General features: G+C 37.4%; 62 protein-coding genes and 2 rRNA genes (1 of these 64 only partly in view). 2 read left to right on the plus strand and 62 right to left on the minus strand.

Annotated elements, in window-relative coordinates; all coding sequences use genetic code 11:
• The 51 genes from truA to B8955_RS05510 all read right to left on the minus strand — a co-directional run.
• Window positions 1-629, minus strand: partial view of a tRNA pseudouridine(38-40) synthase TruA gene (gene truA, locus B8955_RS05260; RefSeq protein WP_084099189.1) — the 5' portion only. Its footprint begins 166 nt before the window's first position; only the first 629 of its 795 coding nucleotides appear in the window; its start codon is at window positions 627-629; the stop codon falls past the left edge of the window.
• 15 nt (window positions 630-644) lie between these two features.
• On the minus strand, window positions 645-1,433 hold the full coding sequence (locus B8955_RS05265) for an energy-coupling factor transporter transmembrane component T family protein (RefSeq protein ID WP_084099190.1): 789 nt from the start codon (window positions 1,431-1,433) through the stop codon (window positions 645-647).
• Window positions 1,423-2,316 carry an energy-coupling factor transporter ATPase gene (locus B8955_RS05270; protein WP_084099191.1) on the minus strand — a complete coding sequence of 298 codons (894 nt, stop codon included), beginning with the start codon at window positions 2,314-2,316 and terminating at the stop codon, window positions 1,423-1,425. Before B8955_RS05270 ends, B8955_RS05265 begins: the two co-directional genes overlap by 11 nt.
• On the minus strand, window positions 2,307-3,131 hold the full coding sequence (locus B8955_RS05275; RefSeq protein WP_084099192.1) for an energy-coupling factor ABC transporter ATP-binding protein: 825 nt from the start codon (window positions 3,129-3,131) through the stop codon (window positions 2,307-2,309). The genes B8955_RS05270 and B8955_RS05275 overlap by 10 nt, the downstream gene beginning before the upstream one ends.
• Before the next feature lie 133 nt (window positions 3,132-3,264).
• Window positions 3,265-5,136, minus strand: coding sequence for an acyltransferase family protein (locus B8955_RS05280; protein WP_084099193.1), 1,872 nt, complete (start codon window positions 5,134-5,136; stop codon window positions 3,265-3,267).
• Between the two features lie 282 nt (window positions 5,137-5,418).
• Window positions 5,419-5,799, minus strand: coding sequence for a 50S ribosomal protein L17 (rplQ, locus tag B8955_RS05285; protein WP_084099194.1), 381 nt, complete (start codon window positions 5,797-5,799; stop codon window positions 5,419-5,421).
• A 24-nt stretch (window positions 5,800-5,823) separates the two neighbouring features.
• Window positions 5,824-6,768 carry a DNA-directed RNA polymerase subunit alpha gene (locus tag B8955_RS05290; protein ID WP_084099195.1) on the minus strand — a complete coding sequence of 315 codons (945 nt, stop codon included), beginning with the start codon at window positions 6,766-6,768 and terminating at the stop codon, window positions 5,824-5,826.
• Window positions 6,769-6,835: 67 nt separating this feature from the next.
• The gene (rpsK, locus tag B8955_RS05295) at window positions 6,836-7,225 is read right to left on the minus strand and encodes a 30S ribosomal protein S11 (RefSeq protein ID WP_084099196.1); all 390 of its coding nucleotides are present in this window, start codon (window positions 7,223-7,225) and stop codon (window positions 6,836-6,838) included.
• Between the two features lie 22 nt (window positions 7,226-7,247).
• Window positions 7,248-7,613 carry a 30S ribosomal protein S13 gene (gene rpsM / locus B8955_RS05300; protein WP_084099197.1) on the minus strand — a complete coding sequence of 122 codons (366 nt, stop codon included), beginning with the start codon at window positions 7,611-7,613 and terminating at the stop codon, window positions 7,248-7,250.
• A 25-nt stretch (window positions 7,614-7,638) separates the two neighbouring features.
• Window positions 7,639-7,752, minus strand: a complete 114-nt coding sequence (gene rpmJ, locus B8955_RS05305) for a 50S ribosomal protein L36 (RefSeq protein ID WP_084099198.1) — start codon at window positions 7,750-7,752, stop codon at window positions 7,639-7,641.
• Window positions 7,753-7,778: 26 nt separating this feature from the next.
• Window positions 7,779-7,997: a translation initiation factor IF-1 gene (gene infA / locus B8955_RS05310; protein ID WP_084099199.1), complete on the minus strand. Its 219-nt coding sequence runs from the start codon at window positions 7,995-7,997 to the stop codon at window positions 7,779-7,781.
• A gap of 101 nt (window positions 7,998-8,098) precedes the next feature.
• On the minus strand, window positions 8,099-8,731 hold the full coding sequence (locus B8955_RS05315) for an adenylate kinase (RefSeq protein WP_084099200.1): 633 nt from the start codon (window positions 8,729-8,731) through the stop codon (window positions 8,099-8,101).
• A gap of 24 nt (window positions 8,732-8,755) precedes the next feature.
• Entirely contained in the window at window positions 8,756-10,054 is a 1,299-nt protein-coding gene (gene secY / locus B8955_RS05320; RefSeq protein WP_084099201.1) for a preprotein translocase subunit SecY, read from the minus strand.
• Window positions 10,054-10,494, minus strand: a complete 441-nt coding sequence (gene rplO, locus B8955_RS05325; protein WP_084099202.1) for a 50S ribosomal protein L15 — start codon at window positions 10,492-10,494, stop codon at window positions 10,054-10,056. Before rplO ends, secY begins: the two co-directional genes overlap by 1 nt.
• A gap of 32 nt (window positions 10,495-10,526) precedes the next feature.
• Complete coding sequence (rpmD, locus tag B8955_RS05330; RefSeq protein WP_084099203.1) at window positions 10,527-10,706, minus strand: 50S ribosomal protein L30; 180 nt, start codon at window positions 10,704-10,706, stop codon at window positions 10,527-10,529.
• 13 nt (window positions 10,707-10,719) lie between these two features.
• Entirely contained in the window at window positions 10,720-11,232 is a 513-nt protein-coding gene (gene rpsE, locus B8955_RS05335; protein WP_084099204.1) for a 30S ribosomal protein S5, read from the minus strand.
• Between the two features lie 20 nt (window positions 11,233-11,252).
• Window positions 11,253-11,618, minus strand: a complete 366-nt coding sequence (gene rplR, locus B8955_RS05340; RefSeq protein ID WP_084099205.1) for a 50S ribosomal protein L18 — start codon at window positions 11,616-11,618, stop codon at window positions 11,253-11,255.
• Window positions 11,619-11,656: 38 nt separating this feature from the next.
• A complete protein-coding gene (gene rplF, locus B8955_RS05345) occupies window positions 11,657-12,193 on the minus strand; it encodes a 50S ribosomal protein L6 (protein ID WP_084099206.1) in 537 nt (178 codons plus the stop codon).
• 36 nt (window positions 12,194-12,229) lie between these two features.
• Window positions 12,230-12,628 carry a 30S ribosomal protein S8 gene (gene rpsH / locus B8955_RS05350; protein ID WP_084099207.1) on the minus strand — a complete coding sequence of 133 codons (399 nt, stop codon included), beginning with the start codon at window positions 12,626-12,628 and terminating at the stop codon, window positions 12,230-12,232.
• Between the two features lie 36 nt (window positions 12,629-12,664).
• Window positions 12,665-12,850, minus strand: coding sequence for a type Z 30S ribosomal protein S14 (locus tag B8955_RS05355; protein WP_084099208.1), 186 nt, complete (start codon window positions 12,848-12,850; stop codon window positions 12,665-12,667).
• Window positions 12,851-12,874: 24 nt separating this feature from the next.
• Entirely contained in the window at window positions 12,875-13,417 is a 543-nt protein-coding gene (gene rplE, locus B8955_RS05360) for a 50S ribosomal protein L5 (protein WP_084099209.1), read from the minus strand.
• 20 nt (window positions 13,418-13,437) lie between these two features.
• On the minus strand, window positions 13,438-13,746 hold the full coding sequence (gene rplX, locus B8955_RS05365) for a 50S ribosomal protein L24 (protein ID WP_084099210.1): 309 nt from the start codon (window positions 13,744-13,746) through the stop codon (window positions 13,438-13,440).
• A gap of 31 nt (window positions 13,747-13,777) precedes the next feature.
• Window positions 13,778-14,146 carry a 50S ribosomal protein L14 gene (gene rplN / locus B8955_RS05370; protein WP_084099211.1) on the minus strand — a complete coding sequence of 123 codons (369 nt, stop codon included), beginning with the start codon at window positions 14,144-14,146 and terminating at the stop codon, window positions 13,778-13,780.
• A gap of 27 nt (window positions 14,147-14,173) precedes the next feature.
• Complete coding sequence (gene rpsQ, locus B8955_RS05375; RefSeq protein WP_407639100.1) at window positions 14,174-14,440, minus strand: 30S ribosomal protein S17; 267 nt, start codon at window positions 14,438-14,440, stop codon at window positions 14,174-14,176.
• Between the two features lie 24 nt (window positions 14,441-14,464).
• A complete protein-coding gene (gene rpmC / locus B8955_RS05380) occupies window positions 14,465-14,662 on the minus strand; it encodes a 50S ribosomal protein L29 (protein ID WP_084099213.1) in 198 nt (65 codons plus the stop codon).
• Window positions 14,655-15,083: a 50S ribosomal protein L16 gene (rplP, locus tag B8955_RS05385; RefSeq protein ID WP_084099214.1), complete on the minus strand. Its 429-nt coding sequence runs from the start codon at window positions 15,081-15,083 to the stop codon at window positions 14,655-14,657. Before rplP ends, rpmC begins: the two co-directional genes overlap by 8 nt.
• Window positions 15,084-15,085: 2 nt before the next feature.
• A complete protein-coding gene (rpsC, locus tag B8955_RS05390) occupies window positions 15,086-15,736 on the minus strand; it encodes a 30S ribosomal protein S3 (protein WP_084099215.1) in 651 nt (216 codons plus the stop codon).
• Window positions 15,737-15,739: 3 nt separating this feature from the next.
• Window positions 15,740-16,096: a 50S ribosomal protein L22 gene (rplV, locus tag B8955_RS05395; RefSeq protein ID WP_084099216.1), complete on the minus strand. Its 357-nt coding sequence runs from the start codon at window positions 16,094-16,096 to the stop codon at window positions 15,740-15,742.
• 21 nt (window positions 16,097-16,117) lie between these two features.
• Entirely contained in the window at window positions 16,118-16,396 is a 279-nt protein-coding gene (gene rpsS, locus B8955_RS05400; RefSeq protein ID WP_084099217.1) for a 30S ribosomal protein S19, read from the minus strand.
• Window positions 16,397-16,438: 42 nt separating this feature from the next.
• Entirely contained in the window at window positions 16,439-17,269 is an 831-nt protein-coding gene (gene rplB / locus B8955_RS05405; protein WP_084099218.1) for a 50S ribosomal protein L2, read from the minus strand.
• Between the two features lie 19 nt (window positions 17,270-17,288).
• A complete protein-coding gene (gene rplW, locus B8955_RS05410; RefSeq protein ID WP_084099219.1) occupies window positions 17,289-17,582 on the minus strand; it encodes a 50S ribosomal protein L23 in 294 nt (97 codons plus the stop codon).
• Window positions 17,582-18,205: a 50S ribosomal protein L4 gene (gene rplD / locus B8955_RS05415; protein ID WP_084099220.1), complete on the minus strand. Its 624-nt coding sequence runs from the start codon at window positions 18,203-18,205 to the stop codon at window positions 17,582-17,584. Before rplD ends, rplW begins: the two co-directional genes overlap by 1 nt.
• 22 nt (window positions 18,206-18,227) lie before the next feature.
• Window positions 18,228-18,863 (minus strand): 50S ribosomal protein L3, encoded by a 636-nt coding sequence (gene rplC, locus B8955_RS05420; protein ID WP_084099221.1) that lies wholly within the window; start codon window positions 18,861-18,863, stop codon window positions 18,228-18,230.
• Between the two features lie 57 nt (window positions 18,864-18,920).
• A complete protein-coding gene (gene rpsJ, locus B8955_RS05425) occupies window positions 18,921-19,229 on the minus strand; it encodes a 30S ribosomal protein S10 (protein ID WP_084099222.1) in 309 nt (102 codons plus the stop codon).
• Window positions 19,230-19,649: 420 nt separating this feature from the next.
• Window positions 19,650-20,837 (minus strand): elongation factor Tu, encoded by a 1,188-nt coding sequence (gene tuf, locus B8955_RS05430; RefSeq protein WP_084099223.1) that lies wholly within the window; start codon window positions 20,835-20,837, stop codon window positions 19,650-19,652.
• A 163-nt stretch (window positions 20,838-21,000) separates the two neighbouring features.
• Window positions 21,001-23,097, minus strand: a complete 2,097-nt coding sequence (gene fusA, locus B8955_RS05435) for an elongation factor G (protein ID WP_084099224.1) — start codon at window positions 23,095-23,097, stop codon at window positions 21,001-21,003.
• Between the two features lie 108 nt (window positions 23,098-23,205).
• The gene (rpsG, locus tag B8955_RS05440; protein ID WP_084099225.1) at window positions 23,206-23,676 is read right to left on the minus strand and encodes a 30S ribosomal protein S7; all 471 of its coding nucleotides are present in this window, start codon (window positions 23,674-23,676) and stop codon (window positions 23,206-23,208) included.
• A gap of 22 nt (window positions 23,677-23,698) precedes the next feature.
• Window positions 23,699-24,112 carry a 30S ribosomal protein S12 gene (rpsL, locus tag B8955_RS05445; RefSeq protein ID WP_084099226.1) on the minus strand — a complete coding sequence of 138 codons (414 nt, stop codon included), beginning with the start codon at window positions 24,110-24,112 and terminating at the stop codon, window positions 23,699-23,701.
• Between the two features lie 262 nt (window positions 24,113-24,374).
• Window positions 24,375-25,586: a cation:dicarboxylate symporter family transporter gene (locus tag B8955_RS05450; RefSeq protein ID WP_084099227.1), complete on the minus strand. Its 1,212-nt coding sequence runs from the start codon at window positions 25,584-25,586 to the stop codon at window positions 24,375-24,377.
• A gap of 207 nt (window positions 25,587-25,793) precedes the next feature.
• Window positions 25,794-27,308 carry a lysine--tRNA ligase gene (lysS, locus tag B8955_RS05455; RefSeq protein WP_084099228.1) on the minus strand — a complete coding sequence of 505 codons (1,515 nt, stop codon included), beginning with the start codon at window positions 27,306-27,308 and terminating at the stop codon, window positions 25,794-25,796.
• 169 nt (window positions 27,309-27,477) lie between these two features.
• Window positions 27,478-28,401, minus strand: coding sequence for a cysteine synthase A (gene cysK, locus B8955_RS05460; RefSeq protein WP_084099229.1), 924 nt, complete (start codon window positions 28,399-28,401; stop codon window positions 27,478-27,480).
• Window positions 28,402-28,474: 73 nt separating this feature from the next.
• Window positions 28,475-29,359, minus strand: coding sequence for an Hsp33 family molecular chaperone HslO (hslO, locus tag B8955_RS05465; protein WP_084099230.1), 885 nt, complete (start codon window positions 29,357-29,359; stop codon window positions 28,475-28,477).
• Window positions 29,360-29,465: 106 nt separating this feature from the next.
• The gene (gene ftsH / locus B8955_RS05470; protein WP_084099231.1) at window positions 29,466-31,613 is read right to left on the minus strand and encodes an ATP-dependent zinc metalloprotease FtsH; all 2,148 of its coding nucleotides are present in this window, start codon (window positions 31,611-31,613) and stop codon (window positions 29,466-29,468) included.
• Window positions 31,614-31,642: 29 nt separating this feature from the next.
• Window positions 31,643-32,191, minus strand: a complete 549-nt coding sequence (gene hpt, locus B8955_RS05475) for a hypoxanthine phosphoribosyltransferase (RefSeq protein WP_084099232.1) — start codon at window positions 32,189-32,191, stop codon at window positions 31,643-31,645.
• Window positions 32,192-32,307: 116 nt separating this feature from the next.
• A complete protein-coding gene (tilS, locus tag B8955_RS05480; protein WP_159444438.1) occupies window positions 32,308-33,744 on the minus strand; it encodes a tRNA lysidine(34) synthetase TilS in 1,437 nt (478 codons plus the stop codon).
• A gap of 66 nt (window positions 33,745-33,810) precedes the next feature.
• Window positions 33,811-34,233 (minus strand): S1 domain-containing RNA-binding protein, encoded by a 423-nt coding sequence (locus B8955_RS05485; protein ID WP_084099234.1) that lies wholly within the window; start codon window positions 34,231-34,233, stop codon window positions 33,811-33,813.
• 9 nt (window positions 34,234-34,242) lie between these two features.
• On the minus strand, window positions 34,243-34,689 hold the full coding sequence (locus tag B8955_RS05490; protein WP_084099235.1) for an FtsB family cell division protein: 447 nt from the start codon (window positions 34,687-34,689) through the stop codon (window positions 34,243-34,245).
• 81 nt (window positions 34,690-34,770) lie between these two features.
• Window positions 34,771-35,031, minus strand: a complete 261-nt coding sequence (locus B8955_RS05495; protein ID WP_084099253.1) for an RNA-binding S4 domain-containing protein — start codon at window positions 35,029-35,031, stop codon at window positions 34,771-34,773.
• Between the two features lie 5 nt (window positions 35,032-35,036).
• The gene (mfd, locus tag B8955_RS05500) at window positions 35,037-38,612 is read right to left on the minus strand and encodes a transcription-repair coupling factor (protein WP_084099236.1); all 3,576 of its coding nucleotides are present in this window, start codon (window positions 38,610-38,612) and stop codon (window positions 35,037-35,039) included.
• Window positions 38,613-38,632: 20 nt separating this feature from the next.
• Complete coding sequence (gene pth, locus B8955_RS05505) at window positions 38,633-39,193, minus strand: aminoacyl-tRNA hydrolase (protein ID WP_084099237.1); 561 nt, start codon at window positions 39,191-39,193, stop codon at window positions 38,633-38,635.
• Between the two features lie 117 nt (window positions 39,194-39,310).
• Window positions 39,311-40,042 carry an NAD-dependent protein deacylase gene (locus B8955_RS05510; protein WP_200804273.1) on the minus strand — a complete coding sequence of 244 codons (732 nt, stop codon included), beginning with the start codon at window positions 40,040-40,042 and terminating at the stop codon, window positions 39,311-39,313.
• 137 nt (window positions 40,043-40,179) lie between these two features.
• Between B8955_RS05510 and B8955_RS05515 the strand changes: the two genes are divergently transcribed.
• Complete coding sequence (locus tag B8955_RS05515) at window positions 40,180-41,136, plus strand: L-lactate dehydrogenase (protein ID WP_084099239.1); 957 nt, start codon at window positions 40,180-40,182, stop codon at window positions 41,134-41,136.
• 170 nt (window positions 41,137-41,306) lie between these two features.
• Here the strand turns inward: B8955_RS05515 and B8955_RS05520 are convergent, their stop codons facing one another.
• From B8955_RS05520 to B8955_RS05535, 4 genes are all read right to left on the minus strand, one after another.
• The gene (locus B8955_RS05520) at window positions 41,307-42,305 is read right to left on the minus strand and encodes a ribose-phosphate diphosphokinase (RefSeq protein ID WP_084099240.1); all 999 of its coding nucleotides are present in this window, start codon (window positions 42,303-42,305) and stop codon (window positions 41,307-41,309) included.
• A 109-nt stretch (window positions 42,306-42,414) separates the two neighbouring features.
• Window positions 42,415-43,791, minus strand: a complete 1,377-nt coding sequence (gene glmU / locus B8955_RS05525; RefSeq protein ID WP_084099241.1) for a bifunctional UDP-N-acetylglucosamine diphosphorylase/glucosamine-1-phosphate N-acetyltransferase GlmU — start codon at window positions 43,789-43,791, stop codon at window positions 42,415-42,417.
• 63 nt (window positions 43,792-43,854) lie between these two features.
• Window positions 43,855-45,120, minus strand: a complete 1,266-nt coding sequence (locus tag B8955_RS05530) for a DEAD/DEAH box helicase (protein ID WP_084099242.1) — start codon at window positions 45,118-45,120, stop codon at window positions 43,855-43,857.
• Window positions 45,120-46,142, minus strand: a complete 1,023-nt coding sequence (locus B8955_RS05535) for a metallophosphoesterase (RefSeq protein WP_159444439.1) — start codon at window positions 46,140-46,142, stop codon at window positions 45,120-45,122. Before B8955_RS05535 ends, B8955_RS05530 begins: the two co-directional genes overlap by 1 nt.
• A 178-nt stretch (window positions 46,143-46,320) precedes the next feature.
• On the opposite strand from B8955_RS05535, the gene uvrC reads away from it, so the two are divergent.
• Complete coding sequence (gene uvrC / locus B8955_RS05540) at window positions 46,321-48,129, plus strand: excinuclease ABC subunit UvrC (RefSeq protein ID WP_084099244.1); 1,809 nt, start codon at window positions 46,321-46,323, stop codon at window positions 48,127-48,129.
• Between the two features lie 43 nt (window positions 48,130-48,172).
• On the opposite strand, the gene B8955_RS05545 is transcribed toward uvrC, so the two are convergent.
• The 7 genes from B8955_RS05545 to B8955_RS05575 all read right to left on the minus strand — a co-directional run.
• A complete protein-coding gene (locus B8955_RS05545; RefSeq protein WP_084099245.1) occupies window positions 48,173-48,319 on the minus strand; it encodes a YvrJ family protein in 147 nt (48 codons plus the stop codon).
• A gap of 50 nt (window positions 48,320-48,369) precedes the next feature.
• Window positions 48,370-50,121, minus strand: coding sequence for a DUF975 family protein (locus B8955_RS05550; RefSeq protein ID WP_159444440.1), 1,752 nt, complete (start codon window positions 50,119-50,121; stop codon window positions 48,370-48,372).
• A 216-nt stretch (window positions 50,122-50,337) separates the two neighbouring features.
• Window positions 50,338-51,171 carry a hypothetical protein gene (locus B8955_RS05555; protein ID WP_084099247.1) on the minus strand — a complete coding sequence of 278 codons (834 nt, stop codon included), beginning with the start codon at window positions 51,169-51,171 and terminating at the stop codon, window positions 50,338-50,340.
• 23 nt (window positions 51,172-51,194) lie between these two features.
• Complete coding sequence (locus tag B8955_RS05560; protein ID WP_084099248.1) at window positions 51,195-51,821, minus strand: carbonic anhydrase; 627 nt, start codon at window positions 51,819-51,821, stop codon at window positions 51,195-51,197.
• A 55-nt stretch (window positions 51,822-51,876) separates the two neighbouring features.
• Complete coding sequence (locus B8955_RS05565) at window positions 51,877-52,242, minus strand: DUF6568 family protein (RefSeq protein ID WP_084099249.1); 366 nt, start codon at window positions 52,240-52,242, stop codon at window positions 51,877-51,879.
• A gap of 114 nt (window positions 52,243-52,356) precedes the next feature.
• A 5S ribosomal RNA gene (gene rrf, locus B8955_RS05570) occupies window positions 52,357-52,472 on the minus strand.
• Window positions 52,473-52,556: 84 nt separating this feature from the next.
• Window positions 52,557-52,694, minus strand: a 23S ribosomal RNA gene (locus B8955_RS05575); the annotation flags it as partial.

A 52,694-nucleotide genomic window follows, 5' to 3' on the forward strand; every position in this document is an offset into this window, starting at 1 on the left:
TCTCCAATTTGTAATGCTGTTCCCACTAATATACGCACCATATTATATAAAAAACCATCTCCAGCAAAAGTAAACGTTAAATGATGATTCTCTGCATCATAATCCACTTGTGCTTGAGTTAAGGTACGAACAAAGTCAGTTTTATCTGTTTTCGTTGAGCAAAAGCTCTTGAAGTCATGGGTCCCAATTAAATCATTGAGAGCCGTTTGCATGCGATCAACGTCTGTAGAATACGGATGATGTAGCATATATTGTGCCGTAAATGGTGATGGATATTTGGCCAAATCAACATGATATTCATATCGTTTTCCAATCGTATGATAACGTGCATGAAAGGTTTCCTCAACAGCTTCTACTTCTTTAATGCGAATACTATCGGGCGTGACACTATTTAACGCTCGCCATAACCCATGAGTTGAAATAGCAGCTGGATAATCGAAGTGGATTACTTGTCCTTTGGCATGAACGCCAGAATCCGTACGTCCTGACCCATGGACCCCAATATTATGTCCTTTACTAATAGTTTTCAAAGCCTTTTGTAATGTCCCCTGAATACTTTTTCCATCAGGTTGTACTTGAAATCCTATATAAGGGCCTCCATCATATTCAATGACTGCTTTATACCGCATACAATCCTCACTTTCTTAAATCCAAATAATGAGTATCATTAACCCAATAAGAACAATACTTGCTAATGTATCTCTTCGTTGCCATTTCAATTGCCGGTACTTCGTTCGTCCTTCACTGCCACGATACCCACGTGCTTCCATCGCAATCGCTAAATCATACGCGCGATTAAATGCTGAAATAAATAAAGGAATTAAAATAGGGATAATCGCTTTAATACGGTCAATTAAATTTCCTTCAGAAAAATCAACTCCCCGTGCCCGTTGTGTATCCATTATTTTATCGGTTTCTTCCATTAGCGTTGGCACAAAGCGTAAGGCAATTGATAACATTAAGGCTACTTCATGAACAGGTAAGATTTTTCTTAATGGTGAAAACAGATTTTCTAAAGCATCCGTTAACGTGATTGGTTGTGTTGTTAATGTCACAATTGTGGAAATAAAAATAACTAAGACAAAGCGCATAAAAATCATGACCGCATTCAGTAAGCCATCAGTGGTTAATTTCAATGGCCCAAATGACCAAATGACATCTCCTTGATAGGTGAAGAAAAGTTGTAAAACCACGGTAAATACGATAATAATAAGCATTGGTTTTAACCCTCTTACATAAACACCTAAGGAAATATTAGATAAGAAAATTAAGCCTAGAATGACGGCTGTTAAAATCACATAATCTAACCAGCCACTTGCCATGAAAATTAACACCATGAAGAGAATCATAGCGACCAATTTGAACCTAGGATCTAAACGATGAATAAATGAATTTCCAGGAATATAACGCCCGATAATTAAATTATCTTTCATCTTGCACCGCCTCTCCCTGAGTATCTGACATAAGTTGCGCTGCAATTTGATCAGCTAACTGGTCGACAGTTAGAGGTAGAGCGTCTTTGGGTAGAGACAACCCATTAGCGAATAATTTTTCTCTAAACGCTAAAATATCTGGGAGAGCTAAATGATGATGCTCTAACCATTCCTGATCAGAAAATACTTCCGTTGGTTGACCTTCAAAAACACAAGTGCCATGATCCATCACAATCACATGATTACTCCAACTTGCCACATCGTTCATTTGATGCGTCACTAAAATCACTGTCATTTGACCAGTAGCATATAAATCATTGAAAATCGTCATTAACTCATCTTGACCTTTAGGATCTAATCCAGCTGTTGGTTCATCCAAGATGAGAACTTCTGGTTCCATAGCCAAAACACCAGCAATCGCTACCCGTCGCATCTGTCCACCCGAAAGGTCAAAAGGCGATTGGTCATATAAAGCATCTGAAATTCCCACTCGCTCTAAAGCCATTTCCGCTTTTCTACGTGCGGTTTCTTCATCGTCCCCAAAATTTTTAGGACCAAACATGACATCCTTAATGACAGACTCTTCAAATAATTGCGCCTCAGGAAATTGGAACACCATTCCCATTTTTTTACGCACATTCTTCACTTGTTTCTTAGAAGTTTCTGGTGTGACAACCGTATCTCCTACGATAATTTGACCGTCTGTAGGAAGTAATAATCCATTAAATAATTTGGTTAATGTTGACTTCCCGCTCCCAGTATTTCCGATAATCGCCGTATAGCTTTTATCAGGAATCGTTAACGAGACTTGTTTTAGTGCCTCACTAGCAAAAGGCGTATTAGCAGAATAAGTAAAACTGACATCTTCAAATGTTATTTGCATAGCCATTCCGCCAACCTTTCTTCTGATAACCATTCGTTTGGAACGTCAATTTGTCGACGCTGTAATGCGGCTTTGAGTTGTTCAGTAAACGGCACACCCAAACCAATTTGAATTAGATCTTCTCCATTCACAAAAATATCTGCTGGTTTCCCATCGTCAACAACGTGACCCTCTTTAAACACCACAATACGATCCGCTGCACTCGCTTCTTCTAAATCATGCGTAATAGAAATAACTGTTAAACCATATGTTTCTTTCACTTCGCGGATAATCGCCATCACTTCTGCTCGTCCTTCAGGATCAAGCATAGCTGTTGACTCATCTAATACAATAATTTCTGGGCCTAATGCTAAAATACCAGCAATAGCCACACGTTGTTTCTGACCTCCAGACAACGCCGCCGGTTCCTTATCTCGGTATTCCCACATTGCGACTTGCTTTAATGCTTTTTCAACACGTTCGTGCATCTCAGGACGGGGAATTCCAGCATTTTCTAATCCAAAGGCAACATCATCTTCAACAGTTGATCCGACAAATTGATTATCAGGATTTTGGAAAACAAGTCCCACTTTACCTCGAATATCCCAAACAGTATCCAATGATAGTAGTTTATGATCAACATAGATTTCTCCACTTTGTGCTTCTAATAATCCAACTAATAATTTAGAAAACGTTGATTTACCAGAACCATTATGACCAATAATGGCCAACCATTCACCACGTTTGATTTGTAAGGACAAATCTTTTATCGCCCACTGATCGTTATTTTCTGAATAGCGATAATTGAGTCCTTTTACTTCAATAATATTTTTCATATAAGCTCCTTATTGGCTGTTCTAAAGCTTTTAAAAATCCCCCCATAGATAGTATGTGGGGGGATGTCTTATATATTATTTATCTCATTCATAGTTTACTAAAAAACACTTACGGGTTCAAGAATTCTCCACCTTATTTCGTCATTGCGTCTCCGACCACTTTAATCCAAGCTTGATCGCCTGTATCATTCAAATGAACGCCATCTTCTTCCAACCAATTATTATTATTGGCTTGGAAATAACTATTCCAATCGATTAAGTGTAAGTGATTATTTTCAGAGGTTGCTTCTTCTAATACACTATTTACTTGATCTCGCCATGGTCGATCCACATGAGTATTGACTAAATAAATGGTTTTATCTTTCCCGATTTGTTGAATCATCGTTTCTAATTGATTTTTTGTAAATGGTCCATTAGCACCTAAATCAACGACAACAGTATCAGCCAATTGCCCATTATTAGCCAAATTAGCAATCGTATCTTCGGTGTTATACAATTGTCTACCGACTTGAGCGTCAACAACACTCATAGGATAGAAGGTATAAATATAATCTGACACACCAACAGTTAATGAGTCACCAATAAATGTGGCAGACATTCCATACGTTTTTTTAGCTAAATCTTTGCCAACATTGTCGATTTTTTGCTTGTCATCAGTTTCTAATTTGTCGTAATAAGTCGCAAAGTCTTTTTCTGCTTTCTCTTTCTGCTCAGCTAATTCTCGATTTCGTTCTTCATTTTGTTTTTGCTGATCTGCGGCAGCTTTTTCTTGAACAGAGATATTTGTTTCTGTAGGTGCTGTTGCTAAGACAATAGCAGTAGCTCCATAAATAAAGACAAACAAAGCAAATAAGATTTGAGCACTTCGTTTCCCATGACGATTAAAGATTTGTTTAATTCCTGTAAATAATCGGATTTTACTTCCTTTTGGCGGGTTAAAAATTGGCGTTGTCCAATATTTTCGAATAATAATCGCATCAGTTACTAAGGCTAAAGCCATAATAAGTATTATTTGCGCCCATATATTATCCGTTAGCCAATTTTGGTTTTTCGCTGCCGAATGCCAGACAATATAAATCGGATAATACCATAAATACATGGGGAAGGATCGTTCGCTTAACCAGACTAATGGTTTCCATTCAAATACCCGTCTTAGGATAGAATGCTCTTGCATTAGACCAGCAATTGTTAAAGCGACTAAGCCATCAAAGAGTAACATCCCCCCACGATACGTCCAACCACTGCCGTCTTTTAAGACAAACATCAGTGCGACACTCCCAAAGAATAATACGAGAGTTAGAATATCTAGTAGCCACCATTTTTTGATTTTAAATACTTGTTCGAATTGTTCCGGAACATGCCAGACTGCTAACAATGCTCCAATCAGGAAAGTGAATGCCCGAGTATCGGTTCCATAGTAGACACGAGTTGGGTCTTCTCCTGAAGTAAATATCAATCCCATAGCTAAGGCACTGATTAAAACAAATCCTAATATCACCCATCCTTGAACTTTAAAATCTTTAAAGCGACTAATGCCATAATAATAGAGTGGTGGCCAAATCAACATAAGTTGCATATATACCGCCACATACCATAGATGAGTAAATAATGATGGATGAATCATTTCTTGGAAATATGAGGAACCACTTAAAATTTGCTGCCAATTATTTGTAAATGTCAGACTACTCCACACATCTGATGACACATTAACAAGTAGATCATGACGAAATAATAAAATAGCAGTTAAGCAAATCGCAATTACAACAAACATCGGGAACCAATTTTTTTTAGCTCGTTTAAAAAAAGTCAGTGGTAATGCTGGAGGACGATCACTAGAACGTTTCTTGATTAATGAACGCGTAACAAACAATCCTGAGATAATAAAAAAGACATCTACTGCCAAAAAGCCACCCGGAATAATATAAGTGCGATAATGATAAAAAATAATTGCTAATATACTTAAAAATCTCAACGTATCTACGCTGGTATAACGTTTTTGAGCCATACTACCCCCCCAGGCAAATGATTTGACAATGCAAATCTACTAATTATTCTATTGTATACGATTTTAAAGAAAAGGCAAGATAATAAAGAAAGTATTACGATTTATTTAAAAATTTGAGTAAAATAAAAAAGCATATATGTTACTGAAAAGTAAAAACACATATGCCGTACTCGTTAGCTATTCAATTATAAGGATATATTTCACTTCCAAGCAAACGCTTGGAAGTGAACAGAGCTAGACTAGGTTTCCCATCATCATAACACTCTAATACCTTTTATAAAATTATACAAATTCTAAAATAACCATTGGCGCAGCGTCACCACGACGAGGTTCAGTTTTAAGAATACGAGTGTATCCACCTTGACGTTCTTCGTAACGATCAGCTAAATCTCCAAATAATTTTTGAAGAGCTGTTTCTACAATGATATCTTCTTCTTCTGCGCGAACATCTGCAATTTCATTACGTACAAATTTAGCAGCTTGACGACGAGAGTGTAAGTCACCACGTTTACCTAAAGTGATCATTTTCTCTGCTGTACGGCGTACTTCTTTAGCACGTGTTTCAGTTGTTACAATACGTTCATTAATGATTAAGTCAGTTGTTAAGTCACGTAACATTGCTTTACGTTGTGAGCTTGTTCGACCTAATTTACGGTAACCCATTAAAGTCTTCCTCCTTTATCGCTATTAGTCTTCTTGACGCAATGATAAATCTAGTGCGTCTAGTTTATTTTTAACTTCATCAAGAGATTTACGTCCGAGATTACGAACTTTCATCATCTCAGCTTCAGAACGGTTGGTTAGTTCTTCAACGGTATTAATACCTGCACGTTTTAGACAGTTATAAGAACGTACAGAAAGATCTAACTCTTCGATAGTCATTTCAAGCATTTTTTCTTTTTGCGTTTCTTCTTTTTCAACCATTACTTCAACTTGACGAGCTTCATTTGTTAAGTTAATGAAAATATCAAGATGTTCAGTTAAAATTTTAGCCGCAAGACTTAATGCTTCTTCCGGTGAAATTGTTCCATCTGTCCAGATATCCATCGTGAGTTTATCAAATTCGTTGATTTCACCAATACGTGTATTTTCAACTTGATAGTTGACTTTGGAAACTGGCGTATAAATAGAATCGACAGGAATGACACCAATTGGCATGCTTTCTGTTTTATTATGTTCAGCACGAACAAATCCACGACCATTTTGAACTTGCATTGTCATATGGAAACGAGCCCCATCTGCAAGTGTACAAATATGTAAATCAGGATTCATTACTTCGAAGTCAGCGTCAGGGCTGATATCGGCAGCTGTTACATTAGCAGGTCCTGTGATATCAATTTCAACTTCTTTTTCTTCTACATCATATAGTTTTAACGCTAATTTTTTAATATTTAAAACAATTTGCGTTACATCTTCACGTACACCGGGAATTGTTGAGTATTCATGCAAGACATCGTCAATTTGGATAGATGTTACTGCAGTTCCAGGTAAAGAAGAAAGTAAAATACGACGTAACGAATTACCTAGGGTTGTTCCATAGCCGCGTTCTAATGGTTCAACAACGAATTTACCAAATTTGGCGTCTTCGCTGATCTCGATTGTTTCAATATTTGGCTTCTCAATTTCGATCATATTGACAAAATACCCCTTTCAAAACGTGAAGAAAATAGTGTGCTACAATTTCCAAGCAATCGCGCGATTATACACGACGACGTTTTGGAGGACGGCAACCGTTATGTGGAATAGGAGTTACGTCACGAATAGCAGTAACTTCTAATCCGGCAGCTTGTAATGCACGAATAGCTGATTCACGACCTGAACCTGGGCCTTTAACAGAAACTTCTACTGTGCGCATACCGTTATCCATTGCTACTTTAGCAGCAGCTTCAGAAGCCATTTGTGCAGCATAAGGTGTTGATTTACGAGAACCTTTGAAACCTAATGCACCAGCTGATGACCAAGATACAGCATTACCATGTTCATCAGTAATCATGACAATAGTATTGTTGAATGTTGAATGGATGTGTGCTACACCAGATTCAATATTCTTTTTCGCACGACGTTTGCGTGAAACTTGACGTTTAGCCATATTAAATTTTGCCTCCTTTTAATTATTTTTTCTTACCAGCAATTGCAACTGGTTTACCTTTACGCGTACGCGCATTGTTTTTAGTGTTTTGACCACGAACTGGTAAGCTACGACGGTGACGCATACCACGGTAAGAACCGATTTCTTGTAGACGTTTAATGTCTAATGTACGTTCACGGCGTAAGTCACCTTCAACTTTTATTGTGTCAACTTCTGCACGAATTTTATCTAATTCGTCGTTTGTTAAGTCGCTAACACGAGTATCTTCTGAAACACCTGTAGCAGCTAATACTTTTTTAGCAGTTGTTTCGCCGATACCATAGATATAAGTTAATGCAATAACTACACGTTTGTTACGTGGAATATCTACTCCTGCAATACGAGCCATTAAATGGTACCTCCTTTTTAATTAATTAACCTTGGCGTTGTTTATGTTTTGGATTGTCGCAAATAACCATAACTTTACCGTTACGACGAATCACTTTACATTTTTCACACATCTTTTTAACTGATGCTCTTACTTTCATGATTTAACCTCCTTGGAAGCTTCACATTATTTAAAACGGTAGGTAATGCGTCCTTTAGATAAATCATAAGGCGACATTTCTACTTTTACTCGGTCACCAGGTAAAATACGAATATAGTTGACACGCATCTTACCAGAAATGTGAGCTAATACTTCGTAACCATTTTCTAATTCAACTTTGAACATTGCATTCGGTAATGTTTCTTGAACAGTACCTTCAACTTCGATCATATCTTCTTTTGCCACAGTGCATCCCTCCTATAGCATAATAGCGATGTCTCTGTCCTCTAAATAGACTGTTCGACTAACCTTACAATTATAACATGGTTAAAAGGAATAAGCAATGCTTATCCTTCAATAATTTCAACCACTTTAGCGAAGACATTATCGATGCCAATGTCTCCAGGAATCCGATAAAGGTTTCCTTTTGCTTCATAAAAATCAAGCAATGGTTGTTGTTGTTCCATGTTTACTTTAATACGGTTTTCAACGACTTCTGGTTTGTCATCATCACGTTGGTATAAATCGTCTGAATCAATACCTTCTTTAGGTGGGTTGAAGTAAATATTATACGTTTCACCCGTACTACGGCTGATTACACGACCAGATAAGCGTTTTTTCAAGACTTCAGGATCCACATCAAAATAAAGAACAGCGTCAATTGAACGATCAAGATTTGACATAATATCTTCAAGAGCTTCTGCTTGATTTAATGTTCTTGGATAACCATCAAGCATAAATCCTTTTTTGGTATCATCTTGTTCCAACCGTTCAGCTACAATGCCATTAGTCACTTCATCAGGTACTAACCCTCCTTCATCCATATAGGATTGAGCTTTTTTACCTAATTCTGTTTCATCAGCAATAGCTTGACGGAACATATCTCCTGTTGAAATATGTGGAAAATCATATTTTTCAACAATTTTTGCTGCTTGTGTTCCTTTACCAGCACCTGGTAAACCCATTAATAAAATGTTCATCTTTATCCTCCAAATTGATTGCTCTTAATCTTGAATAAATCCGACATATTTCCGTTTAATTAATCGTCCTTCAATTTGTTTTGCTGTGTCTAATGCCACACCAACAACAATTAATAGACTTGTCCCACTAAGGGCAATTCCTTGAGAGAAGTCAAAAATATAAGACCCAATTAATGGAAAGATTGCAACGGCCATCAAGAAGATAGACCCAACAGTACTTAAACGGTTTAACATACTTGAAATATAATTTTCGGTTGGATATCCGGGACGTACACTCGGAATATAACCACCGGCTTTTTGTAAGTTTTCAGCTACACGCTCAGGATTAATTTGAATATGTGCGTAGAAGAATGTAAATAATACAATAACTACGGCATAGATAGCAATTCCAATAGGTTCTTGAAGATTAAATATCTTATTTGCAATCTCAAACCATTGAGCATCGCCATGTGTTCCAGCAAACAATCCTAGGATAGTTTGTGGAATCATAATTAGTGCACTTGCAAAAATAACTGGGATAACTCCAGCTGAATTAAGCTTTAATGGTAAATGTGCTTTTTGCGCAGCTGAATTGGCACGTTTTGAATAACGCACAGGAATTTGACGTTCGGCTTTACTCATATAAATTACGAACATAATAATCAATATCGCAGCAACTAATAATCCTGCAGATATTAGACCATTCGTTGTTAATTCACTTGGTCTTGCGTCAACAAAGAATGACTCATAGAAGGCCATAATTTCTTGTGGTACACGCGCCACAATCCCTGCAAAAATTATCATAGAAGTTCCATTACCAATACCAAATTGTGTAATTTGTTCACCTAACCAGACCACAAACATTGATCCTGCAGTCATTACTAATGCAATTAACAAATATGTAATGATGTTAGGATTGGTAATCAAACCAAATTGTGATAATGAGTTAAAACCAACGGAAATCGCAATTGCCTGGAAAAAGGAAATAAACACAGCAAAATACCGTGTCCATTTATTTAATTTCCGACGTCCCACTTCACCTTGCTTAGACCACTCAGTGAACGCAGGAATCACATCCATTTGTAATAACTGAATCACAATTGAAGCGGTGATATATGGTGAGACTCCTAATGAAAAGATGGAGTAGCTTGATAAAGCACCCCCACCAAATGTATTTAAAAGGCCGAATAATCCGGATGATGCCAAGCTTTGAATTGATGCAGCGTTAACACCTGGAACAGTGATATGTGCACCAATACGAAAGACAATTAACATCATTACCGTAAAAATTAAACGGCTTCTAATGTCTCTATCCTGAAATACAGCTTTCAGTGTGCGAAACATTAGATCACCTCACAAGATCCCCCAGCGGCTTCGATAGCTTCTTTTGCTGTCGCTGAGAATTTTGCAGCTTTTACAGTTAATTTACGCTCTAATTCGCCATTACCTAATACTTTAATTCCAGCTTTTCCTTTTTTAACTAATCCAGCTTCAATAAAGTCTGCTGGGTTAACAGTTTGTCCATCTTCGAATACGTTTAAGTCGTCTAAGTTAACGATTGCGTATTCTTTACGGTGAATATTAGTGAAACCACGTTTTGGAATACGACGGAATAATGGTGTTTGTCCACCTTCGAATCCTAAACGGACTTTACCACCAGAACGTTGTTTTAAACCACCTTGTCCACGACCAGAAGTTTTACCTTGGCCAGCACTTGTACCACGACCAACACGTTTACGAACGTGACGTGAACCTTCTGCAGCTTGTAATTCGTGTAATTTCATTCGATAGGCACCTCCCTTTCTTATTGTAACGATTATGCTTCTGTTACTTCAACTAAATGGGCAACTTTTTTAAGCATGCCGTCAATAGCTTCATTACGAGTTTTTACAACTGAACGATTTGTTTTAGTAATTCCTAAAGCTTTAATCGTTGCGATTTGGTCTTGAGGACGTCCAATCACACTGCGTTTTAAAGTAATTTTAACTTCAGCCATTTGTTCTTCCTCCTTAACCTAGTAACTCTTCAACCGATTTTCCACGAAGTTCAGCAACTTCTTCAGGGCGTTTTAATGAATCTAACGCTGTAATTGTTGCACGAACGATGTTTGTTGGGTTGTTTGATCCTAATGATTTAGATGTAATATCTGCAATACCTGCTAATTCGATTACGGCACGTACTGCTCCACCAGCAGCAACTCCAGAACCGGCTTGAGCTGGTTTAAGTAAAACATCTCCACCGTTAAAGCGTCCTTTAATATCGTGAGGAATCGTAGAACCTGAACGAGGTACTTCGATTAAGTTTTTCTTACCATCTTCGATTGCTTTACGGATAGCTTCAGGAACTTCGTTTGCTTTACCAGTACCAATACCTACATGGCCGTCTTTGTCACCAACGACAACAACAGCAGCAAAACGCATACGGCGTCCACCTTTAACAACCTTAGATACACGGTTGATAGCGACAACGCGTTCTTCAATATCAGATTCGTTAATGTTTAGAGCTTGAAATGTTTGTCCCATGTTTTGGCTTCCTCCTTTTCCTAAAATTCTAATCCGTTTTCGCGAGTGGCGTCAGCTAATGCTTTCACACGTCCGTGGAATAAGTAACCACCACGGTCAAAGACAACTTCATTGATTTTAGCATCTTTAGCGCGTTCAGCGATTGCTTTACCAACGGCAGCTCCGTTTTCTGTTTTTGATCCAACTTGTAATGCTTCTTCTGTATCAGAGGCGCTTGCAAGCGTAACACCCGCTACGTCATCAATTAATTGAGCGTAGATGTGTTTATTAGAACGAAAGACGTTCAAGCGTGGGCACTCTGCTGTTCCAGAAAGATTTCTACGTACACGTGCGTGACGTTTTTGACGTAATTGATTTTTATCTGGTTTGCTAATCAAAATTTTCACCTCTTTGTTTAATGTTTATGAGCCATTATGCTGCTCGATTATTTACCTGTTTTACCTTCTTTACGACGAACATGTTCGCCAACGTAATGAATACCTTTGCCTTTGTATGGTTCTGGTAAACGAACTGAACGGATTTCAGCAGCTAATTGACCAACAGCTTCTTTGCTAATACCAGTTACTTTAATTTGAGTATTTGAAGGGACTTCAATTTCGATGCCCTCTGGTACTTCGAATTCAACTGGGTGAGATAATCCGACGTTTAAGACTAATTTATTACCTGACATTTGTGCACGGTAACCAACCCCAACCATTTCTAGTTCTTTAGTGAATCCTTCTGATACACCTAAAACCATGTTGTTTAATAGGGCACGAGTTGTTCCGTGAATTGCACGAATATCTTTATTATCGTTAGGACGTTCAAAAGTTACAACGTTGTCTTCGACATTCATTTTAATAATTGGGCTGAACGTACGTGTTAACTCACCTTTTGGACCTTTAACAGTTACTTCTTGACCATTAATGTCTAAGGTTACGTTACTAGGTAGTTCAACTGGTTTATTACCAATACGACTCATCTAGCCTGCACCTCTTTCTCTTCTAATTTTTAAATATTACCAAACGTAAGCGATAACTTCGCCACCAACGTTTTTAGCGCGTGCTTCTTTATCTGTGATAACACCTTCAGATGTTGACACAATTGCGATACCTAAACCGTTTAATACTTTAGGCATTTCTTCGCTGTTAGCATAAACACGTAAACCTGGTTTAGAAATACGTTTTAAGTTAGTAATAACACGACGGTTATCTTTAGTATATTTCATGAATACACGGATGATACCTTGTTTGTCGTCTTCAATCACTTCGTAATCTTTGATATATCCTTCTTCTTTAAGGATTTTTGCGATATTAGCTTTCATTTTTGATGCTGGACTTTCAAATGATTCGTGACGTACTAAGTTTGCGTTACGAATACGTGTTAAAAAGTCAGCGATTGGATCTGTCATGACCATTACGAGTATACCCTCCTTCGTGTTGTTATCTTCTTATTACCAGCTTGCTTTTTTAACTCCAGGAATTTGTCCTTTATAGGCAAGTTCACGAAGGCAAACACGGCAAAGTTTGAATTTACGATAAACTGAATGTGGACGTCCACATCTTTCACAACGAGTGTAGGCTCTTGTAGAATATTTTGGTTCAGTTTTGCTTTTAGCAATCATTGATTTTTTAGCCAAGTTAATTCCGCCTCCTTAATAGACTTATTTTTTAAATGGCATTCCTAATTGAGTTAATAATTCTTTAGATTCTTCATCTGATTCAGCAGATGTAACGATAACGATATCCATACCACGAACTTTATTAACATCATCAAAGTCGATTTCTGGGAAAATAAGTTGTTCACGGATACCTAATGTATAGTTACCACGTCCATCGAATGAACGTTTGCTGATACCACGGAAGTCACGGACACGTGGTAGTGAAACATTTACTAATTTATCTAAGAAGTCGTACATTCTTTCACCACGTAGAGTGACTTTTGTACCGATAGGCATTCCTTCACGTAAACGGAAACCTGCAATAGATTTTTTAGCTGTCGTCACAACTGGTTTTTGACCAGAGATTTTAGTTAATTCATCAACTGCAGCTTCTAAGTTTTTAGCGTTAGAAACAGCATCACCAACACCCATGTTGATAACAATTTTTTCAACTTTTGGTGCTTGCATGATTGAAGAATAATTGAATTTTTCTACTAATGAAGGAACTACTTCATTTTGGTATTTTTCTTTTAAACGATTAGTCATCTAGCTTGTCCTCCTTCCGCTTAGTCTAATGCTTCGCCTGATTTGCGAGCGATACGAACACGTTTACCGTCACGTTCTTCAACGCTAACACGTGTTGGTTTACCTGATTTTGGATCAACTAATTGAACGTTTGACACATGAATTGGTGCTTCAACTTCATTGATACCACCATTTGGATTTGCTTGAGTTGGGCGTTCATGTTTTTTAACAATATTTACGCCTTCAACAATTACTTTGTCTTGCTTAGGTAAAGCTTGTTTAACGACACCTTCAGTGCCTTTATCTTTACCAGAAATGACAACTACTGTATCACCAGTTTTAATTCGCATTAATGGGCACCTCCCTATTTTTTATCGTTTCTTATAGTACTTCTGGCGCAAGTGAAATAATACGCATATAGTCGTTATCACGTAATTCACGTGCAACTGGACCAAAGATACGAGTTCCGCGAGGTGATTTATCGTCACGAATAATTACGCAAGCATTTTCGTCAAATTTGATGTATGAACCGTCTGAACGACGTACACCGCTTTTAGTTCTAACAATTACAGCTTTAACTACGTCACCTTTTTTAACAACACCACCGGGTGTAGCTTGTTTTACACTTGCAACTACGACGTCACCAATGTTAGCAGTTTTACGTCCTGATCCACCTAAAATGCTAACTGTTAAAACTTCACGGGCACCAGAGTTATCTGCCACTTTTAAGCGAGTTTCTGTTTGAATCATCTATGGTATCCTCCTTCCAGTATGCTGTTAAATAATAACTGATTCTTCAACAATATCAACTAAACGGAAATATTTGTCTTTAGATAATGGACGAGTTTCCATAATCCGCACGATATCTCCCATTTTTGCTGAGTTGTTTTCATCATGTGCTTTGTATTTTTTAGAGTATTTAATACGTTTTCCATATGTTGGATGGAATTTGAACGTGTCTACTTGGACAACAATTGTTTTTTCCATTTTGTCAGAAACAACGCGTCCTTGAAGAACTGTACGATCATTACGTTCTGTCATGATAGAAATTTCCCCCTTTACTGATTACTATTTCGCTAATTCACTTTGACGTAAAGCTGTTTTGATACGTGCAATTTCTTTACGTACTTGTTTAATACGAGCGGTATTTTCTAATTGACCAGTAGCCAATTGGAATCGTAAGTTAAATAACTCTTGTCTATATTCTTGCTCTTTTGCGTTTAGTTCAGCAGTGGATAGATCTTTAATTTCTGTAAATTTACTCATTCGATTCACCACCAATTTCACGTTTTACAATTTTAGTACGGATAGGTAATTTGTTTGAAGCTAAACGTAATGCTTCTTTCGCTACTTCTTCAGGAACACCGGCAACTTCAAATAAGATTTTACCGCGTTTTACAGGAGCAACCCAGCCTTCTGGAGCACCTTTACCTGAACCCATACGAACACCGATAGCTTTTGCAGTGTATGATTTATGTGGGAAGATTTTAATCCATACTTTCCCACCACGTTTCATGTAACGTGTCATTGCAATACGAGAAGATTCAATTTGGCGGTTAGTAATCCATTTTGAATCTAAAGCTTGTAATCCGTATTCACCATAAGCGATTTCTTTACCGCCTTTAGCTTCACCGCGCATTTTACCGCGGAATTCACGTCTATGTTTTACACGTTTTGGTACTAACATGCTTAATCCTCCTCATTCGTATTTTTTGTTGGAAGAACTTCGCCACGGTAAATCCATACTTTAACACCGATTTTACCGTAAGTTGTATCCGCTTCTTCCCAAGCATAGTCGATATCAGCGCGAAGTGTATGTAATGGAACAGTCCCTTCTACATAAGTTTCGCTACGAGCCATGTCAGCTCCGTTTAAACGACCAGAAATTTGTACTTTAATCCCTTTAGCGCCAGCTTTCATTGTGCGTTGGATAGCTTGTTTTTGTGCACGACGGAAAGCAATACGGTTTTCTAATTGTTGACAAATAGATTCACCGACTAATTTAGCGTCTAATTCAGGTTTTTTAACTTCTACAATGTTCACATGAACTTTTTTACCTGTTAATTGGCTTAAAGCTTTACGTAAAGCATCAACTTCAGAACCGCCTTTACCAATAACCATACCAGGTTTAGCAGTGTGAATATTAACGTTAACTTTGTTAGCTGCACGTTCAATTTCCACTTGTGAAACAGAAGCTTCACTTAGTGTGCCTTGGATGTATTCACGGATAGCTAAGTCTTCATGTAAAGTATCTGCGTAATCTTTTTCTGCATACCAGCGTGCGTCCCAGTCTTTGATAACTCCGATACGCAAACCGGTAGGATTAATTTTTTGTCCCACTAATTATTCCTCCTCTGCTTCTTCTACTACCACTGTAATATGGCTTGTACGTTTGTTAATACGAGAAGCTGAACCTTTAGCACGAGGACGGAAACGTTTCATCGTTGGTCCTTCGTTAACATAAGCTTCGCTTACTACTAATTTAGCTGGATCTAATTCAAAATTGTTTTCTGCGTTTGCAATTGCAGACATAAGCACTTTCTCGATTACAGGTGATGCTGCACGAGGAGTGAATTTTAGAATCGCAGCAGCTTCAGCAACAGGTTTGTTACGAATTAAGTCAATAACTAAACGTGCTTTTTTAGCTGGAATACGAACTGTTTTTGCAGTTGCTTTTGCAGATGTTTTTTGTTCTGCCATTATCTATTTCCTCCTCTCAGATTAACGAACAGTTTTTTTGTCGTCACTACCATGACCACGGAAAGTACGTGTTGGTACGAATTCACCTAATTTATGTCCAACCATGTCTTCTTGGATATAAACTGGTACATGTTTGCGTCCGTCATAAACAGCAATTGTTAACCCGATGAAGTTAGGGAAAATTGTTGAACGACGTGACCAAGTTTTAATAACTTGTTTCTTTTCATTATCTTGTTGTGCAACCACTTTTTTCATTAAATGGTCATCACAAAAAGGTCCTTTTTTTAAGCTACGGCTCATTCGTTATGGCTCCTTTCGCTAGTTCCTATTTAAAGTGATTACTTATTTATTACGACGACGAACAATTAATTTATTGCTACGTGCGTTTTTATTACGAGTTTTAATACCACGAGCTGGTTTACCCCAAGGTGTCATTGGAGATGGACGTCCGATTGGAGCTTTACCTTCACCACCACCATGTGGGTGATCGTTAGGGTTCATAACAGAACCACGAACTGTAGGGCGTTTGCCTAACCAACGTTTACGTCCTGCTTTACCAACATTGATAAGTTCGTGTTGTTCATTACCAACTACACCGATTGTTGCACGGCAAGTATTTAAGATCATACGAACTTCACCAGAAGTTAATTTTACTAAGACATATTTGTCTTCTTTACCTAGTACTTGTGCACGAGCACCAGCTGAACGAACTAATTGTCCACCTTTACCAGGTTTTGTTTCGATATTGTGTACCATAGTACCAACAGGAATATCTTTTAATTGTAGTGCGTTACCAACTTTGATATCAGCACCTTCACCTGATTGGATACGATCATTAACTTTTAAGCCTTTAGGGGCTAGAATATAAGTTTTAACACCGTCAGTGTAATGAATTAAAGCAATATTTGCTGTCCGGTTTGGATCGTATTCGATTGCTTTAACAACACCTTCAACGTTATCTTTATTACGTTTAAAGTCAATAACACGGTAAGCTTGTTTATGACCGCCACCTTGGTGACGAACAGTAATGCGACCATTGTTGTTACGGCCAGCACGTTTACTTTGTGACTCTAGTAATGTCTTTTCTGGAGTAGATTTTGTGATTTCAGCAAAATCGTAACCAGACATGTTACGGCGACCATTTGTTGTCGCTTTATATTTTTTTACTGCCACGTTGGTTTCCTCCTATCTTTTATTCTTCGTCGTCTCCACCGAAGATTTCAATTGATTGACCTTCTTGGATTTGGACAACTGCTTTACGACGTTTGCGAGTGTAACCTGCGTAACGTCCCATACGTTTTAATTTACCACGTACATTTAAAATGTTTACTTTTACAACTTTAACATCGAATAAATCTTCAACCGCTTGTTTAACTTCTGTTTTGTTTGCGCGGCGATCTACTTCGAATGTGTATTTATCGTTTTCCATTTCAATCATTGATTGTTCAGTAATGATTGGACGGATAATCACATCTTGTGCCAACATTATGCCAGTACCTCCTCTACGTTAGAAAGTGCTGATTGTGTCATGACAACTTTTTCGTTGTTAACTAAGTCAAATACGTTAACGTTGTTTTCATCAACGATTGTCACGTTAGCTAAGTTACGAGCTGAACGAACAGCATTTTCGTTGTCTTTATCAATTACAACCAATACTTTAGTATCAACGTCTAAGTTAGTTAATACATTTTGGAATTCTTTTGTTTTTGGTGTGTCAAATGCTAATTCTTCAACCACTACTAAGTTTTCGTTAGCCACTTTGTCTGATAATGCAGAACGTAATGCTAAACGACGAACTTTACGAGGTGATTTGTAAGCATATGAACGAGGTGTTGGGCCAAATGCTTGTCCACCACCAACCCATTGAGGAGAGCGGATAGAACCTTGACGAGCACGACCAGTACCTTTTTGACGCCATGGTTTACGGCCACCACCGCGTACTGCTGAACGGTTTTTCACTGAATGTGTTCCTTGGCGTAATGAAGCACGTTGTTGTAAAATCACATCATAAACAGCATGTTCATTTGGTTCGATTGCAAATACCGCATCGTTTAATGTTACTTCACCAGCTTGAGAACCATCTTGTTTAAATAATTTAACTTTAGCCATTATTGTTTTCCTCCTTCCTCAATTATTCTGCAGCTTTAACAGCTGATTCAATTTTAATTAATGATTTTTTAGCTCCTGGCACATTACCTTTAATTAAGATAACGTTACGGTCAGTATCAACTTTAACAATTTCTAAGTTTTGGATAGTGACTTGGTTACCACCCATACGACCTGGTAGAGCTTTTCCTTTGAATACTTTAGAAGCATCTGATGCCATACCCATTGAACCTGGTGCACGGTGATAATGAGAGCCATGTCCCATTGGTCCACGAGCTTGGTTATGGCGTTTAATAGCCCCTTGGAATCCTTTTCCTTTTGATGTACCTGTGACATCTACGATGTCGCCAGCTTGGAAAATATCCACTGTTACTTCGTTTCCTACTTCATATTCTCCTAGCTCAACATCTTTAATTTCTTTAATGAAGCGCTTAGGAGTCGTTTCTGCTTTTGCTACATGACCTTTAGCAGGTTTGTTTGACAATACTTCACGAAGATCATCGAAACCTAATTGGATAGCTTCGTAGCCATCAGTATCATTAGATTTAGTTTGTAATACTACGTTAGGTTGTGCTTCGACTACAGTTACAGGAACTAATTCACCTGATTCTGTAAAGAATTGTGTCATACCTACTTTTTTACCTAAGATTCCTTTAGTCATGAGTACACCTCCGTTAATTTTATTTTTTATTTTGGGTTAACTAATTTAATTTGTAGACTATAGTTTGATTTCAATGTCTACGCCTGATGGTAAGTCTAATTTCATTAATGCATCAACAGTTTTTGGTGTTGGATTAACGATATCAACTAGACGTTTGTGTGTGCGCATTTCGAATTGTTCACGTGAATCTTTGTCTTTGTGTGGTGAACGAATTACAGTGAACAGTGAACGTTCAGTTGGTAATGGAACCGGACCTGAAACTTCTGCTCCTGTACGTTTTGCTGTTTCAACAATTTTACTTGCTGATTGATCTAATGCACGATGTTCGTATGCTTTTAAACGAATACGAATCTTTTGTTTTGCCATGACTTTTTCCTCCTCGTCATAAATTGTAATTTAGACTTGCTCCGCGTAAAAACCGGCGCACCCCTATGGCAATGCTCCCGGGTGTGTCGCAACCTTACGCCTCTAAGCTCCTTGGTTTGACAACCTTTCGGCGACAAATCCGTGTCTGTTTTGATAACAGCACTTTTATTAGTATACATGATACAAGTAGCCATTTCAAGCGATTTGTCGCTTTTTTTACGACTTTTTCCAACTTTTTGTTCTCGTACCAACGTGTCCTAGTGTGTCATAAATATTTAGATAAAAAAATTATTTCTCAATTTGGCACTTATACCTTCTATTTGTATCCTCGACCAATATATTTCTACTATCTAATAAACTAAATAAAAAAAGCTAAGCATACGCTTAGCTTTTTTATCGTTAATGAATAATTGATTTAAATTATTCGTTAATTTCAGTAACAACACCAGCACCAACAGTACGTCCACCTTCACGGATAGAGAATTTAGTACCGTCTTCGATAGCAACTGGGTGAATTAATTCAACGTCCATTGTAACGTTATCACCAGGCATTACCATTTGTACGTCATCTGGTAAGATGATTACACCAGTGATGTCTGTTGTACGGAAGTAGAATTGTGGACGGTAGTTAGTTAAGAATGGTGTATGACGTCCACCTTCTTCTTTACTTAATACGTAAACTTCCGCTTTGAATTTTTTATGAGGTGTAATTGAACCAGGAGCAGCTAATACTTGTCCACGTTCGATGTGGTCACGTGTTACACCACGTAGTAAGGCACCAATGTTGTCCCCTGCTTCTGCTTCGTCCATTTGTTTACGGAACATTTCAATACCAGTAACAGTTGTTTTAGTGATTTCTTCAGCAATACCAACGATTTCAACTTCATCAGATAAGTGAATTTGTCCACGTTCGATACGTCCTGTAGCAACTGTACCACGACCAGTAATTGAGAATACGTCTTCGACTGGCATCATGAATGGTTTGTCAGTGTCACGGTCTGGTTCTGGAATGTAGCTGTCAACAGCTTCCATTAATTCAAGAATTTTTTGTTCTTGTTCTTCGTCGCCTTCTAAGGCTTTTAATGCAGAACCAACGATTACAGGGATTTCGTCACCTGGGTAATCGTATTCAGATAATAAGTCACGAACTTCCATTTCAACCAATTCGATTAATTCTTCATCGTCAACTTGGTCAGATTTGTTTAAGAATACTACGAAGTATGGAACACCAACTTGTCCTGCTAATAGGATATGTTCACGAGTTTGTGGCATTGGTCCATCTGCAGCAGATACAACTAAGATAGCTCCGTCCATTTGAGCAGCACCAGTGATCATGTTTTTAACATAGTCGGCGTGTCCTGGAGCGTCGATGTGAGCGTAGTGACGGTTAGCTGTTTCATATTCGATATGAGAAGTGTTGATCGTGATTCCACGTTCTTTTTCTTCTGGTGCGTTATCGATTGCAGCGTAGTCTTTAGCTTCACCGAAACCATTTTTAGCTAAAACAGTTGCGATTGCAGCTGATAAAGTTGTTTTACCGTGGTCAACGTGACCTAATGTACCAATATTAACATGTGGTTTAGTACGTTCGTATTTTTCTCTTGCCATTTGTAAATTCCTCCTAAGAATTGAGATTATCTTTTTGCAAAGATTTACATAAATACATTATAGGGAAACACCCTATAAAAATCAAGGTTTACATCTGTTAGGATTTACCTTGAATATTACATCCATAACCTACTATATAGTAGGTTATGGTCATAATTATAAATTAAGCGTCTTGGTTACCTGAGCCGTATTGTTTAACGATTTCAGCTTCGATAGATTTTGGAACTGGTTCGTAGTGGTCAAATGTCATAGTGAATGTACCACGACCTTGAGTTGAAGAACGTAATGTTGTTGCATAACCAAACATTTCAGATAATGGAACTGTTGAGTTAATCATTAACGCGTTACCACGGTTTTCTTGTCCTTCAATACGTCCACGACGAGCAGAAACATGTCCCATAACATCGCCAAGATATTCTTCTGGAACTAAGATATCAACTTTCATCATTGGTTCTAAGATAGCTGGTTCAGCTTTTTTAGCAGCATTACGTAATGCTAATGAAGCAGCAACTTTGAAGGCTGTTTCAGATGAGTCGACATCATGGTAAGAACCATCGTATAATTTGGCTTTTACGTCTACCATTGGGAATCCAGCAATAACACCATTTTTCATAGCGTCTTTTAATCCGGCTTCAACTGAAGGGATATAGTCTTTAGGAACTACCCCACCAACGATAGCATTTTCGAATTCAAATCCAGCACCTTCATCGTTAGGTGTGAATTCAATCCAAACATCACCATATTGACCTTTACCACCTGATTGACGAACAAATTTACCTTGTGCTTCAGTTGGTACTGTAAATGTTTCACGGTAAGAAACTTGTGGTGCACCTACAGAAGCTTCAACGTTAAATTCACGTTTCAAACGGTCAACGATAATGTCTAAGTGAAGTTCACCCATACCAGCAATAACTGTTTGTCCAGTTTCACGGTTAGTTGTTGCACGGAAAGTTGGGTCTTCTTCTGCTAATTTACCTAATGCAACTGACATTTTATCTTGGTCAGCTTTAGTATCAGGTTCAATCGCTACTTCAATAACGGGTTCTGGGAATTCCATTGATTCTAAGATAACTTTATTATCAGTATCACATAAAGTATCACCAGTACCAGTATCTTTAAGACCTACTGCAGCAGCAATATCTCCAGAGAATACTTTATCAATTTCTGAACGAGAGTTTGCGTGCATTAATAGGATACGTCCAACACGTTCACGTTTATCTTTAGTTGCGTTTTGGATGTAAGAACCAGATTCTAATGTACCAGAGTAAACACGGAAGAATGTTAAACGACCAACATATGGGTCTGTCATAACTTTGAAAGCTAATGCTGCAAATGGAGCATCATCGTCAGCACGAACTTCAAATTCTTCTTCTTCGTTATCTGCTTTGTGTCCAACAATTGGAGGTACATCAGTTGGCGCTGGTAAGTAGTCAATAACACCGTCAAGCATTAATTGAACACCTTTGTTTTTGAATGCTGATCCACAGTATACAGGGTAGAATTCAACATTACATGTTGCTTCACGAATTGCTGCGCGTAATTCGTCTTCAGAGATTTCTTCTCCTTCTAAGTAGCTCATCATAATGTCTTCATTTAAATCAGCGATAGCTTCAATTAAGTTTGTACGCCATTTTTCTGCTTCTTCTTGATATTCTTCTGGAATGTCACGTTCTTCGTATTCAGAACCATCGTCAGAAGTATAGATTTCAGCTTTCATCGTAATCAAGTCAATGATACCTTGGAAATCATCTTCTGCACCGATTGGTAATTGAACTGGGTGAGCATTTGCTTGTAAACGTTCATGTAAAGTATCAACAGAATACAAGAAATTAGCACCTAATTTGTCCATTTTGTTAACGAAAACAATACGTGGTACACGGTAAGTTGTTGCTTGACGCCAAACTGTTTCAGTTTGAGGTTCTACACCTGATTGAGCATCTAGTAACGCAACTGAACCATCAAGTACACGTAAAGAACGTTCAACCTCAACAGTGAAGTCTACGTGTCCTGGTGTATCGATGATGTTTACACGGTGACCTTTCCATTGTGCAGTTGTTGCTGCAGATGTAATTGTAATCCCACGGTCTTTTTCTTGTTCCATCCAGTCCATTTGTGAACCACCATCATGAGTTTCACCAATTTTGTAGATACGACCTGTGTAATAAAGAATACGTTCTGTCGTAGTCGTTTTACCAGCATCGATGTGGGCCATAATTCCGATATTTCTTGTTTTCTCAAGAGGGAAATCTCTTTTAGCCATTAAACTTTACTCCTTTTTTTGAAATGACGTTAGTTACCTGTTTCAAGCCTATTATATATGACTTGAAACAATTATCAAACGTAAAATAGTTTCTTCCTAAATAACGTATTACCAACGGAAGTGAGCAAAAGCTTTGTTAGCTTCAGCCATACGATGTACTTCTTCACGTTTTCTAACAGCTGCACCTGTGTTATCAGCTGCATCCATGATTTCACGTGCTAAACGTAATTCCATTGTATTTTCACCACGAAGGCGAGCGTAATTTACTAACCAACGTAAAGCTAAAGTTTGACGACGTTCTGGACGAACTTCCATAGGTACTTGGTAGTTAGATCCACCAACACGACGAGCTTTAACTTCTAATACTGGTGAGATATTTTCCAATGCTTGTTCGAAAACTTCCATTGGATCATTTCCAGTTTCAGATTTAATCATTTCAAATGCATTGTATAAAATAGTTGCTGCAACACCACGTTTACCATCTACCATGATACGGTTGATTAAACGAGTGACTAATTTTGAGTTATAAATTGGGTCTGGCAACACTTCACGTTTTGCCACATGTCCTTTACGAGGCATTTAAGCTCCTCCTTTCGCTTTTTTAGTTTTTAGGTTTTTTAGCACCGTATTTAGAACGGCTTTGCATACGGTCTTGTACACCAGCAGTATCTAGTGCACCACGTACGATATGGTAACGTACCCCTGGTAAGTCTTTTACACGACCACCACGAATTAAAACAACACTGTGTTCTTGTAAGTTGTGACCGATACCTGGGATATAAGCAGTTACCTCAATCATGTTTGATAAACGAACACGTGCGTATTTACGTAACGCTGAGTTCGGTTTTTTAGGTGTCATTGTTCCGACACGTGTACATACTCCACGTTTTTGTGGAGAGTTATTATTGGTGAATTTTTTCTTCATTGAGTTGTAACCTTTACCTAACGCTGGTGAATCAGATTTACTACTAGCGCTTTTACGAGGTTTACGTACCAATTGATTAATAGTAGGCATTTACTATTTCCTCCTTTTCCTTTACGGGTTATTTAATCCACACTTCCGGGTGTGCCCTTTTTTTCAAAAAAGAAAAAAAGAATAAATATTCTTTTATTTGTGCCCTGTATACCAGTCAGCACGACTGTTTCTTTTGTTTACAGGAATCTGTATACAAAAAGCACCTTTAAAAGCATATCACGATGGTTACACAGAGTCAAATCTTTTTTAGAGTTTTTTCGCATAATAAAAGGATTAACCTAGCAGTTAATCCTTTTTCTATCTATTCTGTATCAGATTTTGCTAATTTTGTACGATAGATTTTATCAATAACTAAAGCAATCGCATTATCACTTGAGACGTTTGCAGCTGTACCAAAGCTATCTTGTGTCATATAAAGTGAAATTAATAAACTGGCGATCGTTCCGCTTGGATCTAATCCGACCATACCAATATAAGGTAATGTACTCATAATACCACCACCTGGTGCTCCAGGTGCAGCCACCATTGCAATTCCTAAGGTAAAAATAAATGGAATAAACTTATCTAATCCGGTTGGCATACCATTTAATAACAAGACAGCGTAAATAATTGAAACAATCGTCATCACACTACCAATAATATGGGCCGTTGCACAGAAAGGAATAACGAAATTCCGTATTTTTTCTGATACGCCGTTCTTCTCAGCAATTGATAAATTGACTGGAATAGTCGCTGCTGACGATTGCGTCGCGGCAGCTGTTAAGTAACCAGGAATCTGATTTTTAATCAGTTTAATTGGGCTCTTACCAGTATACGCTCCGGCAATGCAGAACCAAATAAAGACAAATACCCAATGTAAAATTAATATTACCAAGTAAACTTTCCAAAACACCGATAAAATATTAAATGCGCTACCTGAGTAAGACATATTAACAAAATTACCAAAAACAAAAATTGGAATACCTGGTACCACTAAGTGACCTAATAAATAAGAAATAATATCTGAGAAATCACTAAACACGTTATATATAGCATCACCGTGACGTTTACTATGTTGTCTCAAGTAAGAGATTCCTAACCCAAACATAAATGCAAAAACAATCCCTGATGTAACATCTAGTAACGGCTCAATTGGAATCTCAAAAATCGGCTTAACTAATGACTCCATTTCCCCGATATTAGCCGCTTTTTCATTGATAAACAGAGGGAAAATTTGTCTAACTATAAATAGTGCTGACACTCCCCCAATAATTGTAGAAACATAAGCAATCCCTGTTGTTATCCCTAATAGTTTTCCAGCACCTTCTGTTAAATCGGCGATTCCCATAACAATAAATGCGACAACCATTAGTGGAATAATAAAGTTTAATAAGGCGCTAAAAAAGGTGGAGATAGTCACCGGAATCTCAAAAAAGATTAACGGTAAAAACTTAAGTTGTCCGTATACAACACCAAGAAAAATAGCAAGTAATAATTTCTGAATTAGCCCAAAGCGTAATTTTTTTCTTCGCATAATAATCCTCCATATCTTTTATAGCTAGCGATTGCTTCACTATTTATTTTTTATATTTTTTAATCTTATGACAAGTTTTTTTAATTTGCAAGATAAATTCTGACAATTACTGTTTAAGTCAGTTATTTTTCTATAATTACTTTTTTTAGTGCACAAAAAAAGAGGCTGGGAGTTATCCAACCTCTTAATTACTTACCGTATAATTAATTAGTCTTCAGTGTTACGAAGTGTTGGGAATAGTAAAACGTCACGAATAGATTGAGCATCCGTCAATAGCATTACCATTCGGTCGATTCCGATTCCTAATCCTCCAGTTGGTGGCATACCTGATTCTAGAGTTTGTAAGAAATCTTCATCTAGTGGATGAGCTTCATCATTACCTAATTCTTTCTCAGCCATTTGGGCTTCAAAACGTTCACGTTGATCGATTGGGTCTGTCAACTCGGTAAAGGCATTACCGGATTCAGCTCCAACAATGAAGAGTTCAAAACGATCTGTAAAACGAGGATCTTCTTCATTTTTACGTGCTAATGGTGAAACAGCTGTTGGGTGACCGTAAATAAAGGTTGGTTGAATTAATTTATCTTCAACAAATGTTTCAAAGAATTCGTTAACGACATGTCCAAATGATGCATGATCATCAACTTCAACATGATGTTCTTTTGCTAATTCACGTGCTTCTTCATCAGTCATTTCTTGCCAGAAGTCGACTCCAGTCGCTTCTTTTACGGCATCCACCATATGTACACGTGCCCATTTACCGCCTAATTCAATAGGTTGGCCATCATACGTGATGCTTGTGGTTCCCAATACTTTTTCTGCAACATGTTGGAATAATCCTTCAATTAAGTCCATAATGTCATACATTGCGGTATAAGCAGTATAAACCTCAATCATTGTAAATTCTGGGTTATGAGTGGTGTCAATTCCTTCATTACGGAATACACGACCAATTTCATAGACTTTTTCCATACCACCAACGACTAAACGTTTTAAGTGTAGTTCAAGGGCGATACGCATATAAAGTTCTATATCTAATGCATTATGATGGGTAATAAACGGACGTGCATTGGCACCACCAGCAATATTATGTAACGTTGGCGTTTCTACCTCTAAGTACCCTTGATCATCTAAATAACGACGGACTTCACGAATAATTTGAGACCGTTTTTTAAAGCGATCAAAACTATCACGGTTTGAAATCAAGTCTAAATGACGATGACGGTAAATTTGCTCAACATCATTTAATCCATGATATTTATCTGGTAAAGGACGTAAGGCTTTCGTCAAGTGTTTTAATTCTTTAGCACGAACAGTTAATTCGCCAGTGTTCGTACGCATTAATGAACCGCGGACACCAATGATATCTCCTAAGTCAGCTTTCTTCCAAATTAATTGGAAAGGCTCTTCTCCGATTTCATCTTTACGAACGTAAATTTGAATTTGGCCAGACATATCTTGAAGATGAGCAAAACCTGCTTTTCCTTTTCCCCGTTTTGAAATTAAACGTCCAGCAATAACCGCTTCAGTCGTTTTTTCAGCTAACGTTTCTTTATCAAATGCTTCGTACTTAGCTTGTAAATCCTCAGCAAGATCCTCACGTTCAAAACCTGATGCGAACGGATCAATTCCATTTTCACGTAGTTCTTCCATTTTTTCTCGACGAACTCTTAATTGGTCATTCAATTCGTCGATGCCATGTTGTTGTGTTTCATCTGACATACTACTCTCTCCAATCCGTTTATTTATCTGTTTTTATTTAATATCAAAAAAACAGGCAAAATTGTAGTCGTACGGCATTTATTTTAACAAACTACTAGTTAAAAAGAAAGCCTGGTATTTTTTGCAAATAAAAAAGAGGTAGCCTAAGCTACCTCAGATATTCATTATTTTATTGTTCAGAAAATAGACCAGTTGATAAGTAACGTTCACCAGTATCTGGTGCAACGACAACAACTTTTTTACCTTTTCCTAAACGTTTAGCCACTTCAATGGCACCGGCAATAGCAGCACCTGAGCTAACACCAACTAATAATCCTTCGTTAATACCAATTTCACGAGCTGCTTCACGCGCTTTATCAGTAGATACTTGAATAATTTCATTATACATTTCAGTATCTAGTACGCTAGGTACGAATCCAGCACCTAAACCTTGGATACCATGTTTACCAGGTTCGTTACCACTTAATACCGCTGATTCTTGTGGTTCAACAGCATATAATTGAACATCTTTATTTACTTGACGTAAGGCACGGCCAGCACCTGTTAATGTTCCCCCAGTACCAACACCAGCTACAAAGGCATCAGGTGCGCCATCTAACGCTTGGATAATTTCTGGTCCAGTAGTTGCTTCATGGACAGCTGGGTTAGCTAGGTTATCGAATTGGAATAACATTACGTATCCATCTTCTTTAGCTAATGCTTCAGCTTGAGCAATCGCTTCTTTCATACCACCATCACCAGGTGTTAAATTAATTTTAGCACCATAAGCACGCATTAAATCTTGGCGTTCTTTTGTCATTGTTTCTGGCATAAAGATTTCAACATTATATCCTTTAGCCGCACCAACTAATGCAATACCAACACCTGTGTTTCCTGATGTGGCTTCTACTAAAGTATCGCCAGGTTTAATTTTACCTTCTTGTTCAGCCACTTCAATCATATTTAATGCGATACGATCTTTAACACTACCTCCAGCGTTAAATGATTCTAATTTAACATAGACATCAGCTGCATCTTGAGGCAATGAACGTTGTAATTTTAACATTGGAGTATCGCCAATTAATTCGGTGATATTATCATAAATTTTAGTCATTAAAAATAAACCCCTTTCAGTTATTGGTTATTACTATCATAAACCAACAACCGAAAGGGACAAAATTATTTGCTTATTTATGATTAGCTTCTTCGCGAATCGCTTCTAATTCTTCTTTACTGTAATGATATGCTTGATTACAGAAGTGACAAACGGTTTCTGCTTCACCGTCTTCCTCAATAATCGTATCTAAGTCTTCAACAGGGAGCGTCGCTAATCCTCTAGCAAAGTGTGCTTTAGAGCAATCACATTTAAAGGCTACTGACCGTTCATCTAAAATTTTAACATTTTCTTCACCTAGTAACTCAAAAATAATCTCAGTCGCTGTTTTACCTTCACTTAACATCGTTGTAATAGCTGGCACATTAGCAACAGCTGTCTCCACTTGTTCAATCGTTTCTTCGCTCGCATCTGGTATTACTTGAATCATCCATCCACCAGCATTTTCAACCGACTCATCAGGATTGACTAAGACACCCAGTCCCATAGCAGAAGGCGTTTGCTCAGAGACTGTTAAGTAATAGGTTAAATCTTCAGCAATTTCTCCAGATACAATTGGTGACTGTCCAGAGAATGGTTCTTTTAACCCTAAATCTTTCGTTACTGTCACCATTCCGTTAGTTCCAACTGCCCCTTTAACATCAATTTTATTTTGGTCATTTTCAGGTAAGCTAATATGCGGTTGATCCACATACCCCTTAACTTCACCTGAGCCATCAGCCATGACCACAATTTTTCCTGCCGGTCCATCACCAGCAATTTTTATCGCTAATCGCGCATCATCTTTAATATCTGAACCAAATAACAATCCAGCGGCTAATGTTCGTCCTAAAGCAGCAGTAGATGCTTGCCATGTATCATGTGCTCGTTGCGCTTCACGCACGACTTCTGTCGCATCGACTGCAGCAATTCGAATCGTATTATCAAATGCAATGGCTTTAATTAATTCTTTACTCATAATATCTCCTTTATCGCTAACGAAAATAAGGACTTTTGATCATGTACTTTTCATTCAAACCATGAGCAAAGTCCTTATTTCAACTTTTTATTTTGCTAACTTAATTTTAATCATTCGGTTCATCGCGATGATTTGAATCCGTATCGTCATCTCCAGAGTCATCTACTTCAGTAGATTCTGTTTCTACTTCTGTGGAATCATCTGTGCTTTCTTTTGACTGTTTGGCTTCATCTTCTTGACGATTTTGTAATTGACGTTGCAAATCACGTTTGACTTCATCATAACTTTTAGCGTCAGATTCTGTTTCAAGACGATCTTCGTCTTCATCAGGCATTTCGCCAGTCTCGAATAAACTTTTAATTGTACGAGCATCTAACGTTTCAAGTTCTAATAGTTTTTCGGCAATTAGATTTAACTGTTCACGATGTTTAATTAAAATATTTTGTGCTTCAGCTAAACAATCATCCATGAATTCACGAACTTCATTATCGATTTGAGCAGCAATATGATCTGAGTAAGATTTACCATCAGCATAACCAGTTGCTGCACCACGCATTGAATGGTTACCTTCGTAACTTACCGTTCCTAATAAATCACTCATTCCATATTCCGTAATCATACTACGAACAATACCTGTCGCTTGTTCAAAGTCATTAGAAGCTCCTGAAGTTTGCGTATTGAAAACCACTTGTTCTGCGGCGCGTCCACCTAATAATCCGACCACTTGTTCGCGAAGGTCTTTCTTCGTATACAAGAATTGGTCTTCTTTAGGTAGCATAATCGCATAACCACCCGCTTTACCACGCGGAACAATGGTTACTTTATGAACCACGCGAGCATCGCTTAATACCATACCAACAATTGTATGTCCGGCCTCATGGAAAGCAACCATTTCTCGTTCGCGTTTTGAAATGACTTTATCTTTCTTAGCAGGACCAGCAATCACTCGGTCTTGCGCTTCATCGATATCTAACATATCAATCGCTTTTTTATCAATCCGAGCTGCAACTAAAGCCGCTTCATTCAAGACGTTTTCTAGTTCTGCACCTGTAAAACCAGGTGTTTGTTGTGCTAATGCTTTTAAGTCAACATCACTTGCTAATTGTTTGCCACGTGCATGGACTTTAAGGATGGCTTCACGACCTTTAACATCTGGACGTCCCACTAAAATTTGTCGGTCAAATCGTCCGGGGCGAAGTAGAGCTGAGTCTAATACGTCTGAACGGTTAGTTGCTGCCATAACAATGACATTATCTTTGTCAGTAAATCCATCCATTTCAACTAATAGTTGGTTTAAGGTTTGTTCACGTTCATCGTGACCACCACCTGTACCAGGTCCCCGTTTACGTCCAACAGCATCAATTTCGTCGATAAAAATAATAGCTGGTGCGTTTTTCTTCGCATTTTCGAATAGATCACGAACACGACTGGCCCCGACACCAACAAACATTTCAACAAATTCAGATCCAGAAATAGAATAGAATGGAACCCCTGCTTCACCTGCAACAGCTTTCGCTAAGAGGGTTTTACCGGTTCCTGGAGGGCCTTCTAATAGCACCCCTTTAGGAATTCTGGCACCTAATTTTTGATATTTCGTCGCATCTTTTAAGAAATCGACAATCTCTACTAACTCTTGTTTCTCTTCATCTGCTCCAGCAACATCAGAGAAGCGAACTTTCACGTTTTGTTTTGATTGATCAACTGCACGTGATTTACCCATAGACATTGGATTGTTACGTCCGCCACCTTGAGTTTGGTTAAACATCGTATACATAATAACGATAAAGAAAATAATAGGGATGACTGAAACCAATATACTTAGCCACATACCTGATTGGTCTTCTTCAATCGTTACCATATCGGTATCTGTATCTTGAGCTTTATTAGAAATATCTGATAATGTCGCATCATTTGGTAAAATATTTGTCACAAATTGTTGAGCATCGTCTGCCTCTTTGTCACTAAAAATTGGTAATCCATTAGATGTCTCTTCATCAGATTTATCATTATCATTAGATTCACGATATTCCCCAGAAATTTCATATGCTCCTGCTTTAGGCTGTAAGGAGAATTTTTGAATCTTTTTATCTTCTAGTTTTTGGACAAATTCACTCTGAGTGAGCTCTTCTGTACCTGTCGAATCATTACCATTTGTAAGGGCATGAACAATCCCTAATAAGGCTAAGAAGACAAGCACCCATAAGAACCCATTCTTCAAAAAGTTATTTGGCCGTTTGGGTTGTTTTCTTTGCATTGACTATCTCCGTTCTAATCTAAATTGTGTTAATTAAACAAATGTGAATAAACACTTGGTTTCAAAATTCCAATATAAGGAAGACCGCGATATTGTTCATCAAAGTCCATTCCATATCCAACAACAAATTTATCAGGAATTTCGACGCCAACATAATCAACCTTAACATCAGCTGTTCGCCGTTCAGGTTTATTCAAGAAAGTGACTACTTTCACTGAAGCAGCATTCCGTTGTTCAAATAAGTTAAAGATTTTAGATAACGTATTTCCTGTGTCGACAATATCTTCAACAATTAAGACATCACGCCCAGAAACATCAGTATCTAAATCTTTCAAAATCCGTACTTGACCAGAAGACTCCATGCCTCCCCCGTAACTAGATAAATCCATAAAATCTAATTCTAAGGGACAATCCATTGCTCTTACTAAATCAGACAAAAATAGTACAGACCCTTTTAAAATACAAACCACTAACGGATTTTTACCCGCATATTCAGTCGTTAGTTGTTCTCCTAAACGATTAACGGCTGAAGCAATCTCTTCTTCAGAAATTAAAATATCTTCAATATCAGGATTCATGGAAGGACTCCTCCTCATTTCTCTTTCAATTCTAGCAAAACACTAATAGTGTTACTAGTTTTTCGAATTAGTCATACATTTCATTTTAACATTTTTTCTTAATTGTGAAAGTCTAATTATAAAACTAAATAAATTCTTATATCGTCTACCGTTGGATGACCAAGTCTTTTAAAATTAGGATGTCGATATTTTATCTCATTATCGATGATAATCAAAGCAATTTCTCCCCTACTATGTACAAGAAATTGCGCGTTTTCGCGATCGACTTGTGGCCATTTCTGATTAATAAAATAGCGACGTACTTTTTGTCGATGGCCATTTGTCAATCGAATATAATCACCTGGTTGACGTTGACGCCATTGCCACTCATTCACATTACTTGACCCATTACTTAATGAACGAAGCTGACAACTTAAAATCTCTCTATTCATACTTGATGTCATCAACTTTTTAGGCCAATCATCAAATATACCTACTTTTTGGTCATTAGCGAAACAATACCAATGATTAAGTAATACAGATTGGTCTCTCGATTCTTGGGAAAATAATTTCTCAATGTCTTCCTCATGAACGATATGAATATAATCATACTGTTTCAGTAATCGATAGCCTCCTGGTAATGTCCATTCCCCTTGACTAGTTGTCTGTAAAAAAACAACTAAATCATCAAAAGCTTTCTTGGGAAAAGCATCCAAAGCCGTTATTTGACTATATTGAAATAGATACTGCAATAAGAGATGAGGCTCACGATCAGGGAGATGAATCCAACTTGAGATATCCACTTGTACGCCATTATCCGTTTTAGTAATCACATCGCGTAAAAAATTTTCCATCCCCAACATCGCAAAACGATTCATTGCTTGTAATTCTTGGGCTGTAGTTGCAATATGTTCGACTGCTTCACTATTCTCTTCAGTCAACATAGGTAAAATTTGATGACGCATGCGATTACGCTGATAATCTAAATCATGATTGGTCACATCTTCATAAAATGGAACCTTATGTTTTTTGGCATAAGCATATAAGCTATCCTTATCTTGACTTAGAAATGGACGTAAACACATTAATGAAGATTGGGATAAATTACGTTTAGGTGCAATACCACCTAAACGACTCACCCGGTGTCCATCAATCGCTCGCATTAAAAAAGTTTCAGCTTGATCATTTTTATGATGAGCCGTCACTAAATAATGAATATCTTGCTCTTGCATATATCGTTTAAAATTCGCATAACGAAATTGTCGAGCAAGCACCTCTATTTGACTGGTTAATGGTGGATGTTGCCAAATTCTTACGGCTAAAGGAATATGATGCTCCTCACAAAATTGCATCATAAATGCTTGTTCTGTTTGAGAAGCCTCTCGAAGTTGATGATTAATATGCATTACATGAAATGAAATCGCAAATTCCTCTCGCAATTTTAAAAAGACATGGAGTAACACCATCGAATCAACGCCACCTGAGACAGCCAGTAAATACGTGGTTTGATTCCAATTTGGAACATGCTGAACTAACCACGTTTGGGTTTGTTGGATTAATCGGTCATTTGGCATATCATCCCTCATTTCGAAACAAAAGAGGCAAGGAATTTCCTAGCCTCTCCGTACTGCCTATCATTTTTAGTTTCTACGGCCTCCACGACCGCCACGTTTACCTTCTGTATTACGTTTTAGCGACGTTAACCGTGCATCACTATCTTTTAAGAATACATTCATCATTGCATCAAAATCTTGAGTGCTTTGTTTTGAATGTTTTGGCGCTGACTGATGCGATGGACGATGTACTGTTTCAGTTGAACGCTTCGTTGGTTCTTCTAATTTTTTCATCGATAATGCAATCTTACCATCCTCAGCGATATTAGTTACTAAAACATCAACTTTCTGACCAACTTCTAAAATGTCATGAATATCTTTTACATAATCATTAGAAATTTCTGAAATGTGCACTAGCCCACTTTTGTCATCACCTAAATCAACAAAAGCTCCAAACTTTTTAATTCCTGTTACCGTAGCCGTTAACTTTTGACCGACTTCAATTGCCATGAATCTAAATTATCCTCCTTGTTCCGCCTGATTGGACGGTTCTTTTTCTTGCAACGTTTTATTCAATTGTTTGGCTTGCTTAGAGTCATTATCTTCAGGCAAGCTAAAAATCATTTCGCCATCTTTACTTAAATAGTAACGACTACGAGCTAATTTGGCAATATAATCATCATCTTTTAATAAAGATACTTGATTTTCTAAATTAGCAATTGCTTTCTCTTCCCCGGCAACAACATCTTTTTTGACCTCAACTTGTTCAGCTAATCGCTTCTGTTCTTGATTGATTTGAACACTTTTTATTACTGCGAATGCTCCATACAGAAATAAGGTACCCATTATGAATAAAATCAATGCATCATGTAATTTTTCTTTTTTTGTTTTGGGATGACGTTTAAATAAACGTTGTCGCCATGATTTTTTCTTCATTGGGACAACATTGCTACTTGATTTTGGCATAAACGCTCCTTTCCACTCAAACTTTATAAGTTGCTTTGATTATACCAATATTTATAATTATTGGCTATCCTCTTTCATAAATTATCTTTCCTTGTAGGTTTCTTCTAAGACTGTAAACATCTCACTCACTTCGTCTTTTTTCGTGGAATCTTTAATTTCATCGACGCGAATGACAAAATCTTTGTTACCAAATGCAATTTTGATCTCATCACCAACATTTACCGCTGTTCCAGATTTAGCTACGCGACCATTCACTTCGACACGTCCTTTATCAGCCACTTCTTTAGCAACGGTCCGTCGTTTAATAATACGTGCTACTTTTAAAAATTTATCTAAACGCATAGACATTACGCCTCATCTCCTTCGTTATCTTCTCTATCGTCTTCCTCACTATTAATCGCCAAACCTTGTTTTTTAATTAGGCGATTAAAGCGACTAAAGAATTGTAAAATATCGTCTAACCATTCTTCGGTTTGTCGTTGCTTAATGCCTAAGTTCATTTGCAATTGCCCATCAACTTCTTTGATTTGTAATTGTAATGGAATATCTTCTAATGCTTCAAAAATAGCCGGTGTCCATACACTCTGATCAATCCCTGAAGTAAACGTAATGGCAATATTTTTGCGCACTCGTTTAATCATAATAGCTCTCGTATTTTGTGCGTATGACTTAATGGCACCTACTTGTAATAATAACTGTACTTCTACTGGCGGTTCGCCAAAGCGGTCCATCAATTCATCGTCTAAGTCCCACATGGCATCTTGATCGGTAATGGTATTCACGCGTTTATAGATTTCTATTTTTTGTTTAGAATCGGCAATATATGACTCTGGAATATATGCATCCACTTGTAAGTCAATTTCCACATCTTGCGGTTTCTCTTGTGGTTTTTTCCCTTGTTTACGGGCAACAGCTTCATTTAACATTTGCGAATACAGGTCAAATCCTACCGAGTCAACAAAACCGTGCTGTTGTTTACCAAGTAGATTACCGGCACCGCGAATCGATAAGTCACGCATAGCAATCTTAAACCCACTACCTAATTCAGTAAAATCTCGTAAGGCAGCTAGTCGTTTCTCACTGACTTCGCTCAACATACGTTCTGGTCGATACATAAAGTAAGCATACGCCACCCGACTACTCCGTCCAACTCGTCCACGTAACTGATAAAGAGTCGATAAGCCCATTCGATCTGCATTTTCCACAATTAACGTGTTCGCATTTGGAATATCGACACCCGTTTCAATAATCGTTGTCGTTACTAAAACATCATATTCACCTTCAACAAACGCCATCATAACCGTCTCTAACTGTAATACCGTCATTTGTCCATGAGCAATCCCAATACGAGCATCAGGAACTAAGTCTTGTAGTTCACTAGCTTTCTTTTCAATATCTCGGACATTATTAAATAAATAAAAGACTTGACCTCCACGCATAATTTCACGTGAAATTGCATCAGTGATTGCCCCATAATGTTGTTCCATCACAAATGTTTGGACTGGGAAACGGTTAGCAGGAGGTGTTTCAATAACAGATAAATCTCTCACACCTAGCATTGACATATTCAACGTTCGTGGTATTGGTGTTGCCGTTAAAGTAAGTACATCGACATTTTCTTTTAATGCCTTCAAGCGTTCTTTGTCTTTAACCCCAAAGCGTTGTTCTTCATCAACGATTAGTAACCCTAAATCTAAGAATTTTACGTCTTTAGATAGTAAACGATGGGTCCCAACAATAATATCGACTTTTCCTTTTGCTAACCCGTCAATCGCTTCCTTTTGTTGGGCTTTCGTACGAAAACGACTGAGTAATTCAATGTGAAAAGGAAAATCAGCAAAACGTTCAATTAGCGTTTCATAATGTTGCTGTGCCAGAACAGTCGTTGGAACTAGAAAAGCGGTTTGTTTTCCATCCATTAACGCTTTGAAAATTCCTCGCATCGCGACTTCTGTCTTACCGAAACCAACATCTCCTACTAACAGCCGATCCATGGGTTGTTCTTTTTCCATGTCTTGTTTCATTTCTTGAATAGATTGGACTTGGTCTTCAGTTTCAGTATATGGGAAAGCTGCTTCAAACTCAGCTTGTTCAGGCGTATCTTCACTAAATGCATACCCTTTTTGTGCTTGCCGTTCAGCATATAAATCAATTAATTCATCAGCAATATCTTCTACTTTAGAAGACACTTTTTGTTTTGTCTTAGCCCACTTAGTGCCTCCCATTTTATGAAGTTTGGGTTCTTTCCCTTCACTAGATACATATTTTTGAATCAGATGTAGTTGATCAATAGGAACATGTATAGAAGCGTTATCAGCGAACATAATAGACAAGTAATCATTATGAATACCATCAATCGTAATAGTATCTAACCCGACAAATCGACCAATCCCATGGTTAACATGAACCACATAATCGCCAGGCTCTAGTTCTTGATAATTTTTTAGCCGTTCCGCATTAGACAGTTTTGGTTGTCTACGCCGACGTCTTTTTTTCTCTTTAAAAATATCTTGACTAGCTAAATGGACCACTTTTTCTTGAACAAATTCGATACTACTACTTAAGCCACCAACTACTAAATTAATTTTTTGCGGAAATATTTGATCAATAGCAGTTGCTTCACTTTGAATATCTAAATCCCGTAATTGATTTTGAAAATGGCGGACTTGTGCATTATCTTTTAACCAAACAACAACGGTACGTTTGGTTCGTTGCCATGCCTCAAATTCGACTTTAATGACTTCTGATTGTTCAAAAAAGTTTGTTACTGGACGGGTGTGAAATTGATATAACGCATCAAAGGTTAAATGTCCTAGTCCTTTTTGTAATGTGGCTAAATAAAATTGACGGCCAGTAAATTGATTAAGTTGTTCTCTTGCATTTTCGTATAAAGAAAGTTGTTTTGGCAAATGACCAGAATCAGCTAATGATTGCAGATGGGTTTGAACATTATTTTCTAACAACAACTCGTTTTCGACTAAGCGGGCATAATCATCAATTACCATCACCACATCTTCTTTTAAATAATCGACAATTGTCGCTGTTTCATCGTAAATATAACTTTGTAAGTATCTCGTCCACTGAGTCTCTTCTCCATTTGCCCAGGCAGCCGCTTCATTCTCAATCACACTTATCATTTGTTTTTTGACTGCATCATCGTCTGCTTGATTTAATAACGGCGTGATTTGATCAACAAGTTGAGGCGCTTTTTCTTGTAAGGTACTTTTAGAATAGGTAAACGTATGTGCTGGGATAATATGAATACTTTTTTTATCTTCAATTGATTTTTGAGTTTCTGGATCAATTGATGTAATGCGCTCAACTTCATCAAAACCTAAGCTGATACGCATTGGCCCATCTGCTGTTAATGGGTAGACGTCAATAATATCTCCACGTAAACTAACTTCTCCAGGCTTCATTGTCATTGATACCCGTTCATATCCCATGGCGAGTAAATTAGCGAGTAAATCTCGAGCAGCCACTTCATCATTCAATTGATAAGTTTGCGATAAATTTCGCCAAATTTCTGGTGGTGTAACCCGCTTTTTCAATCCTAATAACGGGATGACACAGATACCTTCTGCTTGATCATTTTGCAGAAAATCTAAAGCTTCAATCTGCTCACTCAAAGCTTCTGGACTAGCTATCGCCCAGTCTGCCGCTACACTATCTGGAACATTATATAAATATAGCGGTGTATCGGGACTTAGTGAGGCTAAATCATCGATATACTGTTCGGCTTGAATCGAATCCGCAGCAACAATTACCAATTTACGTTCAGTCATTTGATCATACAAAGTAGCTGCTAACAGTGATTTAGCAGCGCCTTGTAACCCAAGATATAATACAGACTGATTGGTTTGCAATTGTTCCTCTAACTGTTTATTCGGTGTCTGTTGTAACAGATATGTCTGACTATCCATCACGAAAAGTCCCCTTTCTTTTAATTAAATTGGTTCATCGTATTTTCAAACGTTTCACCTGAAAGCCAATAGTCAATCGCATCAATTGCTTGTTCGACACCATCTAACATCGCTTCTTGATCTTTTTTAGGAAACGGTGTTAGAACATGATCGACCACCGTATGGTAAGGTTCTGGTCTTCCAATTCCTACTTTTAATCGTTGAACATTTTGGGTTTTAGTATGCTGAATAATATTTTTCATACCATTATGACCACCAGCGCTACCTTTTAATCGTAACCGAATTTTCCCAGGCACCATATCCATATCATCATATACAATTAAAACATCTTCTGGAGTTAAATGATAATAATTCATCACTTGGATAACACTTTCGCCAGATAAGTTCATATATGTTTGTGGCTCAAGAAACATCACTTTCTCACCATTAACCATCGTTTCGAAATATTCCCCATCAAACTTCGATTGATTAAAAGCTTCCCCATGGGATTGTGCCCATTGATCTAACACGATAAAACCAACATTATGTTTTGTATTGAAATATTTTTTCCCTGGATTTCCTAAACCGACAATAAGTTTCACTTCATTACCTCCTCAGACACGCAAAAAAGGGACCGGTTGATAACCATGCCCATTTTCACTCCATATACTTGCTAATATCAGTTCATTATAGCTAATTTAAATGGATTTCTCAATTTTTTACTCTACTAATTCTTTCATGACATCACCAAGTTTCGATTGAAAAACAAGTTGATTTGGACGATGCATCGGAATAGCTGTTTGATTAATCACTGCCACTTTATCTCCGTGAAATTCATCAATAAATCCAGCTGCTGGATAAACTTGTAAAGACGTACCTGCAACAATCAATAAATCAGCAGAACGTAAACTCATAATCGCACCAGTTACATCTGCTTCTGGTAACTGTTCACCGTATAACGTAATAGCTGGACGAACGATTCCTTGGTCTTCAGGACACCTTGGAATGCCATCAGCATCTTTTTCCAATTCATCTAGAGTATAGTGTTTACCACACGTTAAACAATAATTATCTCCAACTGAACCATGTAAGTGATACACTTCTTGACTGCCCGCTTGTTCATGTAAAGAATCGATATTTTGAGTGATGACGGATACGCGTTTTCCTTCTTGTTCTAAATGTCGCAAATATTTATGCGTTGTATTAGGAGAGACATTAGGAAGTACTAAATTATCAAAATAAAAGTCAAAAAAGGTTTTTGGATCTTGATTAAAAAACGGTGCTGAGATAATCATCTCAGCAGACAAATGTTGCCCAGTCGGTTGATTATAAATTCCCTCTGCTGAGCGAAAGTCTGGAATTCCGGATTCTGTTGATACACCTGCTCCACCAAAAAATGCAATATGGTGAGCATGCTTTATCCAATCTTTCAATGTTTCAATCTTGTCCATTATTATCGCCTCCTCCTACTATTATACATGATTTCAGCAATGAATACGTTTTCCTCATGTTTTAAATTATACCCTTTCATGATATGATTAGATTTGTATTGAAATTCACATTTTGTCAGAAAGTGGAGGAATGACTGATGGCTGAAACTCAAAAAGTTATTTTAATTGGTGATGGTGCAGTAGGTTCAAGTTTTGCTTTTGCAAATGTTCTATCATCAGGTGTTGGACAAGAACTAGGAATTATCGATTTAAACGAAGACCGCGTTCAAGGGGACGTTCTTGACTTGATCGATGTTCTTGCTTATACTCATCCAAAACATGTTTACAAAGCAGACTATCCTGACTGTAAAGATGCTGACGTTGTTGTTATCACTGCTGGTGCTGCTCAAAAACCTGGTGAAACACGTTTAGACTTAGTAAGCAAAAACATGAAAATCTTTAAAGGTATGGTTCAACAAGTTGTTGACTCAGGCTTCCAAGGTATCTTCTTAGTTGCTACTAACCCAGTCGACATCTTAACCTATGCGACTTGGAAATTCTCAGGTTTCCCTGCTAGTCGTGTTATTGGTTCAGGTACAACGCTTGACTCTGCACGTTTCCGTCAAGAAATCGCTGACACATTAAATGTTGACTCACGTAACGTCCATGCTTACATCTTAGGTGAACACGGTGACACTGAATTTGCCGCTTGGTCTCGTTCAAATGTTGGTGGTTTACAACTTTATGACTGGATTCAAGAAAACTCAGCAGTTGATGAAGAAGAACTAATCGAAAAATTCTACAAAGTTCGCGATAAAGCTTATGAAATCATCAAATTAAAAGGTGCCACTCATTATGGTATCGGTGTGGCTTTAAACCGTATCCTTAAAGCAATCCTACATAACGAAAATGCTATTCTACCAGTTTCTTCATACTTAGCTGGTGAATACGGTATTAATGACATTTACTTAGGTGCACCTTCAATTATTAATAATCAAGGTATCCGTAACACCTTCGAAATGGAATTAAGTGAACACGAATTACAATTATTCCAAGATTCTGCTAAACAAATGCGTAAAATTCTTGATGAAGCATTAGCTGAATTAGAAGACTAATCATTAGCATGCAAAGAAACTGTTGTTATCAGATTCTATTATAATTAAAAACCGAGGCTGGGGATGCTGATATTCCTAGTCTCGGTTTTTTACTTTATGTTGAACGAATACCTCGTTTTTTCTCATATAAAAAGGCCACCCGCTATCAGGTGGCCTTTTTCATTAAATGGTTAGTCAATAATTGTGTGTTCAAGTCCTTTAAATTTTTCGTTAAATAATGGACTAACTGAACGATTTTCATGGATACGAACAATTGCTTCAGCAATTAATTCAGCAACAGTAACTTGTTTAATTTTATCAATTCGTTTTTCTTCAGGTAATTGAATAGAATCTGTTACTACCACTTCACGTAATACAGAGTTATCTAAACGTTCAATCGCTGGTCCTGAAAGAACAGGGTGAGTACAACAAGCCACTACAGATAAAGCACCAGCATCTTCTAATGCTTCAGCAGCTAACGTAATGGTTCCTGCAGTATCAATCATATCGTCGATAATAATGGCATGACGTCCTTCAACATTACCAACAATATTCATAACTTCAGCAACATTAGCTTCAGGACGACGTTTATCGATAATAGCAATCGGTGCATCTAAGAATTCAGCTAATTTACGTGCCCGTGTGACACCACCGTGGTCTGGAGAAACGACGACCATATCTTGTTTTTCTAATTTCTCATCATTTAAGAAATAGTTAGCAAGTAATGGTGCTCCCATCAAATGATCCACTGGAACATCAAAGAATCCTTGGATTTGTGAAGCATGTAAATCTAAAGCTAAAATACGAGTTGCTCCAGCTGATTCAATCATATTAGCAATTAATTTTGAAGTGATTGGTTCGCGTGGTTTTGCTTTTCTATCTTGACGTGCATAACCAAAGTATGGAATAACCACATTAATCGTTTCTGCACTTGCTCGACGACACGCATCAATCATAATCATTAATTCCATCAAATGATCATTCACTGGACTTGATGTTGATTGAATAATGTAAACATTATTTCCACGAATGGATTCTTCAATATTAATTTTGATTTCACCATCGCTAAATTGAGAAACTGAAACTTTACCTAATGGAACGCCAATTGATTGTGCAACTCTTTCGGCTAATTCTTGGTTGGAATTCAAAGAAAAAATCTTAATATTTGGATCCACAGCTTCACCTTGCATTTTTAATATAACCTCCACTTATGTGCAAATTTTTTTACCATCTAAATCTTAACATAAAATCAAATAAAACGCTTATTATTTTAGTAAGTTTTTCTGCAAATGTTCGGCTCTATTTTTTAGAAATGGGTAACTTGTCCCAATAATCTTCTTTATTTTCTTGACGGGCACGGGCAATTCCCATGGCTTTACTTGGAACGTCTTTATTAATCGTTGATCCAGCAGCAATAAATGCTTGGCTAGCAACGTTAACAGGAGCTACTAAGTTAACATTAGATCCAATGAAGCTATCATCGCCAATTACAGACTTAGCTTTATTTACCCCATCATAATTAGCAAAAATGACACCACAGCTAACATTAATCCGTTCACCTAATTCAGCATCTCCAATATAAGTTAAATGACCAACTTTAGTCTCTTTTCCAATGGTAGCATTTTTCGTTTCAACAAAGTTACCAATATGCACAGACTCTCCAATATTAGAATTAGGTCGCAAATGCGCATTAGGGCCAACATCTGCATGTTTTGATACATGACTTTGTTCAATTTCAGATGAGCGAACTTCGACATAGTCATCAATTTGGCTATCACGAACAACAGTTCCTGATCCCAAACGAACATGAGAACCAATAGTCGTATCCCCTTTAATATGAACATTAGGTTCTATAATCGTATCAGGCCCAATTTGAACATTAGCTTCAATATAAACATTCTCAGGATCAATAATTGTCACACCATTACGCATATGTTTCTCATTATTGCGTTTAAAGAATAATTGATTTGCTTTCGCTAATGCTACCCGATCATTAACACCTAATGATTCATTCAAGTCATCCATTTGGTACGCACTAATACGTTCACCTTGCGCTTGTAAAATGCTAATAACATCTGGTAGATAATATTCCCCTTGGGCATTGTCGTTACCTACTTGATGTAGTGCCTCAAATAATAATTGATTATCGAAAACATAAGTTCCAGTATTAATTTCTTGTACAGCACGTTCTGCTTCATTCGCATCTTTCTCTTCAACAATATTACGAACATATCCAGAAGCATCCCGAATGACACGGCCATATCCACTAGGGTTATCAGCATTAGCAGTTAATACTGTTGCTTTAGCTTGTTCTTCTTCATGAAGAGCTACTAAGCGGTCTAAAGTTTCGGCTGTTAATAATGGAGTATCCCCACAGATGACTAAGGTGACTCCTTCTTTATCTGCTAATAACTCTTCAGCTTGCATAACCGCATGTCCCGTTCCTAATTGTTCTTCTTGTAAACAATAAGAAGACCGTTCGCCAAGCTGTTCTTTCACCATTTCTGCACCAAAACCTACGATAGTGATGATTTTTTCAAATCCTGCTTCTGTTACGGCATCAACAACATGTTCTACCATTGATTTGCCCGCAACTTGGTGTAACACTTTGTACAGGTCTGACTTCATTCGTGTACCTTTACCTGCCGCTAGAATAATTGCATGACGATTTTTCATATACTATAAATACTCCATTCTGTTAGTAATCTTTTACTTATGACAACGTGATTTTTTTGCCCACTACTTACGACGCGCTCCTTTATTTTTTTGTTTACGTCGCCGATTTTTCTTTTTATTTCTTTTTTTTTCAGGATTTATATTAGAAGAGCCACTTTTTTTCCGTTGGCTACTCCCCTTTTTACTTTTATTCGGTGTCGATTCTGATGACTCACTTTTTTGCTTTTCACGTTCATCAGGCGTCAACAATTGCCCCTGATAAAGAACGACTTGGTCTAAACGAGAAGGAACCAGCTGTTGAAGGTCACGAAGACTACGTTCGTTAACTAAGGACATGACTAACCCCTCTTGTCCCATCCGTCCTGTTCGTCCACTCCGATGAATATATTGCTCGCGATTTTCAGCTGGATCATATTCAACCACTGCTGGTAAATCACTAATATCCATACCTCGAGCAGCAACGTCTGTCGTTAATAGGAAAGTTGTGAGATCATTTTTAAATGTTTGTAGCTGTTCTTGTTTCGAATGGCCTGCCATATTCCGATGTAAATAACTCGTTGGCACGTGAGCATGCGTTAATTTTTGGTATAGTTTTTCAACATCTGCCACTGTCCGAACAAAAACAATAGCTTGCATACCTTCTACTTGAGCTAATCGGCGTAAAACGTCATCTCTTTTTCGCACAGGTGTTAGTAAATAAGTATAGCGAATATTATTTTGACTAGATGCTTCAACTTCAAACCATTGAGGACTCTCAGTCACTATTTCAGGAATTTGACGTCCTGTCTTAGTCATCGTAGCAGACGCTAAAATCGTTTGCCGATATTTAGGCAGTGCATGAATAATGTCCTGCGTTGTACGTAAATGCTCATTATCTAATAAGACATCTGCTTCATCTAAAATCAATATTTTTAAATGATGTGTTTTTAGTTTTTTATTATTAATTAATTCGATTAAACGCCCGGGAGTTCCAACGACAATTTCTGGTCCTTTTTTTAATTTTTCCATTTGGCGTTTAATATTTGCGCCACCGATTAGCTTAACGACTTTTAGATGCAAAGCCTCTGCCCATGGTTTTATCGCTTCGCCGACTTGAGCCGCAAGTTCTTGAGACGGTAACACCATCATTATTTGCGTGCCTTGACTTTTTGCTACACGATTCAAACTTGGTAAGACATAAGCAAGTGTTTTGCCTGAACCTGTGGGAGCAGATAAAACCGCATCATCTCCAGATTCTAATGTTTTAAAACTTTCTTGTTGTATAGGAGTCGGTTGATTAAAACCTAACTGCTGCCAAACTCGTTGTAATTCGGGGTGTAATTCTAGCATCAATATGACTCCGTTTCTTCAACTGATTCTTGAGAGTGTTGTTGATATTTCGCACGTTTACGTTCTTCATAATCATTTTGTAAACGTGTCACTGTATAACCACCGTCTAATGCCGTTTCCGTTTCCACTGCTTGTTGAAGGTTATCGGATAATGATTGGCGTGAATCAGTTAACACAACGTTTACTATTTCTGGACAGTTATTTAAACGAATGGGCAATTCTCCATGAGCAATTCCAGTTGAAATAACCATTTGTTTATTTGGACTGCCTGGAATATGGAAAACGCCGTCCGTATACTTCGGCAATGTCCCTTGGTTTTTCGCTTTAATTCCTCCAAAATGCGGCACGCGAATTTCTCCCCCATGCGCATGACCAGAAAATACTAAATCTGGTGACTTCGTTATATCTTCATGATAACGTAAGAAAGCTTCTGGATGATGTGCCAATAACAATTTAGGTAAAGATTGTTGTTCGGGAGTTAAGTGAATAAATTGTAAGGCATTCCCTTTTAAGAAACGTTTCGTTGGTTTTTCCATCAATCCCATTAATACAAAAGGTGTGCCATGAGCCGTTAACGTCACTGCTTCATCATTTAAGTAAGTGGCCCCTGCCTTCGTTAACATTTGTTCAGCTTGTCTGCCTAATGGATTAACAAGATCATTTTCTCCCGAAACTGCATAAGTCAGAGCCATTTGTGTTAACGCTGTAGCAAAAGCATACCATTCTTTTTCATCGAATCCTTTAATACTTTTCGCTAAATTATCTCCTGTCATTACAATTAAATTAGGCTTCATTTCATCGATACGATTTAAAATATCATCAAGTGAAACCCGTTGTTCTGGGTAATGTAAGTCAGAAATTTGCGCAATTCGATAACCATTTAAATCTTCAGTAAAGATTGGGCTTTCGACATAATAGTTTGTTTGTTTCACATGGTAATTTTGATAATATACATAAGCGGCTAATCCTGCACCGGCTGCTGTCCAACTCAATGCTTTTTTTAAGAAATGGTGTTTAGACATCGTCATCCCTCCTGTTTAATATCTCCTTTATTTTAGCATATCTTGAAAAAATTAAATACTCATCCCATTTTACCCACTCCAATAATTGGTAACTGTTAACCGGAATCCTTCAACTACCTATCCATTAAGTGCTATACTAATCATATTGTCATGACTATTGAAGAAAGGGAGGCAGAATATGGCAAGTGAACACATTGAAAATAAATTAAAGTTATTACCTGACCTACCCGGCTGTTACATAATGAAAAATAAACAAAATCAAATTATTTATATTGGCAAAGCTAAGAATCTTAAAAATCGGGTCCGTTCTTATTTCAAAAGTTCACATACTGGTAAAACGGCTCAATTAGTTAGTGAAATTGCGGACTATGACTATATCGTTACTAAGACCAATAAAGAGAGTCTGCTATTAGAAATTAACTTGATACAGAAACATCAACCCCATTACAACATCAAATTGAAACATGGGACCATGTATCCCTATTTAAAAATCACGAATGAAGAAGACCCACAACTCATTATTACTTCTGATGTCAAAAATGATGGCGGGTATTATTTCGGTCCTTATCCAAACGTTCATGCAGCGACCGGTACACGAGACTTATTACAAAAAACGTATCCTCTACGAAAATGTTCTAAAAATGAAAAAAGAGCGTGTTTCTATTACCATATTGGTCAATGTATTGGGTGCTGCGATCATCACGTCTCTAAGGAGGAATATGCTGCCCAAATTAAACGGATACGTCGCTTTTTAAATGGTGACGTCAAAACGATTAAGAATGACTTAAAAGCTAAAATGGCCGAAGCTGCTGAGAATTTAAATTATGAACGTGCAGCTGAATATCGTGATCAAATTTCTTATATTGAAGAAACTGTTGAGCCTCAAAATATTATGAGTAAGCAATATAATAACCGCGATGTTTTCGCCTTTTATATGGACAAAGGATGGATTAGTATCCAAGTCTTTATGCTTCGCCAATTTTCAATTATTAAACGCGATTCCGCGTTATTCCCATGTTTTGATGCGCCGGAAGAAGAATTAACTTCTTATATTGTGCAATTTTATAAACAAAAAAATCACACATTACCAAAAGAAATCCTTGTTCCAGCTAAACTAGATAACGAGCTAATTGCGGAATCTTTAGATGTTTCAGTTGCTACACCAAAACGTGGCGATAAACGTAAGATGCTAGATATGGCAAAACGTAATGCGCGTATTGCCCACGATGAAAAATTTCGCCTACTCGAAATGAAAGAACAGCAAACAGTAGGTGCTGTTAAAACGCTAAGCGAAGCATTAAACTTAGACTATTTAAAACGTATTGAAAGTTTTGACCATTCAAATATTCAAGGAACACATCCCGTTTCTGCGATGGTGGTCTACGAGGATGGCAAACCCAATAAAAAATTGTATCGAAAATATCATATTAAAACTGTCAAAGGAAGTAATGAATACTTAACAACTCAGGAAGTCATTAGAAGACGATATGGCCGTATTCTACGTGAAGGTGGTGCCTTGCCAAACCTTATTTTAATGGATGGTGGCGCAATAGAAGTTAATGCCGCAAAGGAAGTCTTAGAAGATGAATTAAATATTGCTATTCCGGTAGCAGGAATGGTTAAAGATGACAAACATAAAACTGCCAACTTAATTTTCGGTGATAACTTAGATATTGTTCCTCTTGAACCGACGAGTCCCGCTTTTCATCTGCTCCAACGTATTCAAGAAGAAGTTCACCGTTTTGCCATTACCTTCCATCGTAAAGTTCGCAGTAAACATTCGTTCACTTCTAAACTTGATGATATTCCAGGGGTTGGTCCTAAAACCCGTACCAAAGTGATGCGTCATTTTAAAACATTAAAAGCGATTCGTGAAGGAGGCGTTAGTGAAATTCAATCCCTTGGAATTCCTGAAAAAGTCGCGATTGAAATTCATAAAACGGCCTGGGACGGTCAAAAAGATAACCCTTATCAAAAAGGAGATTAATAAAAAAGGCGTTACTGCTTAATACATGCAGTAACGCCTTTTATTAGTGGGTTTCTTGATTTAATGATTCAACTGCAGCAATTAAGGCATCTAACTTTTTCTCAGTTCGAATCATTAAGTACAAACTGACAAAAATCGGAAATCCTACATTGCCAATCAATTGCATCATCGCATCATATGTTAAATCCATTTGATTCACCCCATAACTAGAAACGATTGTTAAGGGGAATCGTCAAGCAATTATTTATCATCCTCTTCATCAAATGACACACCTGTCGCATCATCTGTTTGTGCTTTTTCAGCAGCATATAAAACATCTTTTTCATTTTCTACTTCATTAAATTTCGTTCGTTTTGGCGTATTGTAGCCCATAATACTATACGGAACTTTTTCTTCTTCTGGAGTTTCATCCGTGTCAGGTGTGGTATTAACGCCTGTTTTTTCATGAGCTAAGTTCATTTGATCCGCTGACGGTTCAATCCCTTTAGACGGATTTTCATCATCCTTCTCATCAAGCACTTCATCTTCTTCTACCTGATCACTTGTAAAAGACTCTGTATCATCTAAGGAGGCGTCTGAAATTCCGGTTTCATTATGCGCTAAATTCACAAATTCCTCATTATCACTCTCTGTTTCATCTGCTACATTCGTATCCTCATAAGCTTCGAAGTCAGGATTAGATTGGGTTTCTTTTTTAGAAGATTCAATATCGTCAACCACTTCACCATCAGCTGCAATCTCCTCATCTTGATTATCATCAGAAACTGTGCTCATCGGATCATAAGCAGAGTATACTGGTGAAGAGTCCTCTTCAAAACTATCATCAGCTATCGTTTCCTTATTTTCTGGATAAACCATCGTATCATCAGAATGCATGTCATCATTAGTTGCTATTTCTTCATCGCTAATTGGTTGATGACTGGTATGAGCGGATTGATCTTCTTCATTTTCATCATAATTAGCTGCTGGTTCAGTCTGAACATGAGATCCAGGAGTGATTGCTGTTGTTGCAGCAGCAAATTCTGGACGAGGTTCAGAGTGATATTCTGGTTCTTCTTTAGCTGGAGCCATATCTAAAAATGGATATTTTTCGTCATAAATTTCTCCATATTCATCAGTAATTAGCCGATAAAATAGAGCAGTTGCTGTACGTGACCGCAACGTCAAAATGATAGATACAATAAGCGCTGCAACTCCCATGATTACCCCTAAAATAGCTGGAATCACTGGTGCATCCACTAAATAACCACTCAAGAAAATGACAATACCAACTAAGGCATAGAATAGAAACATTAAAAATCCGTAGTAAAAATGAATACGGAATAATTTAAATTTATTTCCTTTCATCATAGTGCTGCTAACACTAAAGGCTTTAAAAACTCCTGTTTGATTATTGTCGTAAGGGATATAATGAACAAATACCCAGCGATAATAGAAAAACAGGCTAATTAAGCCAATAATGATAGACGAGGTAACAACTGCTAAAAATGCTATAGAAGAACCAAGATCTACTTCACCAATTTGATTAACTAAAGAACCGACATTATTAAGTGAACCAACAGAATTAAATAAAGTGACAAATGTTCCCCAGAATAAAGCAGCTACAATTATCATTGCTAAAGCAATTAAAAAACCAAAAAATAATTGGTAGATGATTCCGATCCCAAAATTACGGAATCCTCTTTGTGTCCATGGTTTAAACAATTTCTTAAAACTAAATTTTTGATGATCCACCATATGAATCGTTCCCCAAATAATGCCAAAAGTAAACATTACTTGTAACACAATACTAACGATACTCATAATGGTGACAGCTATTTCTCCGTTTTGCCCGTCTGTCGTACTAAATAAAGTGGTTCCTCCACCACCAAAAATTCCAGAAATAATTGAAAGTAATATCCAGGCTCCAATATATGACCAAATATTTCCTTCAAGAATTTTCCCGGACTCTTTACGAATTAACTTATTACTAACACTTAATTTATGTTTCATAATAGCCTCCATTTCTAGTCTATCCTAACTCCATTATACACAATTTATAAATAGTTAAAAAACAGAAAGATATATAAATTTTCTTGCTGTCATTTCTTTTCATATACTATCTTAAAAAGATTTTTACCATTTGTTCTCAGTCTCTAGTTGTAATTTTATAAAAAAAGACTTTCAAAGAAAGTCATATTAACATCCTTTGAAAGTCCATTCCTTTTTTTACATCATATGCCATTCACGATCTAACTGTATCGCGATAGCAGCCGCCAGATGTCGCTCTGTCGCAATCTCTCCATGTTGAAGATGATAATCAATATTTTGTCGTGTCATTCCCAACATCTGTGCAATTTTAGTCGCATAACCTTTTTGATATAAACCACTAAAATAAACTTTGTCAACTTGAATATTTTGCACCAGTTCTAACCAATTCTCAGTCTTAGCAGTTGAAAAATCGATAGTATTGATACCATTCAGTTTTTTAATTTGATCGAACAACGTTCCTTTTAGCATAAATATCTCTTGTATTTGCTGTCTAGGCCAAGGACGAGGTTGCAATTTCTCTAGCATATATATCGGTAGCTGTAATTCATATAAAAACTGCACAACTGATTGCACAGGCGCTTGCTGGTGCTTTAGCTGCGCCCATTGCTGCAACAGCATATTAGTAATACCATCTTCTAAATAATTTGCATGATAAAGTGCTATAGGGTAATCAAATGATAAACTTTGATCAAGAGCATTTCGACTATATTCCATCGCTTGCTCATAAAATAAAACATCCTCATTTTGTTTGGCTACCCCAATTGCGGCGTAACAATTAACTGGATAGATGAATTGTGCTAATAGCCGATAATATAACCATGCAGAAGATGGATTTGTAAATACCCACTGCCATTCAGCTTGATTAAACGGATTAACTTCAACTGAAGTTTTTATTTGCCGTGAAAAAAGAGGATTTAAAACATCAACCACCTTTTCAAGCATTGGGTAAATAGTCGTTTTATCCTTTTTCGAAAACATAAAACGTACACTAAGTACCGAAATAGTTGTCATTTAAATCCCCTCATTCTTTTATTTTATAACGCAAGAAACGCATCTTCATCTTGATCGTAAGCTGAAAGTTTTCCATTACCAACTTCGTAATACCAGCCATGGACAGACAATTCTCCGTTACCAATACTTTCAGCAACAACCGGAATATTTAATAAATGGTAATACTGCGTTTTAACATTCAGTTTTTCCAATGCTTCTTCTTGTTTACCTAGCGAATCATTTTGTCTTTCCATTTTAACTTGGATACTCAAAGGCATCAGTTGAGCAAGCCAATTTTTAACTGATGGCATAGTATCTAGAGCCTCAGTAGGCGTCAAAGCATTTTTACACCCACCACAATTACTATGTCCACACACTATAATATATTTAACTTGCAATTCCTTAACAGCAAATTCAATCGCCGCCATAGTTGCTAGTCCATACCCTTTATCTACTCGGCTCATTTCTGGCACAATATTTCCAATATTCCGCATTTCAAAAATTTCGCCAGGGTTTGCATTTAACAATCGTTCTGGCACGACACGAGAATCTGAGCAAGTAATGAACAAAGTATGAGGATGTTGAGCATCTTTTAACTTTGCATACTTCTCTTTTTTGGGTTGATAATCATGTGTCAAAAATTCTTGATAACGGGCTTTAAAATCATCCAAGTTTACTTCCTCCTTTTGCTAACAGCAAGTATAGCATAACTAAAGGAAATCTGTCTTACTCTTCGATAATTTTAGTGATTTCTTCTTCACTCATAGCTGAGTCAGCATGAAGATTGTTATAAGCTGAATCCCCACCAAAATAAACTAAACTTGGAACAGTAGCTGCTCCAACCTCATCTCTTAATGCGGATAACGTATCATCAGTCGCTGTTTCAGTTGAATCTAAAAAGTATAACTCTTCGTTTAAGACACTTGCTACTGATAATAGCTTAGGTAAAAAAGCACGACAAAAGCCACAAGTCGGTCTACCAATAAACACTAAATGTTTATCTTCTGAATTTTTAAATTCATTAACCTCTTCAGGAGTTACTTGCTTTAATTGTGATACTTTTTCCTTAAATTCTTCCATTGTATAAGCCATATTCAATTCCTCCTTGATACTTGTACGTTATAGTTTAGCTTATAATGACCATTATTTGAAATTTTTTGTTTATAAACATAAAAAAGACCAGAAATCATTCTGGTCTCTATCATTGCACGGCGACGTCCTAGTCTCACAGGGGGAAACCCCCAACTACATTCGGCGCTAAGAAGCTTAACTACTGTGTTCGAGATGGGAACAGGTGTGACCTTCTTGCCATCGTCACCGCACAATTCATATTATATTGAGCATTATTCGCTCAAAACTGAATACTACAAGTTTCCCCTTTAACCATATCATACAACTTACCTTCTTTGGATAAGTCCTCGACTCATTAGTACTGGTCCGCTCCGTACATTGCTGCACTTCCACTTCCAGCCTATCAACCTGATCATCTCTCAGGAGTCTTACTATCTTATAGATATGGGAAATCTCATCTTGAGGAAGGTTTC

This window comes from Aerococcus suis (assembly GCF_900176325.1).
GTDB classification, from domain to species: Bacteria; Bacillota; Bacilli; order Lactobacillales; family Aerococcaceae; genus Aerococcus; species Aerococcus suis.

Coding starts and splice junctions, on each gene's coding strand:
- rpsH (WP_084099207.1), bottom strand. CDS start 12,628: ATGGTCATGACAGATCCAATCGCTGACTTTTTAACACGTATTCGTAAC.
- rplP (WP_084099214.1), bottom strand. CDS start 15,083: ATGTTAGTACCAAAACGTGTAAAACATAGACGTGAATTCCGCGGTAAA.
- B8955_RS05550 (WP_159444440.1), bottom strand. CDS start 50,121: ATGAAACATAAATTAAGTGTTAGTAATAAGTTAATTCGTAAAGAGTCC.
- rplC (WP_084099221.1), bottom strand. CDS start 18,863: ATGACTAAAGGAATCTTAGGTAAAAAAGTAGGTATGACACAATTCTTT.
- rplE (WP_084099209.1), bottom strand. CDS start 13,417: ATGACTAATCGTTTAAAAGAAAAATACCAAAATGAAGTAGTTCCTTCA.
- rplV (WP_084099216.1), bottom strand. CDS start 16,096: ATGGCAGAACAAAAAACATCTGCAAAAGCAACTGCAAAAACAGTTCGT.
- B8955_RS05535 (WP_159444439.1), bottom strand. CDS start 46,142: ATGTCTAAACACCATTTCTTAAAAAAAGCATTGAGTTGGACAGCAGCC.
- hslO (WP_084099230.1), bottom strand. CDS start 29,359: ATGAGTAAAGAATTAATTAAAGCCATTGCATTTGATAATACGATTCGA.
- secY (WP_084099201.1), bottom strand. CDS start 10,054: ATGTTTCGCACACTGAAAGCTGTATTTCAGGATAGAGACATTAGAAGC.
- rpmJ (WP_084099198.1), bottom strand. CDS start 7,752: ATGAAAGTAAGAGCATCAGTTAAAAAGATGTGTGAAAAATGTAAAGTG.
- rpsL (WP_084099226.1), bottom strand. CDS start 24,112: ATGCCTACTATTAATCAATTGGTACGTAAACCTCGTAAAAGCGCTAGT.
- B8955_RS05520 (WP_084099240.1), bottom strand. CDS start 42,305: ATGCAAGGTGAAGCTGTGGATCCAAATATTAAGATTTTTTCTTTGAAT.
- B8955_RS05490 (WP_084099235.1), bottom strand. CDS start 34,689: ATGCCAAAATCAAGTAGCAATGTTGTCCCAATGAAGAAAAAATCATGG.
- B8955_RS05275 (WP_084099192.1), bottom strand. CDS start 3,131: ATGAAAAATATTATTGAAGTAAAAGGACTCAATTATCGCTATTCAGAA.
- uvrC (WP_084099244.1), top strand. CDS start 46,321: ATGGCAAGTGAACACATTGAAAATAAATTAAAGTTATTACCTGACCTA.
- rplW (WP_084099219.1), bottom strand. CDS start 17,582: ATGTTGGCACAAGATGTGATTATCCGTCCAATCATTACTGAACAATCA.
- rpmD (WP_084099203.1), bottom strand. CDS start 10,706: ATGGCTGAAGTTAAAATTACTTTAAAACGCAGTGTGATTGGACGTCCT.
- glmU (WP_084099241.1), bottom strand. CDS start 43,791: ATGAAAAATCGTCATGCAATTATTCTAGCGGCAGGTAAAGGTACACGA.
- B8955_RS05545 (WP_084099245.1), bottom strand. CDS start 48,319: ATGGATTTAACATATGATGCGATGATGCAATTGATTGGCAATGTAGGA.
- ftsH (WP_084099231.1), bottom strand. CDS start 31,613: ATGCAAAGAAAACAACCCAAACGGCCAAATAACTTTTTGAAGAATGGG.
- rpsE (WP_084099204.1), bottom strand. CDS start 11,232: ATGGGACAAACATTTCAAGCTCTAAACATTAACGAATCTGATATTGAA.
- B8955_RS05265 (WP_084099190.1), bottom strand. CDS start 1,433: ATGAAAGATAATTTAATTATCGGGCGTTATATTCCTGGAAATTCATTT.
- rpsS (WP_084099217.1), bottom strand. CDS start 16,396: ATGAGCCGTAGCTTAAAAAAAGGACCTTTTTGTGATGACCATTTAATG.
- B8955_RS05530 (WP_084099242.1), bottom strand. CDS start 45,120: ATGCTAGAATTACACCCCGAATTACAACGAGTTTGGCAGCAGTTAGGT.
- rpsK (WP_084099196.1), bottom strand. CDS start 7,225: ATGGCTAAACGTCAAGTTTCACGCAAACGTCGTGCGAAAAAGAATATT.
- B8955_RS05450 (WP_084099227.1), bottom strand. CDS start 25,586: ATGCGAAGAAAAAAATTACGCTTTGGGCTAATTCAGAAATTATTACTT.
- rplD (WP_084099220.1), bottom strand. CDS start 18,205: ATGGCTAAAGTTAAATTATTTAAACAAGATGGTTCTCAAGCTGGTGAA.
- B8955_RS05555 (WP_084099247.1), bottom strand. CDS start 51,171: ATGACAACTATTTCGGTACTTAGTGTACGTTTTATGTTTTCGAAAAAG.
- rplO (WP_084099202.1), bottom strand. CDS start 10,494: ATGAAATTACACGAATTACAAGCTGCAGAAGGTTCACGTCACGTTCGT.
- tuf (WP_084099223.1), bottom strand. CDS start 20,837: ATGGCAAGAGAAAAATACGAACGTACTAAACCACATGTTAATATTGGT.
- B8955_RS05495 (WP_084099253.1), bottom strand. CDS start 35,031: ATGCGTTTAGATAAATTTTTAAAAGTAGCACGTATTATTAAACGACGG.
- fusA (WP_084099224.1), bottom strand. CDS start 23,097: ATGGCTAAAAGAGATTTCCCTCTTGAGAAAACAAGAAATATCGGAATT.
- lysS (WP_084099228.1), bottom strand. CDS start 27,308: ATGTCAGATGAAACACAACAACATGGCATCGACGAATTGAATGACCAA.
- rpsM (WP_084099197.1), bottom strand. CDS start 7,613: ATGGCTCGTATTGCAGGAGTAGATATTCCACGTAACAAACGTGTAGTT.
- rplF (WP_084099206.1), bottom strand. CDS start 12,193: ATGAGTCGTATTGGTAATAAACCAGTTGAACTACCTAGTAACGTAACC.
- rplQ (WP_084099194.1), bottom strand. CDS start 5,799: ATGGGTTACCGTAAATTAGGTCGAACAAGCTCACAACGTAAAGCAATG.
- hpt (WP_084099232.1), bottom strand. CDS start 32,191: ATGAATCCTGATATTGAAGATATTTTAATTTCTGAAGAAGAGATTGCT.
- rplN (WP_084099211.1), bottom strand. CDS start 14,146: ATGATTCAAACAGAAACTCGCTTAAAAGTGGCAGATAACTCTGGTGCC.
- B8955_RS05515 (WP_084099239.1), top strand. CDS start 40,180: ATGGCTGAAACTCAAAAAGTTATTTTAATTGGTGATGGTGCAGTAGGT.
- rplX (WP_084099210.1), bottom strand. CDS start 13,746: ATGCGAATTAAAACTGGTGATACAGTAGTTGTCATTTCTGGTAAAGAT.
- mfd (WP_084099236.1), bottom strand. CDS start 38,612: ATGGATAGTCAGACATATCTGTTACAACAGACACCGAATAAACAGTTA.
- B8955_RS05290 (WP_084099195.1), bottom strand. CDS start 6,768: ATGATCGAAATTGAGAAGCCAAATATTGAAACAATCGAGATCAGCGAA.
- B8955_RS05315 (WP_084099200.1), bottom strand. CDS start 8,731: ATGAACATTTTATTAATGGGTTTACCAGGTGCTGGTAAAGGAACACAA.
- B8955_RS05510 (WP_200804273.1), bottom strand. CDS start 40,042: ATGGACAAGATTGAAACATTGAAAGATTGGATAAAGCATGCTCACCAT.
- B8955_RS05270 (WP_084099191.1), bottom strand. CDS start 2,316: ATGCAAATAACATTTGAAGATGTCAGTTTTACTTATTCTGCTAATACG.
- B8955_RS05485 (WP_084099234.1), bottom strand. CDS start 34,233: ATGGCAATTGAAGTCGGTCAAAAGTTAACGGCTACGGTAACAGGAATT.
- B8955_RS05280 (WP_084099193.1), bottom strand. CDS start 5,136: ATGGCTCAAAAACGTTATACCAGCGTAGATACGTTGAGATTTTTAAGT.
- rpsG (WP_084099225.1), bottom strand. CDS start 23,676: ATGCCTCGTAAAGGACATGTGGCAAAACGTGAAGTGTTGCCAGACCCA.
- rpmC (WP_084099213.1), bottom strand. CDS start 14,662: ATGAGTAAATTTACAGAAATTAAAGATCTATCCACTGCTGAACTAAAC.
- B8955_RS05565 (WP_084099249.1), bottom strand. CDS start 52,242: ATGGCTTATACAATGGAAGAATTTAAGGAAAAAGTATCACAATTAAAG.
- rpsJ (WP_084099222.1), bottom strand. CDS start 19,229: ATGGCAAAACAAAAGATTCGTATTCGTTTAAAAGCATACGAACATCGT.
- cysK (WP_084099229.1), bottom strand. CDS start 28,401: ATGACTAAAATTTATGATAATATCACCGAATTAATTGGCGATACTCCA.
- tilS (WP_159444438.1), bottom strand. CDS start 33,744: ATGCCAAATGACCGATTAATCCAACAAACCCAAACGTGGTTAGTTCAG.